The organism is Vibrio genomosp. F10 str. ZF-129 (genome assembly GCF_000287055.2).
Classification (GTDB): Bacteria; Pseudomonadota; Gammaproteobacteria; order Enterobacterales; family Vibrionaceae; genus Vibrio.
In genome coordinates this window covers 1-57,671 of the sequence record NZ_AJYQ02000103.1, presented here as the reverse complement: position 1 = coordinate 57,671, position 57,671 = coordinate 1, and the positions used below count along the sequence as shown (strand labels likewise).

44 protein-coding genes and 1 riboswitch (1 of these 45 running past the window's edge) are annotated in these 57,671 nt (G+C 43.8%); of the genes, 9 read left to right on the top strand and 35 right to left on the bottom strand.

Translation table 11 applies throughout. From position 1 onward, the window contains the following. Window positions 1–504: the 5' portion of a DeoR/GlpR family DNA-binding transcription regulator gene (locus tag A1QO_RS12340; protein ID WP_026026655.1), read on the bottom strand. The gene continues 258 nt to the left of window position 1, outside the view; 504 of the gene's 762 nt are visible here — the first part of the coding sequence; it begins with the start codon at window positions 502–504; the stop codon falls past the left edge of the window. Between the two features lie 422 nt (window positions 505–926). Here A1QO_RS12340 and pykF point away from each other — a divergent pair, with 422 nt between their 5' ends. After that, the gene (gene pykF / locus A1QO_RS12335) at window positions 927–2,339 is read left to right on the top strand and encodes a pyruvate kinase PykF (RefSeq protein WP_017035149.1); all 1,413 of its coding nucleotides are present in this window, start codon (window positions 927–929) and stop codon (window positions 2,337–2,339) included. Window positions 2,340–2,454: 115 nt separating this feature from the next. On the opposite strand, the gene A1QO_RS12330 is transcribed toward pykF, so the two are convergent. The 5 genes from A1QO_RS12330 to epd all read right to left on the bottom strand — a co-directional run bounded on the left by A1QO_RS12330 (window position 2,455) and on the right by epd (window position 8,149). Continuing rightward, window positions 2,455–3,153, bottom strand: coding sequence for an oxidative stress defense protein (locus A1QO_RS12330; RefSeq protein ID WP_017035148.1), 699 nt, complete (start codon window positions 3,151–3,153; stop codon window positions 2,455–2,457). 282 nt (window positions 3,154–3,435) lie between these two features. Continuing rightward, window positions 3,436–4,299 carry a small-conductance mechanosensitive channel MscS gene (mscS, locus tag A1QO_RS12325; protein ID WP_017035147.1) on the bottom strand — a complete coding sequence of 288 codons (864 nt, stop codon included), beginning with the start codon at window positions 4,297–4,299 and terminating at the stop codon, window positions 3,436–3,438. 288 nt (window positions 4,300–4,587) lie between these two features. Further along, window positions 4,588–5,664: a class II fructose-bisphosphate aldolase gene (fbaA, locus tag A1QO_RS12320; RefSeq protein WP_017035146.1), complete on the bottom strand. Its 1,077-nt coding sequence runs from the start codon at window positions 5,662–5,664 to the stop codon at window positions 4,588–4,590. A gap of 137 nt (window positions 5,665–5,801) precedes the next feature. After that, a complete protein-coding gene (locus A1QO_RS12315; RefSeq protein ID WP_017035145.1) occupies window positions 5,802–6,965 on the bottom strand; it encodes a phosphoglycerate kinase in 1,164 nt (387 codons plus the stop codon). Between the two features lie 152 nt (window positions 6,966–7,117). Next, complete coding sequence (epd, locus tag A1QO_RS12310) at window positions 7,118–8,149, bottom strand: erythrose-4-phosphate dehydrogenase (RefSeq protein WP_017035144.1); 1,032 nt, start codon at window positions 8,147–8,149, stop codon at window positions 7,118–7,120. A 230-nt stretch (window positions 8,150–8,379) separates the two neighbouring features. On the opposite strand from epd, the gene A1QO_RS12305 reads away from it, so the two are divergent. After that, window positions 8,380–8,613 carry a hypothetical protein gene (locus tag A1QO_RS12305; RefSeq protein ID WP_017035143.1) on the top strand — a complete coding sequence of 78 codons (234 nt, stop codon included), beginning with the start codon at window positions 8,380–8,382 and terminating at the stop codon, window positions 8,611–8,613. Between the two features lie 93 nt (window positions 8,614–8,706). On the opposite strand, the gene rraB is transcribed toward A1QO_RS12305, so the two are convergent. Then, a complete protein-coding gene (gene rraB, locus A1QO_RS12300) occupies window positions 8,707–9,129 on the bottom strand; it encodes a ribonuclease E inhibitor RraB (protein WP_017035142.1) in 423 nt (140 codons plus the stop codon). Window positions 9,130–9,689: 560 nt separating this feature from the next. Here rraB and arcA point away from each other — a divergent pair. Then, a complete protein-coding gene (arcA, locus tag A1QO_RS12295) occupies window positions 9,690–10,925 on the top strand; it encodes an arginine deiminase (RefSeq protein ID WP_017035141.1) in 1,236 nt (411 codons plus the stop codon). A 66-nt stretch (window positions 10,926–10,991) separates the two neighbouring features. On the opposite strand, the gene tldD is transcribed toward arcA, so the two are convergent. The 26 genes from tldD to A1QO_RS12165 form a co-directional block, all read right to left on the bottom strand. Then, window positions 10,992–12,437, bottom strand: a complete 1,446-nt coding sequence (gene tldD, locus A1QO_RS12290; protein ID WP_017038230.1) for a metalloprotease TldD — start codon at window positions 12,435–12,437, stop codon at window positions 10,992–10,994. A 13-nt stretch (window positions 12,438–12,450) separates the two neighbouring features. Further along, window positions 12,451–13,272, bottom strand: coding sequence for a carbon-nitrogen hydrolase family protein (locus tag A1QO_RS12285; protein WP_017038231.1), 822 nt, complete (start codon window positions 13,270–13,272; stop codon window positions 12,451–12,453). A gap of 6 nt (window positions 13,273–13,278) precedes the next feature. After that, window positions 13,279–17,157, bottom strand: coding sequence for a YhdP family protein (locus tag A1QO_RS12280; RefSeq protein ID WP_017041098.1), 3,879 nt, complete (start codon window positions 17,155–17,157; stop codon window positions 13,279–13,281). Window positions 17,158–17,167: 10 nt separating this feature from the next. Further along, the gene (rng, locus tag A1QO_RS12275) at window positions 17,168–18,637 is read right to left on the bottom strand and encodes a ribonuclease G (RefSeq protein ID WP_017035137.1); all 1,470 of its coding nucleotides are present in this window, start codon (window positions 18,635–18,637) and stop codon (window positions 17,168–17,170) included. Between the two features lie 21 nt (window positions 18,638–18,658). After that, the gene (locus A1QO_RS12270; RefSeq protein WP_026026869.1) at window positions 18,659–19,243 is read right to left on the bottom strand and encodes a Maf family protein; all 585 of its coding nucleotides are present in this window, start codon (window positions 19,241–19,243) and stop codon (window positions 18,659–18,661) included. Continuing rightward, entirely contained in the window at window positions 19,243–19,731 is a 489-nt protein-coding gene (gene mreD / locus A1QO_RS12265) for a rod shape-determining protein MreD (protein WP_017035135.1), read from the bottom strand. The genes A1QO_RS12270 and mreD overlap by 1 nt, the downstream gene beginning before the upstream one ends. Next, window positions 19,721–20,608: a rod shape-determining protein MreC gene (mreC, locus tag A1QO_RS12260; protein ID WP_017041097.1), complete on the bottom strand. Its 888-nt coding sequence runs from the start codon at window positions 20,606–20,608 to the stop codon at window positions 19,721–19,723. Before mreC ends, mreD begins: the two co-directional genes overlap by 11 nt. A gap of 67 nt (window positions 20,609–20,675) precedes the next feature. Further along, a complete protein-coding gene (locus tag A1QO_RS12255; protein WP_017035384.1) occupies window positions 20,676–21,719 on the bottom strand; it encodes a rod shape-determining protein in 1,044 nt (347 codons plus the stop codon). A gap of 150 nt (window positions 21,720–21,869) precedes the next feature. After that, a complete protein-coding gene (locus tag A1QO_RS12250) occupies window positions 21,870–26,111 on the bottom strand; it encodes a DUF6701 domain-containing protein (protein ID WP_017041096.1) in 4,242 nt (1,413 codons plus the stop codon). A 2-nt stretch (window positions 26,112–26,113) separates the two neighbouring features. Beyond that, a complete protein-coding gene (locus A1QO_RS12245) occupies window positions 26,114–26,548 on the bottom strand; it encodes a hypothetical protein (RefSeq protein WP_017040233.1) in 435 nt (144 codons plus the stop codon). A 43-nt stretch (window positions 26,549–26,591) separates the two neighbouring features. After that, window positions 26,592–27,284, bottom strand: a complete 693-nt coding sequence (locus A1QO_RS12240; RefSeq protein ID WP_017035382.1) for a PilW family protein — start codon at window positions 27,282–27,284, stop codon at window positions 26,592–26,594. After that, window positions 27,284–27,868, bottom strand: coding sequence for a prepilin-type N-terminal cleavage/methylation domain-containing protein (locus tag A1QO_RS12235; protein ID WP_017040234.1), 585 nt, complete (start codon window positions 27,866–27,868; stop codon window positions 27,284–27,286). Before A1QO_RS12235 ends, A1QO_RS12240 begins: the two co-directional genes overlap by 1 nt. Beyond that, window positions 27,859–28,380 (bottom strand): pilus assembly FimT family protein, encoded by a 522-nt coding sequence (locus A1QO_RS12230; protein ID WP_017038237.1) that lies wholly within the window; start codon window positions 28,378–28,380, stop codon window positions 27,859–27,861. The genes A1QO_RS12235 and A1QO_RS12230 overlap by 10 nt, the downstream gene beginning before the upstream one ends. 144 nt (window positions 28,381–28,524) lie before the next feature. Then, window positions 28,525–29,061: a type II secretion system protein gene (locus A1QO_RS12225; RefSeq protein ID WP_017040235.1), complete on the bottom strand. Its 537-nt coding sequence runs from the start codon at window positions 29,059–29,061 to the stop codon at window positions 28,525–28,527. Between the two features lie 34 nt (window positions 29,062–29,095). Continuing rightward, on the bottom strand, window positions 29,096–29,671 hold the full coding sequence (locus A1QO_RS12220; RefSeq protein WP_017035378.1) for a prepilin-type N-terminal cleavage/methylation domain-containing protein: 576 nt from the start codon (window positions 29,669–29,671) through the stop codon (window positions 29,096–29,098). Between the two features lie 74 nt (window positions 29,672–29,745). Continuing rightward, complete coding sequence (locus tag A1QO_RS12215; RefSeq protein ID WP_017040236.1) at window positions 29,746–30,210, bottom strand: hypothetical protein; 465 nt, start codon at window positions 30,208–30,210, stop codon at window positions 29,746–29,748. Window position 30,211: 1 nt separating this feature from the next. After that, a complete protein-coding gene (locus tag A1QO_RS12210) occupies window positions 30,212–31,432 on the bottom strand; it encodes a type II secretion system F family protein (RefSeq protein WP_017038239.1) in 1,221 nt (406 codons plus the stop codon). Between the two features lie 23 nt (window positions 31,433–31,455). Beyond that, window positions 31,456–33,186: a GspE/PulE family protein gene (locus A1QO_RS12205; RefSeq protein WP_017040237.1), complete on the bottom strand. Its 1,731-nt coding sequence runs from the start codon at window positions 33,184–33,186 to the stop codon at window positions 31,456–31,458. Next, the gene (locus A1QO_RS12200) at window positions 33,176–34,405 is read right to left on the bottom strand and encodes a tetratricopeptide repeat protein (RefSeq protein ID WP_017040238.1); all 1,230 of its coding nucleotides are present in this window, start codon (window positions 34,403–34,405) and stop codon (window positions 33,176–33,178) included. Before A1QO_RS12200 ends, A1QO_RS12205 begins: the two co-directional genes overlap by 11 nt. Next, the gene (locus tag A1QO_RS12195; RefSeq protein WP_017040239.1) at window positions 34,405–35,247 is read right to left on the bottom strand and encodes an ExeA family protein; all 843 of its coding nucleotides are present in this window, start codon (window positions 35,245–35,247) and stop codon (window positions 34,405–34,407) included. The genes A1QO_RS12200 and A1QO_RS12195 overlap by 1 nt, the downstream gene beginning before the upstream one ends. A gap of 19 nt (window positions 35,248–35,266) precedes the next feature. Then, on the bottom strand, window positions 35,267–36,901 hold the full coding sequence (gene mshL, locus A1QO_RS12190; RefSeq protein WP_017040240.1) for a pilus (MSHA type) biogenesis protein MshL: 1,635 nt from the start codon (window positions 36,899–36,901) through the stop codon (window positions 35,267–35,269). 15 nt (window positions 36,902–36,916) lie between these two features. Next, a complete protein-coding gene (locus tag A1QO_RS12185; RefSeq protein WP_017040241.1) occupies window positions 36,917–37,282 on the bottom strand; it encodes a hypothetical protein in 366 nt (121 codons plus the stop codon). Window positions 37,283–37,324: 42 nt separating this feature from the next. Further along, window positions 37,325–37,969, bottom strand: a complete 645-nt coding sequence (pilO, locus tag A1QO_RS12180) for a type 4a pilus biogenesis protein PilO (protein ID WP_017040242.1) — start codon at window positions 37,967–37,969, stop codon at window positions 37,325–37,327. Continuing rightward, window positions 37,969–39,405, bottom strand: coding sequence for a hypothetical protein (locus tag A1QO_RS12175; protein WP_017040243.1), 1,437 nt, complete (start codon window positions 39,403–39,405; stop codon window positions 37,969–37,971). The genes pilO and A1QO_RS12175 overlap by 1 nt, the downstream gene beginning before the upstream one ends. Before the next feature lie 21 nt (window positions 39,406–39,426). Next, entirely contained in the window at window positions 39,427–41,427 is a 2,001-nt protein-coding gene (gene csrD, locus A1QO_RS12170) for an RNase E specificity factor CsrD (protein ID WP_017035368.1), read from the bottom strand. A gap of 344 nt (window positions 41,428–41,771) precedes the next feature. Then, window positions 41,772–42,329, bottom strand: a complete 558-nt coding sequence (locus tag A1QO_RS12165; RefSeq protein ID WP_017035367.1) for a single-stranded DNA-binding protein — start codon at window positions 42,327–42,329, stop codon at window positions 41,772–41,774. A gap of 287 nt (window positions 42,330–42,616) precedes the next feature. Here A1QO_RS12165 and A1QO_RS12160 point away from each other — a divergent pair, with 287 nt between their 5' ends. The 4 genes from A1QO_RS12160 (at window position 42,617) to A1QO_RS12145 (ending at window position 49,092) form a co-directional block, all read left to right on the top strand. Continuing rightward, entirely contained in the window at window positions 42,617–43,264 is a 648-nt protein-coding gene (locus tag A1QO_RS12160) for a LuxR C-terminal-related transcriptional regulator (protein WP_017038245.1), read from the top strand. 117 nt (window positions 43,265–43,381) lie between these two features. Next, window positions 43,382–44,251 (top strand): UTP--glucose-1-phosphate uridylyltransferase GalU, encoded by an 870-nt coding sequence (gene galU, locus A1QO_RS12155; RefSeq protein ID WP_017035365.1) that lies wholly within the window; start codon window positions 43,382–43,384, stop codon window positions 44,249–44,251. 180 nt (window positions 44,252–44,431) lie between these two features. Further along, complete coding sequence (gene uvrA / locus A1QO_RS12150) at window positions 44,432–47,254, top strand: excinuclease ABC subunit UvrA (RefSeq protein ID WP_017040244.1); 2,823 nt, start codon at window positions 44,432–44,434, stop codon at window positions 47,252–47,254. Between the two features lie 65 nt (window positions 47,255–47,319). Then, window positions 47,320–49,092 carry a PglL family O-oligosaccharyltransferase gene (locus A1QO_RS12145; RefSeq protein ID WP_017040245.1) on the top strand — a complete coding sequence of 591 codons (1,773 nt, stop codon included), beginning with the start codon at window positions 47,320–47,322 and terminating at the stop codon, window positions 49,090–49,092. A 58-nt stretch (window positions 49,093–49,150) separates the two neighbouring features. Here the strand turns inward: A1QO_RS12145 and A1QO_RS12140 are convergent, their stop codons facing one another. After that, window positions 49,151–50,272: a pyridoxal-phosphate-dependent aminotransferase family protein gene (locus A1QO_RS12140; RefSeq protein WP_017040246.1), complete on the bottom strand. Its 1,122-nt coding sequence runs from the start codon at window positions 50,270–50,272 to the stop codon at window positions 49,151–49,153. Window positions 50,273–50,439: 167 nt separating this feature from the next. Next, a riboswitch (Lysine riboswitch) is annotated at window positions 50,440–50,616 on the top strand. A 104-nt stretch (window positions 50,617–50,720) separates the two neighbouring features. Between A1QO_RS12140 and lysC the strand changes: the two genes are divergently transcribed. Both lysC and A1QO_RS12130 read left to right on the top strand, forming a co-directional pair. Beyond that, window positions 50,721–52,070 carry a lysine-sensitive aspartokinase 3 gene (gene lysC / locus A1QO_RS12135; protein ID WP_017040247.1) on the top strand — a complete coding sequence of 450 codons (1,350 nt, stop codon included), beginning with the start codon at window positions 50,721–50,723 and terminating at the stop codon, window positions 52,068–52,070. A gap of 249 nt (window positions 52,071–52,319) precedes the next feature. After that, window positions 52,320–53,639, top strand: coding sequence for a cation:proton antiporter (locus A1QO_RS12130; protein ID WP_017041095.1), 1,320 nt, complete (start codon window positions 52,320–52,322; stop codon window positions 53,637–53,639). A 101-nt stretch (window positions 53,640–53,740) separates the two neighbouring features. On the opposite strand, the gene metH is transcribed toward A1QO_RS12130, so the two are convergent. Then, entirely contained in the window at window positions 53,741–57,418 is a 3,678-nt protein-coding gene (gene metH, locus A1QO_RS12125; protein WP_017040249.1) for a methionine synthase, read from the bottom strand. Between the last annotated feature and the right edge of the window lie 253 nt (window positions 57,419–57,671).

Sequence of the window (57,671 nt, the reverse complement as noted above, 5' to 3'; positions counted from 1 at the left end):
ATCAAAATCGTAAGAGCGCAACACAGACTCTGCAACTTGTCCTTGAAAGGACTCTGAGTGAGTATCCCAAGTGCCACCGGTCATTAATAAGGTTGGCTCACTTTCAAGATCATTCAGCGCATTCGCCACATTTAAAGAGTTGGTCATCACCACTAATCCGTTTTTATGATTCAACTGCTGTATAAGAGCAGCAGTGGTGCTGCCACTGTCAATCACAATGCGATTATGATCTCGAATAAGATTCGCGGCGGCAGTTGCAAGTTTGATCTTTCGAGGCGAAACTTTAGGGCCAAGCTCTTCATTGACGACTTCTTTGGGTAGTGCAATTGCACCACCATAGCGTCTTAATAGCTGGCCATTTTTCTCAAGTTCAGCCAGATCCTTTCTAATCGTGACTTCAGATGTTGTAAACTTACAGGATAATTCCTCTACGCTGACTTCTCCCAACTCCATAATTAGGTTTGAAATGGCGTGCCTTCTAAGCTGTGTATTTCGTTTCGACATCAAAAAGTCCACTTAAAGTTTCGAACTGAAACCAATTATAGTCAAAACGAAAGATAATCGTCCATTTATTTCGATCTAAAAAATAAATATTTCATACCAAAACCTTGTCCTAAGACAACTCTATACCGTGATATTGGAATGATTCGGTGGTAGAATTGCGCCCGAAAAGAAAATAAATTACAGAATTAGTCGTTATTTGTTTGCAAACTTACCCAAGCAAGTGGGGTGAGTCCTATAAAAACCCAATATTTGCGCTTTTACTTGGTCATAAAATGACTAAAACAAGTGAAAGACTTACAAGACTGATGTAGTTATTTAAAAACCAATGAGTTTTGGCTAATAAGAAATGCTAAACGCAGGTTCTACATTAAAATGACAAACCAATTTCAAATTTAAATATTACTTACCGGAGAGTATCTTCCATGAAAAAGACCAAAATCGTATGTACGATCGGCCCAAAAACTGAATCTGTTGAGAAACTAACTGAGCTAGTGAATGCAGGCATGAACGTAATGCGCCTGAACTTCTCACACGGTGACTTTGCAGAGCACGGCACTCGTATTGCGAACTTCCGCACTGTAATGGAAGCAAAAGGCGAGCAACTTGCTATCCTTCTTGACACTAAAGGTCCTGAAATCCGCACGATCAAACTAGACGGCGGCAATGACGTTGACCTAGTAGCTGGTCAAGAGTTCACTTTCACAACTGACGCTTCAGTTGTAGGTAATAAAGATATCGTTGCTGTTACTTACCTAGGTTTTGCTAAAGACCTAACCGCTGGTAACACTATTCTAGTCGATGACGGCCTTATCGAAATGGAAGTGATCTCAACGTCTGAAACTGAAGTTAAGTGTAAAGTTCTTAACAACGGTGCTCTAGGTGAAAACAAAGGTGTTAACCTTCCTGGCGTTTCTGTTCAACTTCCAGCTCTTTCTGAAAAAGACAAAGCTGACCTTAAATTTGGTTGTGAGCAAGGCGTTGATTTCGTTGCTGCTTCTTTCATCCGTAAAGAAGAAGATGTTAAAGAAATCCGTGCTCTTCTAAACGCTAATGGCGGCGAAAGCATCCACATCATCTCAAAAATTGAGAACCAAGAAGGTGTTGATAACTTCGATTCAATTCTTGAAGCTTCTGACGGCATCATGGTTGCTCGTGGCGATCTAGGTGTTGAAATCCCAGCTGAAGAAGTAATCTTCGCTCAAAAAATGATGATCGAGAAGTGTAACCGCGCACGTAAGATGGTTATCACTGCAACTCAAATGCTTGATTCAATGATCAGCAACCCACGTCCAACTCGTGCTGAAGCGGGTGACGTTGCGAACGCTATCATGGATGGTACTGATGCTGTCATGCTTTCTGGCGAAACAGCCAAAGGTAAGTACCCTGTTGAAGCCGTAACTATCATGGCTCAAATCGCTAACCGTACTGACAGCGCTCTTAAAGCTGAGCTAGGTTCTCGTTTAGACAGCCCACGTCTACGTATCACTGAAGCAGTATGTAAAGGTGCGGTAGACACAGCAGAGAAGCTAGCTGCTCCTCTAATCGTTGTTGCAACTGAAGGCGGTAAGTCTGCACGTTCAGTACGTAAGTACTTCCCAACAGCAAACATTCTTGCTCTTACTACCAACAAGAAAACAGCAGCGCAGCTAGTACTGACCAAAGGTGTTAAGCCAGTTCTTGTTGATTCAATCGAAAGCACAGACGCTTTCTACATCAACGGTAAGACTATTGCTCTAGAGTCTGGTCTTGGTAAGAAAGGCGACATCGTACTAATGGTTTCTGGCGCACTGGTTGCTTCAGGTACAACTAACACAGCTTCTGTTCACGTTCTTTAAGAACTGACTAGATTCTGATGTTAAAAAAGAGAGCTTCGGCTCTCTTTTTTATTTCTATCATTCTTAGATTTAAAGCCTTAACACGCCTCTTCAAGGCTGGTGGTTACTGAGCCACTCACTCATTCTCAAGCTTGTAAATCACATCCACTCTATCTCGAATCACTAGAGTAGAGTCTTGATAACTGTTACTTTCCGCTTTTGCATCCATTGACATTGAACGCATAAGAACAGGCTGAGTACTTGGCATGTTGTAGTCTATGCGCCATACGCCACCTATCTCTTGTTCAAAACCTTGCGCTAAAGACTTTGCTTTGGCATTGGCGTCTTTTATTGCAGCAAGTCGCGCTTGTTGTTGATATCTGCTTTCATCACGAACTTTTAGACGAATAGCATCAACCTGATTTATGCCTTCATTTAAGGCGACATCCAGGTATTGATTAAGCTTGGTCAAATCATCCACTTTTACCGTCACAGTACGAGATGCACGGTACCCCACCAGCTCTGGTTTGCCTTTTTTAGGGTAATGATATTGAGGGGTCAGATACAAATTTGAGCTATTGATGCTTTCGCTTGTCACGCCATGTTGGCTAAGCTGAGCAATAAAGTCATCGACCACCGTATCAACTGATTGTTTGGCTTGCTCTGCGGTCATGGTCGTTTCAACCACTCTCACCGTAAACTCTGCCATGTCTGGGGTTGCCTGAACTTCCCCGTAACCCGTCGTCACTAAATGAGGAAAATTAGGGGCAGTAGCAAATGCAGTTAAGCTCATCAAACCACTGGTTACTAAGGTCAAAATAGGTAACATCTTCATCTTTAATACCTTATAGTTTTATCACTTATATAATAGGCCATCCCTTACCATTGGCTACCATTTCACCAATAACCTGACATAACTTTTACCTAGACTTATCTTATTGTCATTGAGATTCACTCAGCCCTGTATTTCATCATATTAACGTCTGGAAGCTTATAGCGAGCAACAATAAAAAAGCGAGTCTCATACAACCCATATATCTCACATACTGGGCTGGATGAACTCGCTTTTGCTATGGCAGACCGTTGCTATTCGGCCCAACCTAAAAATGTCTTTTTATTAATCGACTTTATTAAGGTGTACGTCCATTTGAGGGAATGGGATTTCGATATCATTTTCATCCAAAGCAATTTTTATCGCTTGAAGCGTATCAAAGTAAACATCCCAATAATCGGCGGTTTTACACCAAGGTCGCACGACAAAATTAACCGATGAATCAGCAAGTGCGCTCACACCAATTTGAATACCTTTCTCTTTAATTAAACGAGGGTCAGCTTCAAGTGTTTCGCGAATAACTTGTTCCGTTTTCTTTAGATCGGCACTGTATGACACACCAATCACGTGATCGACACGGCGAGTATCATGACGAGAATAGTTAGTGATTGGGCTACCAATAACACCGCCATTTGGCACAACAACCATTTTGTTATCTGGCGTTGTTAATACCGTTTGGAAGATCTGAATAGATTCAACTGAACCAGCAACCCCACCAATCTCCACGTAGTCGCCAGACTTAAACGGACGGAATGCAACAATCAGTACACCTGCAGCAAAGTTTGAAAGCGAACCTTGCAGAGCAAGACCCACAGCTAGACCCGCAGCACCAATAACAGCAACAACAGAAGCGGTTTGAACACCCAACCTGCCCAATGCTGCAATAAGAACAATCACAAACAACAGGTAACGAACTAGACCATGAATAAATTCAATAACGGCCTTGTCCATATCCTTTTTCTTTAAAACCTTCGCAACGCTATTCGCCACTGCTTTAACGATCATATTACCGATAAACAGAATAAGTACTGCGGAAATAATGTTCACACCATACTGAACAAATAAATCGGAATTATTCGTTAACCACGTTTCCGCATGTGTTAACCCATCAACCAAAGGAGTTTCAATCTCCAGTGAGCCCTCTGCCATATCTTAGTCCTCTTAAAATACATCTAAACCAAACACATTTAACACCCGCAGCCTTAGAAACAAACCGTTACAAATGCCGTCGAATTTTTGGCACAATATCTTATTTATGGCGCATTGCAAAGTAAGAGTTTGGTTAACTTACGTTGCTAGACCACTTTTGATAACAATCTGTTACAGATTACGCAAGTTCGTCACTTTTCGCTAGGTTTAATCACGTCTTAGAAATGAATTTTAGGCATAAAAAAACCCGCCATAGGCGGGTTTTTGAAACGGTTATCGAAGACTAAATTATAGTACGTCGATTGCGTTTAGGTCAGAAAATGCTTTTTCTAAACGAGTAACCATTGAAGCTTGACCAGCACGTAGCCATACGCGTGGATCGTAGTACTTCTTGTTTGGCGCAGCTTCACCAGTTGGGTTACCGATTTGACCTTGAAGGAAATCAAAGTTTTCAGCTGAGTAAGTACGGATACCGTCCCACGTTGCCCACTGTGTATCAGTGTCGATGTTCATTTTGATAACACCGTAGCCGATAGACTCTTGGATTTCAGCTTCAGAAGAACCAGAACCACCGTGGAATACGAAGTTTAGAGCGTTAGGTGCGATACCGAACTTCTCTGCACAATATGCTTGAGAGTCACGTAGGATAGTTGGAGTAAGCACTACGTTACCTGCTTGGTAAACACCGTGTACGTTGCCGAAAGAAGCAGCGATAGTGAAACGTGGGCTAACTGCGTTTAGGATCTCGTAAGCGTATGCAACATCTTCAGGAGAAGTGTATAGCTCAGATGCATCCATATCAGTGTTATCAACGCCGTCTTCTTCGCCACCAGTACAACCTAGTTCAATCTCAAGCGTCATGTCCATTTTAGCCATGCGCGCTAGGTATTTAGCACAAGTTTCGATGTTCTCTTCTAGAGACTCTTCAGAAAGGTCAATCATGTGAGAAGAGAATAGAGGCTTACCCGTTTGTGCGAAGAACTCTTCACCAGCGTCTAGTAGACCGTCGATCCATGGAAGAAGTTTCTTAGCCGCGTGGTCAGTATGCAGGATAACTGGAACGCCGTAAGAAGCAGCAACAGCGTGTACGTATTTTGCACCCGCTACAGCACCAAGGATTTGTGCACCTTGACCTTCAAGTTTCACGCCTTTACCAGCGAAGAAACCAGCACCGCCGTTAGAGAACTGAACAACAACAGGAGCTTTAACTTTAGCAGCTGCTTCTAGAACACCGTTGATTGAATCAGTATTGACTACGTTTACTGCAGGAAGAGCAAATTTGTTTTCTTTTGCTACTTCAAATACTTTCTGTACGTCATCGCCAGAAATTACACCAGGTTTTACAAAATCGAAGATCTTAGACATGGAAAAAGTCCTATTTATTCTATCGTTTTAAGATTAAAAAACTAAAGTTTAAAAACTTGCAAACGTTTGCTCACAACGCGCGCATTGTATCAAACAAACATAAAAAAAGCGGAAATTTTTATTCCCGCTTTCATCAATTACTTCTTAGCACGCTCTTCAAGCATTGCTACAGCTGGAAGTACTTTACCTTCAACAAACTCAAGGAAAGCGCCACCGCCAGTAGAAATGTAAGAAACGTCAGCTTTAATACCGAACTTGTCGATAGCCGCTAGCGTATCGCCACCACCGGCTACAGAGAAACCTGCAGAGTCAGCGATTGCTTTAGAAATACCAGCAGTACCTGCTTCAAAGTTTTTGAATTCAAATACGCCAACTGGGCCATTCCAAAGAATCGTTTTAGCATTGCCGATGATTTCAGCTAGAGCCGCTGTTGAATCAGGGCCAAGGTCGAAGATCATGTCGTCGTCTTGAACTTCAGAAACGTGCTTGATTTCAGCTTCAGCATTTTCATCAAATGCTTTTGCACATGCAACGTCAGTCGCTACAGGGATAGCACACTCTTTCATGAGCTTTTGAGCCGTTTCAACCAGGTCTGCTTCGTATAGAGACTTACCTACGTTGTGGCCTTCAGCAGCGATGAAAGTGTTCGCGATACCACCGCCAACAACCAGTTGGTCAGCGATTTTAGAAAGAGACTCAAGAACCGTTAGCTTAGTTGATACTTTAGAACCACCAACAATAGCCACTAATGGACGAGCTGGGTTGTCCATTGCTTTACCAAGTGCTTCTAGCTCAGCAGCAAGAAGAGGACCCGCACACGCGACAGGTGCATAAGTACCAACACCGTGAGTAGAAGCTTGTGCACGGTGAGCCGTACCGAATGCATCCATTACGAAGATGTCACACAGTGCTGCGTACTGCTTAGAAAGTGCTTCTTCGTTCTTCTTTTCGCCTTTGTTAAAACGAACATTTTCAAGAACAACCAGTTCACCCGCGTTTAGCTCTAGGCCATCTAGGTAATCTTTAGCGAGTTTAACGTCGCAATCTAGTGCGTCGTTTAGGTAGTTAACAACAGGAGCTAGAGAGAACTCTTCGTTGTATTCGCCTTCAGTAGGACGACCAAGGTGAGAAGTAACCATAACTTTTGCGCCAGCTTCTAAGCACAGTTTGATAGTTGGTAGCGATGCAAGAATACGTGCATCTGAAGTTACTTTACCGTCTTTTACTGGCACGTTAAGGTCAGCACGGATGAAAATGCGTTTACCTGCAAGTTCCAGGTCAGTCATCTTGATTACAGACATGTTTGTCCTCTCAAATAATTTAATAAATAAAGTTTTTGGAAACCCGGCAACCCTGCCGAGCCTAATAATTCTTCAAACTGGTACTTATATGGAGATACATCGCTTTATTTCAACCTTAGAAATAAACATTTCTCCACGGCATCCTTTCCATTCTATTTGAACTGGGATGCTTGCATTGCGAGCGCGGTATCCAGCATACGATTCGCAAAGCCCCATTCGTTATCACACCATACGAGCATCTTAACAAGGTGCCCATTGCTTACTCGTGTTTGTGAACCATCGACTATCGCGCTATGAGGATCGTGATTAAAGTCGATAGAAACAAGCGGCGCTTCAGTATAGTCAACAATGCCATCTAATGTACACTGAGATGCGGTCAAAATGGTTTGATTTACGTCATTAACTTTCACATTTGTATTAATTGTGACACTTAAATCCATAGCAGTGACGTTTACTGTGGGAACTCTGACAGAAATGGCTTCAAATTTGTTGGAAAATTTCGGAAAAATCCGTTCAATCCCCTTATGAAGCTTAGTATCGACCGGAATAATAGATTGGCTGGCGGAACGGGTTCGGCGCAGATCACTGTGATAAGCATCGATCACTTGCTGATCATTCATCGAAGAGTGAATGGTTGTGATCGTCCCAGACTCAATACCAAAGTGCTCATCAAGCACCTTAATGATTGGAACAATACAATTTGTTGTACAAGAACCGTTAGACACGATTCTATCATTCTGAGTTAAGGTGTCGTGGTTAACGCCATAGATGATGGTGTTATCAAGATCGCTGTCACCAGGGTGTGAAAACAACACTTTCTTTGCCCCTGCCGCTATATGCGCCTCGCCATCGGCACGACATCCATAAACGCCAGTGCAATCGAGAACAAGATCAACGTCGAGATCTCGCCATGGTAATAATTCAATATCCGCCAAATGAAGAATGCGAATCGTATCTATGGTTTTATCACCGTGATGAATGTACATATGCTCTTGATCATTCGTCACTTTTTTTCCAAATCGACCGTGGCTAGTATCATATTGAAGAAGGTGAGCCATCGCATCTGGCTGAGCTAGCTCATTGACAGCAACGATCTTAATTTGATGGTCTTTACCACTTTCATACAGTGCACGCAGAATGTTACGACCGATACGGCCAAATCCATTGATCGCTACTTTTAACATAATCCCATTGCCTTACTTCACTCGAATCGTCTTCACAAAGTTTGTGCTACAGATACTAACTGATAGTGGTGAAAAGCGCATCAATATCGTGACTTGCCTCGACTAATGCTAACACTCAGTTTGAGCAACCACGCCAACATATAGCATATTAATGATTGTGATGCTGACGTATTGGTGGTGTGTATTTTTGGCTGTTTCTTGCCTATTTTTTCAACCAAAAGGACCGCACTATGTCATACCCAGCTACTCACTTTTGTAAACAATGCAATCAAGACACCAAGCACGGTGAAGTCCTAGTACGCAAGCCTAGCAGCTACGATACACAGACAACCATGCGCGGTAGAATCTTACTGTTCTTGAGAGAGTTTATTAACGGCGGGCATTACTACAACATGGATCGTTATGTGACATGTAAAACGTGTGGTCACCGTGAGCTCGACAATAAAGGTAATGAATTTGAGTAGATCACAACATTAATACTGATTTCATTCAAATTGGAAGCATTAAAAAACCGAGCAATTTTTGCTCGGTTTTTTTTAAAATATATAAGTCAGCGGTTATTTTTCGTCTTCTTCACCGTCATCTTCTTCATCAAACAACGCATCTTCGCCTTCGTAGTATGTGCCCCAGCCGTCATAGATGATGTCGTATTTCTCAGCAAGATTAACCAACTTTTCTACTTGCGCATCAATCGTTGCGGCATTTAAAGCTGATTGCATTGTGGCATCACAACAAAGAAGCTTTTTGCCATCTTCATCTTCAGTCTCTTCTGCTTCTAGAACTTCAAAGCCCATCTTAAAGGCTTCTACTGCTGCTTTTTCTAACGTAGCAAAATCTTCTGCAAATAAATGATGTTCAATCTCGTACAGCGAATCGGGTTCACTACCATCTTCCAACAAGGCTTGAATGATATCGCGAGTCTCTTCCTTTTGAATCTCAATTAAGTCTTCTACTGATAGATAGTCATCTGCGTGAGACATAGTGTGTGCTCCGGATCGTGTTCATAAAATTGAAAATAATTGCTGCGAAATATCGCATGGTTCGAGAAAAATTGCCACCAACAAAGCGATCCTTGTAAGATCTTTATCTTAGAACGGTAGAATAATCTGCCCGGCTATTGTCTGGTTTACATTTTTTCAACATTCATCACTCTATTGTAAAATTCAGAGTTTTATCTTACGGGTGTCCTTATCTTTTTTACGCAAAAAGTGCGTGAATATGGTCAAACACTGAATATCATTATTTTTCCAAATTTGAATAAAGATTTACACATCTGCTCAGTTTGCCTCTAAGGTGAATATCTATTCGAGATTCGCTCAATATTTCTCTTCTATGCTACATAAAGAAAACGCATAGACACGCAATAGGTATTAATCTATCACTAGCACTTAATGCAAAGTTTATATCTATACAACAGCAAAATAACAGGGAATAAATCTTAAAAATAAACTTAATACAGTGATTCACATCCACATTGCCACTTGCATCTTTACCGTAAGCTTGTCATAACTAACGACTGGAATTTTAGTAAGGATACGAAATGAGTAAGTTGTACGTTGGATCTGAAGTCGGTCAGTTAAGACGAGTATTATTAAACCGACCTGAGCGTGCGCTCACTCACCTCACCCCATCAAACTGCCACGAATTGCTTTTTGACGATGTGCTCGCTGTCGAAGCCGCGGGGGAAGAACACGATGCTTTTGCCAAGACGCTCACTAATCAAGGTGTGGAAGTTTTACTGTTGCATGATCTTCTGGTCGATACCCTGGCGATAGAAGAAGCAAAAACCTGGCTGCTCAACACTCAAATTTCTGATTATCGCTATGGACCTGTCTTTGCAAAAGATTTGCGTCATTACCTAAACGAAATGACCAATGATCACCTAGCAACGGTTCTATTAGGGGGTTTAGCGTACTCCGAGCTTAAGATTCAATCGTCTTCGATGCTGCCTAAAATGCACAGACCGTTGGACTTTGTTATTGAACCTCTTCCCAATCATTTGTTCACCCGAGATACGTCTTGTTGGGTTTATGGCGGTGTGTCTCTCAACCCAATGATGAAAGCGGCACGTCAACGTGAAACGAATCATTTGCGCGCGATCTATCGTTGGCATCCAGTCTTTGCAGGGCAAGATTTTATTCAATACTTTGGCAACGAAGATCTTCATTATGATAATGCCAATATTGAAGGGGGGGATGTCCTTGTTATCGGCAATGGTGCGGTACTGATTGGCATCTCTGAGCGAACCACCCCTCAAGGTGTCGAAAACTTTGCAGCTAACCTGTTTAAACATGGCCAAGCGAAAGAAGTGATCGCAGTTGATCTTCCTAAACATCGCTCGTGCATGCACCTCGATACGGTCATGACACACATGGATATCGACACGTTCTCTGTTTATCCGGAGATCATGCGTAAAGATCTTGATACCTGGCGTCTCACACCCAAAAGTAACGAGGCCATCGGATCAACCGAGATGAACGTGGAAAAAGTACCAAGCTACACTCACGCCATTGAAAACGCATTAGGGTTGGATTATTTAAAGATCATTACCACCGGCGGCGATAGTTACGAAGCTGAACGGGAACAATGGAACGATGCCAATAACGTTTTAACCGTGAAACCCGGTGTGGTTATCGGTTATGAGCGTAACGTGTATACCAATGAAAAATACGACAAAGCAGGGATTGAGGTATTAACCATTCCTGGAAATGAGCTTGGTCGCGGTCGCGGTGGCGCACGTTGTATGAGTTGCCCAATCGAGCGCGACGGTATTTAGAAAAAGCCGAAGAAGAAGCGAAACAGCAGGCAGAAAATAGGGAGAGTTTAAGCTCTCCCTTTTTTATTACTCAGTACCACCAACGGTTAACATATCGAGTTTCAATGTCGGCTGTCCCACACCAACAGGCACACTTTGTCCGGCTTTACCACAAACACCCACACCACGGTCTAAACTGAGATCGTTGCCGACCATAGATACTTGCTGCATCGCTTCAATACCAGAACCAATCAAGGTTGCGCCTTTGACTGGATGCGTGATTTTACCGTCTTCAATCATATACGCTTCAGACGCAGAGAAAACAAATTTCCCTGATGTGATATCAACCTGGCCACCGCCAAAGTTCGGAGCGTATAAGCCTCTTTTAACCGTCGAGATGATTTCTTCAGGCGAATGTTCGCCAGGCAGCATGTAGGTATTGGTCATGCGAGGCATAGGCAAATGTGCGTAAGACTCACGGCGACCATTACCCGTAGGCGCAACCCCCATTAAGCGAGCGTTGAGTTTGTCTTGCATGTAGCCTTTGAGTTGACCATTTTCTATTAGGGTATTGTATTGGCCACTCACCCCTTCATCGTCCACATTCAGTGAACCACGCAAATCTTTTAACGTGCCATCATCAACAATCGTACAATGTTTAGAAGTGACCATTTCACCGATTTTTCCAGAGAAAACCGATGACTCTTTACGGTTAAAATCACCTTCTAGGCCATGGCCTACCGCTTCATGAAGCAATACACCCGGCCAACCCGAACCCAGCACTACAGGCATCGCACCCGCAGGGGCAGCCACCGCTTCGAGGTTAACGAGTGCCTGGCGAATCGCTTCATCAGCGAATTGATAGGCGACTTTTACGCCATCGTTGTCTGACAGGAAGAAATCATAGCCGAAACGGCCACCACCACCAGCACTTCCGCGCTCTCTACGATCCCCTCTTTCCGCTAACACGCTAATAGACAAACGTACTAAGGGGCGAATATCGCCAGCATAAGTCCCGTCGGTCGCAGCAACGAGCATATTTTCATGCACGCCACTCAAGCTGACGGATACCTCTTGGATCAATGGCTCTTTAGTGCGAATGTACGCATCAAGCTCTTTGAGCAGTTCCGTTTTTTGCTGTTTCTCCCAGCTCGCGAGTGGATTGATCGCTGAGTAATAAGCTTGATTATCATGACGACTAAACGCTTTTACTTTTAAGTTCTGCCCTTGCTGAGCAATACCACGAGCAGCGTTTGCACTTTGCGTTAATCCTTCAAGGTTAATTTGGTCAGAGTAAGCAAAACCGGTTTTTTCCCCCGCGACAGCACGTACACCAACACCACAGTCAATGTTGAATGAACCATCTTTAATGATGCTGTCTTCAAGAACTAAGGATTCATGCCAGCTGGATTGAAAATAGATGTCAGCGTAATCAATTTGACGTGTGGCAATACTTGCGAGTGTCTCTGATATTTCTTGCTGTGTTAGACCCGTTGGCGATAACAATGCATCTTCGATTCGGTTCAGGCTCATAATCTACTCTTAATTATTTTTTAAAATGGTTTTCAAACCGAGTGTGCGACGCCACTGGCATGGTGTTACGAATGTCGATAAGCGATTGTAAATCGATCTCGACAATCGCACTTTGAGGTTTGTCTGTAAGGCGCAGAACAACATCCCCCCAAGGGCTGATGATCATGGAGTGCCCCCAGGTTTCTCGGCCACACGGGTGCCGACCGACTTGATTCACCGCGACGACCCAAGACTGTGTTTCAATCGCTCGGGAGGTTAATAGTGTTTCCCAATGTGCTTTGCCCGTTACGGCGGTAAACGCCGCAGGAACGAGCAATATTTCAGCCCCTTGTTTAACCAGCTCAGAATATAAATGGGGGAAACGCACATCATAACAGATTGACAGCCCCAATTTCCCAAAAGGCGTCTCTGTCACCACGATTTCTGAGCCTGGTGTAAACGTTTCTGACTCTCGGTAACGTTGATGGGTATCTTTTACATCGACATCAAACATATGCAATTTATCGTAATGAGCAACCAGCTCACCATCATGATTGATCACAAGACACGTTGTGCTGACATTACCCTGTTGGTTGCGAATAGGCATACTGCCAATGATGATCCACACCGACCAGTGCTGAGCCAAATCGCAAAGACGTTGCTGAATTGGCCCCTTTCCCAAAGGCTCTGCGTGGTGGTGATAATCGCTGCGATGACCAAATATCAATGCGTTTTCTGGGGTAACAATCCACTTTGCACCTTCGTTAGCAAGCTTTGATACTTCCTGTTCAATGTACGTCAGATTCTCGATAGGATCTGACGTTGATGTCATTTGAATAATGCCAACACATTCCATTGTGTATTACTCCGATTCCGCCTCTTTAAGAAGCTTTTTGGGCAGTTTGAACTCAGCTTTCCGACGCGATAACTCTTTCACGGTTGGTGCGTCGAGTGGCCCTTGAACCTGGTAATTCACCTGGGTAAAAACCTCGACTACAGGCGCGATCACCGTCGTAATAGCCAAAACATAAATAGCGGTTTGTGGCGTCACAGCAAAAGCGGTTAAGACAGGGATCCCTGAAGTAATATCTGGGACAAAATTCACTTCCGCATCGACGGTTCGATCATTGAGATTCGCCAACCCTTTGATGTTCATTTCGCCAGCCACTGCATCCATCTGAATATCGTTAGTAACAAAAATCCCATCTCGTATTTCACCGGTTCCTTTAATCGAATTAAACGCCATTCCTTTATCGAACACATCCGTAAAGTCGAGCTGCATCTTACGAATAATAGAATCTAAGCTAAACAGACCAAGCAATCGAGCGGCACCGCTCACATCAGAAACCACCCCCTTACCAAGCTTACTGCTCACCTTGCCCTCTAAGGTATTCACTTGCATTGACCAAGGTGCACCGTTCCACTTCAGTTGTGCAGAAAGATCAAAGGGGGCGCGCTGAATACCGGAACTGATACCAAAACGCTCCATAAGATCACTGTTGTTATCACCACTCATTGCCATATTGTATTCAGTGATACTTTGATCGTCCGTTAACGTCCAGGCACCATTGATTGAGATGCTATTGGTGCCACTTTTGACCGAAATATCATTCCATTCTAACCGGTTGCCTTGGCGTACTAAATCGACATTCACTTTACCGACTTTGTAACCTTGCAGCCAAAAATCATCAATCGCTAATGTTAAGTTTGGCATTGACTGGTGAAAAGTGCGATCAAAATGTGTGATTACCCCTGCTGGCTCACTCTTACTGGTTAAAATGGATCGATCTTCCTTTACCTCATCTAAAGCGGGAATATAAACATGCAAACGATCCAGTGCGACCGAAAGATCATAAGGCTCTATATAGCTTGCTTGACCACTTGCCTCTTGGCTCTCGAGATCAAAATGCCAGCCTAAGTTTTTTCTTCGTGCTGAAAAGTTAACATCATGCCATTCGATATCCGCCAACGTGAGATCCGCCACATCGATATTGACCCTTTCCGGCATAGGGATCTCGGGCGTATTGAGTTCATCCAGAACGGCCTTTTGCTTCGGCACTGGTCGACTGCCAATCTCGAGCCATTTATCCAGGTTAAACTTATTGGTTCGAATCTGTGCGTGATGCCCCGCGATAGGGCTAATTTTAAAGCTGCCATTTCCTACAACGAGATTCGTTGCCGTTAGCACAGGCGTCTCAGGTCTAATATCAATTTCTGCTTGGTATTTTGCTCTTGGCATTAATAAACGAGCACTGATCGATTCTTGATTGCCTGACGCTTGCAAGCGTGCTTCCCCTTTCTGTTTTAACGGTTTGTTTAACGGATAAGGGTAATCGCTTTTTACCATGGTCATATCTGCGGTTAGATCGATTTGATAAGTAAATCCAACATCATTGAGTTGGATATTAATCTCAGACTGCCAAGGCGCATGACCGGAGAGCTCTTGCGTCCAACGATCACCAACATAAGGAGATAATGGAGCAATATCCCAATCTGCGAGTAGATCTATTCCGACGGAATAACCCGAACCCGATGAATTTTCACCAGAAAAGTCGATAGAAATGGGCTGTTTTAATAGATCCGCCGATAGGCCAGCTGCTTGAACAACGTCGTTATCGAATTCAATTCGCCCCGTCACTTTCTCGAGTGTCATAGGCGGTGCTTCTATCTCAACGTGATTACTGGTGAGATCGGCAAAACCCCAAGCGCGTGATTCAGTTTCACTATTAAAAGGGATGTACAATTGAAACTCTGACATCACTTCGCCATCGACTTGAATTGCGGTGAGCGCGGCCCCCACCGAATCAACCAATGGTGAGGCCGTCATGTAATCTCGCACGGCGTTGCCTTGTGCTACGGCACTGGCCTCTATTTCAATATGCCCTGCACCTGATAGTTCAGGAATTCGACCTGTAATGCGCTTTGCATGAACATCCACCAACGTGGCGTCTTGTGAATCTAAGTACATAGCGGCATTTTCAAACAAGAGATCGAGTTGCAGATCAGTGATCGGAGGCCATGCAGTATCAAAACTGAACTTCGCTTGCTTCAGCCCTACCCAGGCTTGGAATATTCCATCATTATTGTGATAAGGGAAATCACCAAGCTCACCGTACCAAAGCAGTTTTGACGTATTTACTTTACCGGCTTGGATTCCCGTTGATAAGTAATCCGTTAAGCCCTGACCTAACGCTAATGTCGGTAAATATCGCCAAGTCTGACCTGCGTTGTATAAATCAGCTTCGGCATAAAAAGAGAGAAATGGACTGCGGTTTTCTGGAAAATCTAAACGGAATGCTCCTAACACTTGCAAGTCAGGAGTGGCAGCCGTTACCTTATCGGCCCATAACGACCAGCCATCAGGGTTATTTTGCCACACAATATCGACTTGTCCTTGCCTGATATTGAGAGGGGCTTGGAACACATTTCCATACGGTAAAATGTCATCAATCAAGGAAACGGAAGCTTTCGCTTGCTCGATATTTCCAGAAACAGACATTGACGCATGATGGACTTCAGGGAGTAACCCCCATTGGGCCATACCGGCGTTATTTAACTCACCAGAGTAACGAAGTGACTCTATAGTTTCGCCCTTCGAAATTCTGACATCTTCTAACTGACCGGTAAAATCCAGCTCTTCAATAAAATTCACCGTATCGTCTGAATCGGGAACCAATCGAACCAAAGGGCGGAGTGCTTTCAAATCAAGCTGAGAGATATTTAAACGCCATAAATCCGGTTGCCAATCAAACGCAAGGTCTAGTTCTGGCCATTCGATACTATCGGTTCTGACCTGCAACGAATGCGCATCAACTCGCAAGCCTTCTTCACTCGGTAACAGTTTGATAATACCCGATTCAAGCACCAGTAGATGCTGCTGTTCGTCATTCCAAACCAGTTCTGATGGATTCAGATCGACATAAGCATCAATAGGACGTCCGTGCTCTAACGTTATCCAACTACTAAAGCTAACAAAGCCTTTCTCTATGCCCGTTTTTTCCCGCCATTCACTTGGAATCCAGGGGGTAATGTGAAGATTATTGGCGGCCAAATAGAATTCACCCGATACATCCTTTAATGATCCGTAATCATAGAAGTTAGCGCTTACTTGCAAGGAATTTAACGCGGTATCAGCAATACTGACCGTACCTTCAGCTTTATGTAAGTTTCCTTGATTGAGCCAACGCAAGTTTTCAATATCTAATTGACGCGTACCACCATCAACCGCCTGATACATGATTGATGAGTTGAGTAAAGAAAAGTCATCCAGTTGGGACAGTAATAATCGATCTAACTTAGCCACCACAGAGCTATCATGATCTGGGACGTTTTCACTCGTTTCTTCAGATTGTTGAAATAACGAGACCGACCGTATATCCAGCTTCATCTCATTGATCGATAAATCGGTCACAATAGGTTGAAGCTGAAGAATAGATTGGATGAGGTCAAACTCCACTTCCAGAGTTTTCGCCGAAAGGTGGATATTGGAATTATCAGGAAGATCAGCCGCAAGCCCTTCCAAAGCGATAGAGGGATGAGTATTGCGCCAAAAACCTTTGACGCTATCAATGTTAAACTCAATCCCTGCACTCTGACTGACCCAAGATTGAATCTCATCTTGAAAATGATTGAGCTTAGGCAGAGCGATGCGCAAGCTCGTCACCAAAATTGCTAATGAAACAAAAATGGTGAGGAGCAAGAATAACAACACCCGCAGCAGGTGGACGAAAGCGGAATTCACAAAATGCCTATTACATCATAACGACGTCAAATTGCTCTTGAACATAAAGAGGCTCAGCTTGAATACGAACTTCTTTGCCGATAAAGACTTCTAGTTCAGCAAGAGCGTGAGATTCATCATCTTCTAACGACTCTGCAACCGCTGGTGACGCGTAAACAACAAACTTGTCTGCATCGTATGCACGGTTAACCCTTGTAATTTCGCGTAGTATTTCAAAGCACACGGTCGCCACCGTTTTCACACTCCCTCGACCTTCACAAGCTGGGCAGCTAGCACACAATACATGCTCGATACTTTCCCTTGTGCGCTTACGCGTCATCTCAACAAGGCCTAACTGGGTAAAGCCGTTTATGTTGGTTTTGACCCGATCTTTATTGAGCGCTGCATCGAGTGAGGTGAGCACTCGCTTACGGTGATCTTCTGAGAGCATATCAATGAAATCAATGATAATAATCCCGCCAAGGTTTCTTAAACGTAATTGACGAGCTATCGCCTGAGTCGCTTCAATATTGGTGTTAAAGATCGTCTCTTCTAGGTTTCTACGTCCGACAAACGCACCGGTATTGATGTCTACCGTCGTCATTGCTTCGGTTTGATCGATGATGAGATAGCCACCTGATTTTAATTCGACTTTCCGATCAAGAGAACGTTGAATCTCATTTTCAGTGTCATACATATCAAAGATAGGCTTATCACCTTCGTATAGCTCCAGTTTATCTGTCAACTCAGGAACATACTCACTGGTAAATTCAACCAATCGCTCATATTCAAGACGTGAATCCACCATGATGTTATCCAGCTCTGTGCCGACAAAGTCTCGGATAATGCGGTGCGCAAGGCCAAGCTCACCGTACAGATTACTTCTCGTTTTATACTTAACTCGTCGCTCAACAATCTTTGACCATAAGCGCTTCAGAAATGCGGCATCTTGAGACAGTTCTTTCTCATCTGCCCCTTCCGCAGCGGTACGAATAATGAATCCGCCATGCTCATCACAATAGTGAGAAACAACTTTCTTTAACCGGTTACGTTCTTTCTCGCTTTCAATACGCTGAGAAACGCCCACATGGCTCGCGCCTGGCATAAAAACGAGATAACGCGAAGGCAAGGTGATGTCCGTGGTGAGGCGCGCCCCTTTTGTCCCAAGAGGATCTTTCACGACTTGTACGACAATGTCTTGCCCTTGTCTGACTAGCTCCGAAATGTCGCGAACTTGGAATTGTTTTTTCTCATTTTCAGCCACGCATTCCGTATGTGGAACGATGTCTGAGGCGTGCAAAAAGGCCGCTTTATCTAAACCAATATCAATAAAAGCCGCTTGCATGCCAGGTAAAACTCGACTGACTTTACCTTTGTAGATATTGCCGACGATGCCACGTTTTGCTTCACGTTCTATATGGATTTCTTGTAGAACCCCACTTTCTATCATCGCCACCCGTGTTTCACTTGGCGTGATGTTTAGTAATAACTCTGCACTCATGAGTACACCTCAAAATTATAATTATAAAAATTCGCGCAGCAGTTGGTCTGTTTCATAAAGGGGTAATCCGACCACGGCAAAGTAGCTGCCTTCGATTCGGGTGACAAAACGTCCGCCCAATCCTTGAATGCCATAACTTCCCGCTTTATCTTGTGGTTCGCCCGTATGCCAATATTGTTCTATTTCATTTTCAGACAAAGGCTTAAACCACACATCGGTCGACACAACCACTGAGTGCTGTTTTTGATTTGATATCACCGTCACTGCGGTGAGCACTTGGTGGCAGCGGTTGGATAACTGCATTAACATCTGTTTTGCGTGCACTAAATCATTGGGTTTTTCTAATATATTGTCGCCACTCACAACGATGGTATCGGAGCCTAAAACCACGGTATTACTTTCATGATGTAAACGCTCTTCACAGCGTAAAAGCCCAGCCTTCGCCTTATCTAATGATAGACGCTTAACATACTGCTCTGGGGTTTCTGACGCTAAGCATGTTTCTTCAACGTCGGTCACCAATACCTCAAACTCATACCCTAATTGAGTAAGAAGTTCTTTACGTCTTGGCGACCCTGACGCTAAGACCAGTTTTTTCATGTTCATCATTTTATTTGCCAATGTCGTCTTACTCGACGCATTAATAAAAACATCCAAGGCCACAGTATGGCATTTATCAGCCCGCTCCACAGTGACAATGGATTAAAGGCAATGTCTTGAATTAAGAACTCACCAAAAAAGATCATTCCTTCAAGCGCGATGGATAACAAAGCAATAATGATCGCTTGTTGCCATAAGGCCATATTTCTTAGAACGAGGAAATTGATTGCTACCACATAGATAACTATCGATAACATCATTCCTCGAATACCCAGTGTCGACCCAAGTAAAAGATCCCACAGGAGACCTAAAACTAATGCGGTTCCTACGTTGACACGATGTGGCAAGGCAAGAACCCAATAACAGATCACTAGCAATAACCATGCAGGTCTTAAAAGATCAAGCACGCCCGGCCATGGGATAGTTTGTAAAATGAGAGCAATAAGAAATGAAGTCATAATGACGATTCGACTCGATAGAACTCTATTGGTCATTGTTTGCCTCTTCTTCCATCACCTCAGGATCCGCTTGTAATATTTTTTCTACTCTCGATTCATTAGGCCAAATAAGCAGTAAATATCGTAAACGATCAAACTCAACCACAAGTCCTGCACTGATCGCAGCGAACTCACGCTGTGTATCTCTATCAACGCTTGTCACATAGGCAACGGGATACCCCTCAGGATAAACACCGCCAAGACCTGATGTCACAAGAAGATCGCCTTCTAAAATATCGGTGCTGGTTGGGATGTGCTCCAACTGAAGTTTATCGATGTCCCCAGAACCGGAAGCAATCACTCGGATATCGTTACGGATCACCTGAACCGGAATCGCGCTATTGCTGTCAGTTAATAATAGTACTCGGCTATTATGCGCCGCAACAAAGGTGACTTGACCGACGATGCCATGCTCGTTAGTCACAGGTTGACCAACGTACACACCATCCACTCGCCCTTTATCAATCACAACCTGACGGCGGTAAGGCGTGGTATCAACCGCCATCACTTCAGTGACGACCTTACGTTCATCTCGAATGAAAGAAGAATCTAACAGCTTACGCAGCCGATTGTTTTCTTCTTTATATTGATCAAGTAATAACAGGTCACTTTTAAGTTTGAGGACTTCTCGCTTTAAAGTTCGACTTGAGTCAAGTAAGGCTTTGCGGGTATTAAAATTATCGTAAAAACCATCAAACATCAGACGTGGCATATCCGCCGCGTACTGGATCGGAGCCACCAAACTGTTTAAAAAATATCGGACGCTTGAAAATGCACCTAAACGACTATCAGCCAGCATAAGGCTGGCTGATAGGGTAACCGCTAAAAACAGGCGAAATTGAAGTGAAGGCCCTCTGCCAAATATCGGCTTCATGATATAGAGATCCTAATTTTTCGCTTTATTGGCCTTGATAGGATTCATACCAAAGCCAATAAATTCATTACTCTTCGCTAAACAGATCGCCACCGTGCATGTCGATCATCTCAAGGGCTTTACCGCCACCTAAAGCAACACACGTCAACGGATTTTCAGCGACGACAACAGGGATCCCTGTTTCTTCCGTTAGTAGACGGTCGATATCTTTAAGCAGTGCACCACCACCAGTTAATACCATGCCGTTTTCTGAAATGTCTGACGCTAACTCTGGTGGACACTGCTCCAATGCAACCATAACAGCAGAAACAATACCCGAAAGAGGCTCTTGCAGTGCTTCTAAGATCTCGTTTGAGTTTAGGCTAAAGCTACGTGGTACACCTTCTGCAAGGTTACGGCCACGCACTTCAATCTCTTCAACTTCATCACCAGGATAAGCTGAACCGATTTCATGTTTAATTTTCTCAGCGGTTGCTTCACCAATTAAGCTGCCGTAGTTACGACGAACGTAGTTAATGATCGCTTCATCAAAGCGGTCACCACCGATGCGTACAGAAGATGAGTAGACCACACCGTTTAGTGAGATAACCGCCACTTCAGTAGTACCACCACCGATATCCACAACCATTGAACCAGTAGGCTCTGAAACGCGCAGACCAGCACCAATTGCCGCAGCCATTGGCTCATCGATCAAGTAAACCTCACGAGCACCAGCACCTAATGCCGATTCACGAATGGCACGACGCTCAACTTGAGTTGAACCACAAGGTACGCAAACCAAAACGCGTGGGCTTGGTTTAAGCACACTGTTGTCGTGAACCTGTTTTATGAAGTGTTGTAACATTTTTTCAGTGACATAGAAGTCAGCAATCACCCCATCTTTCATTGGGCGAATGGCTGAGATATTGCCAGGTGTACGACCGAGCATTTGCTTTGCGGCATGACCTACAGCAGCAACGCTCTTTCCAGAGCGCGCACGATCTTGACGAATAGCAACAACAGAAGGTTCGTCGAGAACGATCCCTTGTCCTTTGACATATATAAGTGTGTTGGCAGTACCTAAATCGATAGATAGGTCGTTAGAAAACATGCCACGAAGTTTTTTAAACATATTCTTCGTTCGTCCTGCGAGAATTAGAAGATAAAAATTGCACTAAATGTACCAATGCCTTGCCATATCAGCAAGGCATTGGTACATAAACATGGAGCAAAATCCGCATTTTCTAACAGTTTCCTTACTTAGCGCATGAAATGATGTAAATCACTGACCTATTAAGCCACTTTCGCCTCGGTAAATGACGCGATCATTACCACGATGAATACCAAAGGTGACAACCGTTGATGGATCTTCTTCGTCTGTATCTGCGCCATCCCAATTGTAACGAAGCCATGGCAATCCGTTATCACTTCCAGTACAGCTACTACTCTCTCCGTTTTCTTCTTCTGGGCTATCGAGAACGAGCCAAAATTTCACTTGTTCTCTTGCAGGGTCCGATTGCGAGGCGACCAGTTTTCGAGATTCACCGAGTGAAACCGGCCCCGTTCCTGATAAGCTCGCATTATCAGTGCCGATATCAGACCAAATCAATTGGTGACAATAGCCGTTGCCGTCAAAATCAGTGCTGCTATCATCACTATTAGTGATAAAACGGCTGCCATTCCAATATTCAACAGTAAGAGGAACGGTGATAACGGTATTTTGGTTGCCACCTACATCTTTTAAGCTCATACGTCCAAAGCGGATATCTGGCTGAACCGTCAAGATGTCACCACCGGTGGTGTAATTGATCGGATCAATATTGGTCACGGATATAGCACCATCTAAAGTGATATTAGAAACCTCGATATCCTCCAAAGCGTTGAAAGGGCCGTCAGGAACAAATGTGGTTTGCTTCAACCAGCAGATACTATCGGTACAGTCATTATTCGCGGAATTGGAGAACGTCCCAATTGAGCGATTCGTATTGACAGCCCAAGAAACATCCTCTAAGGCAGGAGCAGCTAGGCGAGTACTAAACGCACTGTTTTCATACAAATCAAACTTCGCTAGTAGCGACGGATCAAAAAGAGGATAGTTTTGCACCGCATTGTTACTACTATTTAACGCTTCTACATCGAACTCTACACCATCAAATGGTTGCCCCATGTACACATGTGGTTGTGGGCCTGGATAATCCCATCGCGTATCGATCACTGTAAAGAAAGCAGGGTAGAATCGGCCAATGCTTCGGGAGCCTTGATTGATATCCATCTCCAGGTAAATAGCTTGAGTATCCACCAACAAACGAACACTGCCGACTTCATCCCAGCTCAGATCTGAGTAATTGTAAAAACCAACGCTGCTATCATGACTTTTTAATAATGAGCCCGATAACTGACCATCAACACCGCCTAAAGGCGTAGCGACCTCATGTGTCATTTCAACGGTAGCGCTAGGGGCACCGGAGATGAAGAAATTTTGAGTGACGGCCGCGCCACAATAGCCCGAGGTTTCAATCACCCCAGAAGTGCTGCCGCCTGTTTGCCAAACAATAGGCTTTACTTGTGTCGCAAATACTTCGCCTGACTCTTTATACCCAACACCTCCAGTCGCTGTGCCGCTTACATCGTCATCAGTACAAATCGCAAAGGTCCATGGGCGAGAATTTACCGTAAACACCCCAGTGAGCTCATCTTCCCCTTCAATGGGGCAATCATCATAACCTACGCAATTAAAACTAGTATCTATCAACGAGACGGTTAACTGACCAGACTCACTAAATTCGATTGAGCTTGATTCATCTGTTGAAGTTCCACCGCTAAATATTGGAGCGTATGTCAATGTCCCTGAGCCCGAGCTTGGCTGCACCATATTACTCGTAATTGTAGGCGTACCAGAATACCCCACATCTACCGCATTACCTGAATTACAAGCAAGTACCTTGGCTGCAACGCTTTCTGGTTTCATCGCTATTAGGTATTGATCAGGTACGTCAAAGCGATACGGTACAAATTTATAATTGCCAGTGTCGCTATAAGATCCACCATCAATCGTGGTTGTTACCTCCGCATCGGCTGTACTTGCTTGTGTCGCCGATAAGTCAAAAGTAGCGATACCAGAATTCGCCGCTTTCGTTTCCTTATCTAAACCATCTACAGATAAGGTGATATTCCCATTAAAGCTGTTATCAACTGCATCATCTTTATAAACCGTTGCAGTTAAAGGTATCGTTTCGCAGGTGAGGGCGATGTCTGTAGCTGGGGTTAAGACTAATTGATAGTCGCCACTCGGCGGACCAGAAGAACAAAAGTTATCCTCTCCCACAATTCGAGACCCGCTAACATCCATAATAAGATTATTTGATGAAACGGATCCTCTTAAAATTATTTGATTAGTAAAATGTACATTAAGGCCCACGATGTTGAGATAAACGTCAGAATTAACGTTCTTAATCGTCACATCTGCGGTTGGACCATAGACGATGAGATCCTTCAAGCCACCAGTATCCGTCATTTCAACAGGAGTATCTTGCAAAAATGTTGATTCAATATTCAGAATGACATTTGATGAATATGTTAATTTCCCGCCAGTGCCGTTAGATGTAAATGAACCGAAGGTATAATTAGAATTCGCTTCGAATATACTTTCTACCTTCCCATCAGAAAAATAGTCTTCGATAGAAATTCCATCTCCTGATTTTGCTAAGAATGTTACTGTAAAAATTCTACTTGTATAATTTGAAACTTTTAGACTACGCAATGAATCTGAAATAGTAATGGCAATTGTTGTGCCATCATCGGTAAAACTGCAAGATGTACTATTGGTGCAGTTTTCCATATTCCAGAAGTCTAAAACTAAACCTTCTTGTCCCCATTCAGGATCGAGGGCTGGAGGTATAGGAATTAAGGGAGGCTGTAGTATCCCGTTACGCAATGCGCAATCTTCTGTAGACGAGCCTAAAACACAACTTTGTGCTAATTGTGAAAGTGAATTGGCATTTTCTGTAGCATCAAAAGGAACTTGTAAAGAACCATTGATGAAATACTGAGATTGATATTCTTCTGACCAACCACTGATTAGGATATTTGGAGATCTTAAGTTTAGTTCACCATTAGGCCCCCAACTTTGTACAGGCTCAGGAAAATAAGTACAAATATCGATATCGATTTCAAGACGCTCAAAAGCAAAATACCCAAGCTCTTCTCTTAAATGAGTTCTATCGAGAAAATCCTCATCAATGGCAAAACTCACCTGATTGTCGTTTTTAATTTCACAGCGACGAGCCCAACCACCATGACCTCCATTGCGCTCTTGCTTCTTACCAATAATGCCATCAATGCCATCGAGTGGAATACTCGCATAACCTCTGGTGCACCCATCTTCCATAGGGTCATTGCCTGTTTGATCTGGCGTTCGAAACCCTCGACCAAAGTGTATGTTATACCCGTCTACTTCGAGAGCACTTAAAGAGTTAGTGGCGATAAAAGCGATCCGCTCTTCTACATAGTTGTGGTTTCGATCTCTTGATGCAGAGAGTTCAAGAAATAATCGCGCGGAATTATTGTCATTGCCTGTCAATAGCTTGCCTGACGTCATCCATTTATCACCATTATTTCTGGTTTGGATTTGATGCAAAACAATGGGTGAGTTAAACGAGCCTTGTTTTCCAAAATCAGAAAATGGCACATTGGCCGAGTTCCCCGTATGCGATTTGGAGTCATTGGCGTTGGTATCCACATAACCAGCAATGACTTCATGGCCATTAAAGCTTGCCACACCAGGTTCGATAATTAAGTAACTGACCTCAGTAATAGGTACATCATTATCCATTTGTAGGAGATTAATGGTGTCTTTGGTTATTTGAACGGATGTGGAATCAGCAGTGAGTTCAGAAGAAATGTATAGCGTTGCTGGTTTATCTTCATCAGGACTAACGGTATCAATTGTTGGCATAACAAAGACAAGAGGGGCAAAATCGTAGTCTTTTGTAAACTCGATAGTACAGGGCATTGAAGAACACTGTTTCGTTCCAAATTCATATTGAGCATTTGAGGAATAAACTGGGGGAGGTATCACCTCACTGACTTCTTCACAAGAATAGCTCCCAACACCAACTCCATTGCCGGAAATATTTCCATTTTCAATCGATTTATTGACACTTTCTATGAACTGCCATGCGTTATCAGAAGGACTCCGGCGATAGTAATAGCTCATGTTAGTATCAGCATCATGATCAAAACGAAGCACATATGCAGATCCAGTGGTGAGGTTTTGTTCATTAAACAAATAATCTGGATTTGGGTTAGAAATTCCCGTATACCACAATGTTTCTTGTCGTTGGTTCCCATTTCCGCTTGTAAAATAAAACTCTTGATAACTATTGCTACCAGTGACATTGATCGTAGCAACGAAGTCTTTATTTCCTTTCACCTCACAAGAGCTTGAAGGTGGAATGCTCCCCCCTGCTCTCGCAAATGAACTAAAAAGAAGGATGCATAACCAAAAAGAATTATTCCATTGCATAACTACTCCTTCACCCAAATTTCTTGTACGCGCTGTACTTGGTTAATACCGCTTCCACATAGGGTTGAACTCTCTACTTTGAAGAAGCTTTCACCGGCTAATGTGCCAATAGGTGTACAAACAGACGTTACCTGTGAACAATTCGCATGCTGTGACGCAAGCCCTTGCAGAGAGTTAGTAATGGCCGATGGCAGTGGCGCTGTGCAATTGGTCGCAATCGCGGAGGAAGCATTCAGTGGGTACATATAAGTGAGCACCAACTCATTGGCCGAATGAGAAAGCAACCACGCTTGAGTCCCAAGTGCATCGCGTGTTAGAGCATCATTGTTTGACCATTCCATTCGCGTTAATGCGGCGCCTAAAAAACCCATCACCACCAGCACGAATACGGCAATAATGTACAAACTGCCCGACTGTTTGCGTCGTCCATTCAGCATTTGGCTTTTGCTGGACAATCGGTTTCTATAGGACAATCGATTCTTATGGAACATTGAGCACCTGTATGTCTTGTTGGAAACTCGTGGTTTCTCCGTCATCAGAAAAGACCAGGTCAAGATGAACGACGCCGCCGCGCTGTAAAGTTGGTGCATCGTAACTGATGTCGCCACCGGTGACGCTATCTGCAACTTGAACACTGTTTCGAGTGATCGCAGAGCCGGCCGAGTTAAAACAATAAGTCACAAGGTCTTTATAAATATAGTGCCTATTTGCAATAGATTCACTCGCAAGAGGCTGAGTGAGTGTCACCGTGGTATTCGTGCCAGATAAAGGGATAGCGATATCGGTGTTGGTAAGGTCACTCTGTTGGCTTGGGTTAATGATCATAGAGAGGCCGTCATAACTCGCGGGAGGAGAATCATTCCCAACCAAGAATGACAGGCTGAGGTTATTAGCGGCAGAAACAGAATAGAAGCCTGAATACAAAATAGGGTAAAACGAAAGGCACTTGTCTGTGGCTCCTGAGACAGAAATGCTATTAGGAATTGAGTGTCTGACTTCACGCGATATTTTTTCCAACACAAATCGAGCTTGAGTTTGCATTCTCTGTCGGTCAACGGTATCGGAATAGCCTTTCATGCCCAGTTCGATAAAGCCTGCAATGCCAAGCACCAAAATAGCCCCGACGATGATCGTCATCACCATTTCAATGAGTGTAAAGCCGTTGCGCTTCATCAGTAATTTCCCTTATATCCGAAAAAGCGGTAATCGCCCCACTTTCCTGCTTGGATCTGTACGGTGATCTTTTTCATCGTCGTAATGCTGGTTGTGTCTGAAAAAGAGGTTGGGTCAACATACGTGGCTGCAACAATCACAGTGAAATTGTTGTATTGCGCTGAAATATCCGCCCCTAGAATATCGGTTAACGAATACGTTGGCGTAACACTTCCACACTCTGAGCTGTTGGCGCCTCTCCAGCAACCGATGTAGTCGTCGACGTCGTTAAAATCACTGGGCTTGGCTTCTGCTCCATCCTTTCCTAGAGCATCAAACGGTGTACAAGTTAAAGCACCACTAGCAATTTCTCCACAACGCACCGTTCCACCATCAAAATCACTGTTGTGGTCAAAGCCACGCGCTAAAATTTGGCTGAGCATACTTTGGCCCAAGGTGACGGCACGAGTTTGATATTGAACCGCCGCAGAACGTTCGATCTGTGGGTATAGAAAGCTGGTGAGAGCGAGCATCGCAAAGCCCATGATCACAATAGCAATCACGCTTTCTATGAGAGTGAATCCTTTGGGAAGCTTCATAAGCATGCTCCGCCATAAACATAACCTTGAGAGTTTATGCACACATTGGCCGCACTTTGACCTGCGGTAATGGCAATACTGACGCCACCACTGGCAGCGTCAAGTGGGTTGCCTAGCAGATCAAAAGTGATTTGGGAAACAGAAGGCGTAGTACTGAAGGCGACTTGATCGGCGACCACGAGATCACTCCGAGCACTTGGGTCACTTGCACTACAGCCGCTTGAACTACCAATACAACTGGCGTTCGCGGTGATTCGACTGCGAAGACAGAGCTCTTGAAGATCAGGGTTACTAGCGTCACTGCAATAGGTATAAAGATCAGGAATATTGGTTTGAATGCGATTGACTTGAACCTGGCGAATCACCGAGATGATCTGTTCTTGTGCGGTAAAGGCAGAAAAGCTTGAAGTACCAAGATAACGGCTTGTGGCGTACACCGAGACAATCGCTATCAATAAGATAACCACAATCAACTCAACCAGAGTAAAGCCTTGTTGTATTGAGCGTCGGTCGTCCATGAGTCACCTGAGCTTTGACAGCAATAAAATAAAAACTAAGTAATTAATATTATAGTAAAAGATAAGAAAGGTAATGTGCTAAATAGTGTGTTTATGACGGGCTTAAAAAAGGCCAGCGATGCTGGCCATTTTCAAATAAATTACTTACGGTGCTGGCGCTCCACAATCCGAACCAGCAACTCCTGGAATAACGGCTACTGTTGCGATTTGATCATTACCAGTACCTGTTGCTGCTGTATAGCGAACACAGCTATCAGTAAAACCAGCTAGACCTAAATCAATCCAAGCATTCGTTTGATCTGTTGCATCACCTTCTGCAGAAGCTAGAACCACAAAATCATCCGATAAATCTACAGACTGAACAATTCCACCTAAATTACCTGCATCGTTATCTACTGCAGTAGGGTAACCAAAGTTATGTGCTATATCATCAATGACTGTCCCAGGGTTGTCAGCATCTACAAATGCGGTATACCCCTGAGTTTCAATCCCATTAATAGCAGCTCTTCCGTAGGTGATTCCCATAGCACCGGCTACAGCTCCTCTCAAACCTTCCAAAGTGGCTTGGCGAGCATCATCTTGCAAATTCAAGAAACGAGGTGCTGCAGTAACCGCAAGAATACCCAAAATAACAATCACCACCACTAACTCAATCAGGGTGAAACCGCCTTGTCTTTTCATAGCCAAAATCTCTCTATTTTTCATTAATGCAGAGTTACTGCAAGGTTACGGTCACACGACCTGTTTCAATTTCATAAACAAACTCATGATTGGTACCACCTTCTTGCTGCACATAAGTACAAGTGTAGTCCGTGTCATTCGCTTGAGCAGAATACTTCACGTTAGAATCTGTTGCTGCGTTAGCCACCGTATCAACTTTTGGCGGGTTTTGTAACAAATTATCCATTAAATCAATACAATATTGATCTGAAAGCGTTGTAGGGAATGCACCATTACCGGTATTCAGAGCAAATGGGTAGCCATCGCGAAAACCGGTGTCTGTACCGTTGCTAGAACGAGAACGCGTTAGCCAGAATTCAACACCATCGTAGTTCACGGTGTTGTATTTTTCGTTACTAAGTGTTTCAGAAGGGCGAGCTTCCGCTTCCCATTGCGCGCGAGCAGACAATACCCCGGTAGCATAACCACCAGCGACGCCTTCAATACTGGCTTTTTTCGCTTCATCGGTCACATCTAAAAAACGCGGTAATGCGGCAACGGCTAAAAGCCCAACCACAACAATCACGACCACGAGTTCTACTAATGAGAAACCAGCTTGTTTATTATTCATCTTTTTACTCACTTAATTCGTATGGCGTATTATACGGTAATTTTTGTTACTTTCTATTAGTAATCTGTCAATTTTTACACTTGTGTTAGAAAATCGACGCTGACCGTAAAATTGCCATTATCTAACTGAATAACAATCACTTGATCACTGGCATAGAGATATCTACATTGATATTTCACACCTTTATCATGGCGTTCGACCGATTCACTATAAGCAGGCCATTGGCGATTTTCCGGGTATAACAATTGTAACCAAAATGCGCAATTCACCTGCTGATTTTGATCCAGCGGCAATACCCATCCTTGCTCACTCATGGCTAATTCACGGCCGTCTATAACAAGTTTAGATGGCTGCTTGTGCAACAACCACTCTTGTTTGTAAAAACTGGCGCGCTCAACCACTCTTTTACTTGCGAGCAATAGCGCTGTTTCGCTTGCTTCCTCATCGACGTTTTTCCATGCCAACATAAAACTCAGCACCAAAATGATCACCAGCAATAACCAAATAACAAACTGTGAACGAGCATTATCCACCAGCATGCTATCCCTTCATCGCATCTAACATGCCCCACATTGGCAAGAATATACCGAGCGCAAGAATCAATACCATACCTGCAACAATAACCAATAAAATCGGTTCTATTCGCGCGGTTAACGTCTTCAAATCGTAATCCACTTCACGGTCGTAAAAATCAGAGACCTCAAGAAGCAACTCATCAATTCGCCCGGTTTCTTCACCAACAGAAATCATCTGAATGACCAGTGGGGTGAATATATTGGCATTAATTGCCGTCGATGAAATGGTGGAACCGGCTTCAATCGAGGCTTTCATTTCCAGTAACTTTCTTTCTAGGTATTTGTTGTCCAATGCTTCAGCAGAAAGCGCGAGTGATTGATTCAGTGGTACCCCTGCTTTTAACATCAATGCAAAGGTTCTCGAGAACCTAGAGAGTAACGCTCGGTTGATCACATCACCGACTATAGGTGTTCGAATGCGAAATAAATCCCAACGTTCTCGGCCTGCCATTGTGTTATGCCAGGCTTTAAAAGCAAACAACAGCCCCACCATTACCCCGATCATTAAGGCCCAGTAATTGACGAAAAATTCAGACATCCCAATTAAAATACGAGTAGGCAAAGGCAAATCAACGCCAAACCGGCTGAACATGGTGGCAAACTGGGGAATCACTTTAAGATTGAGAATAAACAGAGCAACAAGAATGAAGCTGATAACAAACGTTGGGTAACGCATGGCGGTTTTTATCCGCTTACGTGTTTCCACTTCCTGTTCGTAATAACCTGCAAGTTGCAACAAGGCTTCATCAAGACGACCGGTATTTTCCCCGACGCTGATCATCGATACAAACAAAGAGCTGAATACTTTTGGGTGAAGTTGCATGGCACCAGACAAGCTACGTCCATTAGTGAGTTCAGCTGCAACCTCTTCTAACGCTTCTTTAAGTTGTTTATTCGCACAGTTTTGTGTCAACCCTTTCATCGACCTCAACAGTGGAACGCCCGCTTTCGTTAAGCTGTATAACTGACGACAAAAAATGACCAGTACATCAAGAGGAACAGCAGGAATAAACAATGTTTTTAAATCAAAGTCGAACGAAAAAGCGTCGCCACCCACCGTGATTGAAGTAGGAATAACCCCTTTATTCATGAGTGTCTCCGCCGCCAACTCTTCGTTTGCGGCTTCAACCTGCCCCGACGCTTTGCTGCCATCAAGGTTACGCCCATTATATTGATATGTTGGCATAGCTTTCCTGTATTAACACTTTCCTACATTAAAATCGCTTTATTGATGCCTGAAGAGTCACCTTCACTCAGATTCATCACTTCATCGATACTGACCACCCCTTGCAATGCCAGCTCCATCGCTGACGCAAGTAGCGGTTTATAGTCCTTGCAGTTTCTCGCGGCTTCAGCAAAACCAACCGCATCTTCGGAACGTAACGCGTCCATCATCGATTGCTCTAGCTCTAGCATTTCAAAGACACCGATTCGGCCTCTGTACCCTGTGAGGTTACAGTTCTGGCAACCACTTCCACGAGAAAAATGAGCATGTGCTTGGTTTGGAAAACGCACAGCTAACCATTGCCTTCTCGATTCGTCTACTTCGTCTTCTACTTTACAATCGGTGCAAATTTTGCGAACCAATCGCTGCGCGACCACGGCTCTGACGGCGCTTGCCACAAGGTAGCCTGGCGCCCCCATATCCATCATACGAAGTGCACTATCGACGGCATCATTGGTGTGCAAGGTGCTGAGTACTAAGTGCCCCGTTAACGCTGCTCTCAGCCCAATTTCTACCGTCTCTTGGTCACGCATCTCCCCCACCAGAATGATGTCGGGATCTTGACGTAAAAAGGTTCTTAATATGGTGGAGAAGTCCAAATTGATCTTTGGGTTCACTTGAACCTGATTGACTCTAGGTAAACGGTATTCCACCGGATCTTCCGCGGTAATGATCTTTTTACCCGGTTGATTGAGCTCTGACAACGCGCCATACAAGGTGGTGGTTTTACCTGATCCCGTTGGCCCTGTCACTAGGATCATTCCGTGAGGTCTTTTGAGTTGCTTACGCAATTTTTCTAAAAGATCCGCAGGTAATCCTGATTCTTCAAGTTTTCTGACGCCCGATGACTGATTCAAAAGACGCATCACCACCGACTCGCCATATTGAACCGGCATCGTCGACATACGAATGTCCACCGATTGGCCTTTAGTTCGAATATTAAAACGACCGTCTTGAGGTAAACGTTTTTCTGAAATGTCCAGATTAGCCATGAGTTTTAATCGCAGCACCAACGCGGAAGCAATGTTAACTTCGTTCAGCAGCGTTTCATGTAAAATACCGTCGATACGTTGGCGCAAACGCAGTACATTCGAATCTGGCTCAATGTGAATATCAGACGCCCCCATTTGAATCGCATCTTCAAACAGAGAGTTAATCAACTTAACAACGGTGACTTCATCACTGTCGCCACCTTCATCCAGATTGTTAATATCAAAAGCATCGTTGACCTGATGTTCCGCCTGCAATTGCTCGGCGAATGATGCGATCTCTTTGGTGCGGCGGTAGTATCGGTCAAACCCTTCAACCAATTGACTTTCAGGCGCGATCACAAACTCTAAACTGAAATTAGAAAGCTGACCAAGCAGCGCTTCTTGAGCAAATAAATCCGCAGGATCACTCATCGCAATGCGTACTGTGTCGCCACTGCGAGAAATCACGAGAGCACGTAAACGACGCGCGTGAACTTCCGGAAGCAGTTGAACCGCATCAACGTCGACATTTGCTCGGCTCACATCAATTAAAGGTAGAGCCAACTGTTGCGAGAGAAAAGTCAGCATCTGGTGCTCGGTTACGAAGCCAAGCTCAATAAGCATGGCGCCTAATTTACGGCCTGTGCTTTTCTGGGCTGCGAGTGCTTGCTCAACCTGACTCTCAGTAATAATGCCTTCTTCAACCAGCAAATCACCAAGACGTTTACGAAGTTTAATTTGCACTGCTGCTCTCCTTTATTGCATCAATCAATTTCAACCGTTCACGTACAAAAGTCTGAGACTGCTTTGAAAGACCGACTTTCGTGAGTGCTTGCTGATACGCGACTTTAGCCTCTGGCATGTTTGAATTTCGCTCTTGTTGAATCGCCAACCCCAGCCACCAGCGAGCGTTGGCACTGTCGGCAGAAACAAGCTGCTGATAGGTTTCCAATGCCACATCATCAAGGCTATTTTTTTGAGCTAACGCTGCCCTTAAAGACAAGTAATCCACACTCGGAGAATGATTTAGGTGAAGAAGAGGAGTGAGTGCAGCTTCTGGTTGTTGTTCTTTAATCAACAGCTTGGCGAGGGCAATCCGCAAGGCTTCACTGTCGTTATCGATTTTTATGCCATCTTGCAATATTTCAAACGCTCTACGAGTATCCCCCTTACCATAATATAAGGCCGCTAGCTGTTGTCGGCTGTTTTCATCTTTAGGAGTGTAGCGAAGTACGTCTTTGTAGCTGTTTAACGCTTCATCGATGTTGTTACTATCGATCGCTTTGCGAGCTCTGATCTCTGCTTTCTCAGCTAATTGAACTGGTGTCAGTTCGACTTGTTCAACAATAATGCCACCTTGCTCAACAGGCTCTGACTTGGTTGCCGCCTTCGAACTGACGCGAGAAGGGCTCAATGTATTGCTAGCCAGTAATATTGGCTTTTGAGGTGACGATTTGCTGACGACTGGCTTTGGGTCTTCGGGGGATTTAGACACCAATGCTTTAGAAACGGACGCTTTAGAAACGGATGCTTTAGAAACCGACGCGTCAGACGTTGAATTTTTAGCCACACGAGTTGAAGGCTGTTTGACCTTTGTTGTCGTTTTTTCAACGGCGGGGGCTTGATATATCGTGACCTTCTGAGCAGAGGTTTTCGTGGTCACTTCAGCGATACTTGGCACTGAGTTCGGTTCAAGGGCATCATTGGATTCCACTGCAACCGTGGTCGGTTCAGAGATCACCACTGAGTGATCTATCGATCGTTTTATAGAACGATCGATGGTTTCGGATTGATGCGATACCGCCCAGCCACCAATGGCGAGACTGATTGAAAAGCCACCAATAACCCAAGGTAAAACAGGGCGAGTTTTCACCTTATTAATTTGAGCTTTTTCAATCTTAACCGATGCACCCTGTTGTTCTTTATCAGCAAGTTCAGAAAGCGCTTGATTGATGGTACTCATTAGTGACTCCACCCCCATAAAATTGGGGCTTTAAATTTTGGTTTACAGCTATCAAACGTATCGTAAATAGCGCTATAAACATGGTGATTATTGACTTTTTCAGCCTTGTCGCCAAAAGCTAATATAAGAGTCTTGTGGCATATCTGATTGATCAGGCGAGGATTTCCATGGCTTGCCCGCCAAATCGCTTTCTTAATAGCAAGACTAAACACCGCTTCACTGGCCGCGCTTCGGGTTAAACGAGTATCAATATAAGCCACACTTTCATCCACCGATAACGGGCGTAACTTCGCATTGAAGGTGATGCGTTGACGAAACTGCCTTAAATGATGCTGCTCAAGCCTTTCATCCAATTCTGGTTGACCAATCAGGACAATATTAAGCAGCTTTGCCTGCTCTGTTTCTAGGTTTCCAAATAGGCGCAACACTTCTAGGGCTTCATCAGATAAAGCCTGCGCTTCATCAACAATAACCACAGTTTGCTTGCCCGATTTAGAAAGTTCGATCAACTTGGTTTGAATCTTATCAACAACTGACATTGAAGAGTGAATCTCAAGCCCCAGCTCAGCGGAAACCGCCAACCTTAATTCTTCTCCCGTTAGAACTGGGTTAGGTAAGTAAACCAGCTCTACGTTATCTTTTAGGTGATTGATCAGCATTCGACATACCATGGTTTTTCCTGAGCCCACCTCACCAGTCACCTTGATTACGCCTTCTCCCATATCCAGAGCCGCTGTCACCATTTGAATCGCTTCATAGTGCGGTTCTAACCCCAAAAACAAGCCAGTATTTGGGGTTAGATGAAACGGGTATTGGCTAAAACCAAAGTGGTCAAGATACATGCTTTACCCTGGAAATCGGTTATTCAGAATCTGGAAACCATTCTTGTAAAATATCACGTGAACGTTCGAGCTCTTTCTGCCATGTATTTACACCAACAACGGTTGGTTTCAGTAAGATAACCAGTTCGGTTTTCTGAGTAAGCTCGGTGGTATTTCTAAATAAATGTCCTAACGCCGGAATATCGCCCAAAAACGGTACTTTGGATACTTGATCAAAAGTGTTTGATTTCATCAATCCACCAATAACCACAACATCGCCATCACGAGCTCTGATGATGGAATCAGATTCACGAATCGAGCTTTGGGCCAATGGAAGGCTAATTGTGTTGCCACCATAACCAATCTCTTTCACTTGTTCTTTCACATCGATAACGGCTGGGTGAACATGCAACAGTACGTTACCTTCATCATCAATCTGAGGCGTTACATCTAACGAGATACCAGAGAAAAATGGTGTAAGTTCAACTTCTGGTGATGCTTCTGAATTATCACCACTGCCTACCACACTAGAAAAGTCGGTCACGTAATATTCATCAGTACCCACCTTAATCACCGCTTTTTGGTTGTTTGCTGCGGTAACTCGAGGGCTTGAAAGAACATTCAAATCACCTTGTGTGTCCATGAAGCTCAACACGGCTTCAAAGCTGCCATCAGAAACGGTTACATTTGTTTGTCCACCTAATAAGCTCCCGATCGCATCAAGCCCAGGTAGCGCTGATGAGCCAAGCCTATCAATCACCACTTTGCTGTCGCCGATGGAAATGTTGGACCAGTTAATACCTTGCTGGTAGCCATCATTTAAGGTCACTTCTAAAATCTTAGCTTCCAGAATAACCTGACGCTGTAGGCGCTCTTGAGAAACATTCAAAAAGTGCTTCACTTCACGGATGGCATCAGGGTAGGCACGTACTGTAATCACACTGGCTTGCGGAGTAACCACCACACTTTGACCTTCACCACTGCCAATTAATTGAGATACAGCGGCCTGTAGTTGTGGCCAAAAGTCACTTTCACTGATCGTTTCAATTTCAGTGCCGCCTTTAGAGCTTGTTGATGAACTTGTCGATGAAGATCCTGATGAGCTTGAAGAAGATGAACGATTAGATGAATTATCTGAAGACGATGAACCTGAATCCGTATTGGTAATCGTTCCCGTGGTGATCGAAGTCAGAGAGCGGCCTTTACGCTGCATCTGTAAGTAATCGACTGGTATAGTGACCGTGCGTATACCAGCTGGATATACCTGAATCACCTTACCTTTTCGTTCTACTTCGTAGCCATACATATCACGAACCACAGAAAGCACTTCATCTAAGGTGACATCAGCTAAGTTAACGGTGATATTTCCTTCGACTGAAGGGTGTATCGCTGCGCTGTAGTCGGTTCCTTTGACTAAACTGGCAAAAAAGGTACTGGCCTCAACGCCATCCGCTCGAACTCTAAAGCGCTTGACGTTCTGCGCTGAGGATAGGTTTACACCATCAATGTTTGGCATTAAATCTTGCTGCACAGAAGCAGGAAGATCATTGAGGCCTAAGCTATTGGCTTCATTAATGGCTTCGTTGATGGCGGCTTTTGCTTCTACTGGATCTCGATGGCCCATTGAGCATCCAGATAGAGATACGATAGCGATAGCAAGTACGATTTTACGCATAGAATTATTATTACCTTAATTCTTAATATCTAACGAAAAAAGCTCTAATGTCCAAAGCTTACTTCCACGTACCAAAGTCACTTTTTCATCAGTTATCTGACGGACTTGGTATCCATTTAATTTATCTCCGGTCTCGACAACACTATTGTTAAGAACGGCATTACATCGATTCACATGATCACATGCGATACTTTTGAGTGTCGGTAATCGGTAAACAACGGTTTTTTTCGCTGTCGAGGTAGAAGAATCTTTTTTTTGCCACCCTAACGGCGCCGTAGGGTCTTGGGCTGTGTTTTGATTCGGCTTGTCTGACACATTATCTGAAGCATTGACGGAATAGCCCAATACAGCGAGACTCAGTAACGTGATTTTCAACGACATCTTCAATCGTATTTTTAATTGAGTCTTTAATCTCATTGCTGGCTAGCCCCCTATAAACTCTTTACGAGCCCCTAAAGTGTAGACTTCCAAAATCAGTCGTGCTTCGGGGTACTCTTCCACTTGATATTGAAAACTGCGCCAATAATAATTGGCAGGCATCGCCTCAAGCGTTTGTAAGTAGGTGAGGATATCAAAAAATCGGCCTGTCATTTCAATTCGAACTGGGTGCAGATAGTAATTACCCTCTTTATCCTGTCCTTTTGCAATGGACTCTGCGCCTAGCGTTTCCAATGAAACCAGGTGAAGTTGCTTACTTTCAGACAAAACACCTTCCAACAGCAGAGTCATTTGAGAAGGTGAAATCAAAGTATCAATCACATCGGCTAACTCTTGCGATAAGGATTGACTCTGTTTCTGGAGTTTATTCAGCTCAATATCGATTTCTTGGTCTGGGTCTTTTTTCAGCTTAGCGGTCAAGACTAGGATCTCGCCCTGTAATCTCTGAATCTCAGATTTGGTTGCGACGTTTTGACGCGACAATTCATTATCCGTTTTCATTGCGGGTTCAAAGACAAATGTAAACATGACCAAGGCCGTGACGGCGAAGCCACCCAGTGTAATGAGCCACTTTTCTCTCTGGGAAAGATCCGAAAATTTAGCCTCTATTTTTCCTAATGCTTGCTTCATTATTTTACATCCTCCTGCGTTCGCAATTCGAATGTAATGACATCTTGTTCATTTCTGCCTATTTTCAGCTTTTCAAACGATCGACCTACCAAGTTAAGCTCTTCTCTAAACTGGTGAACCCAATTGGGCACCGTTTCAGCATTTTTAGCTAAACCTTGTAAATTCAGTTTTTGGTTGTCGATACGAATACTCACCAACGAAATATCATTCCTTCCAATATTCGCTAAAGAACCCATTACGCCTGCGTAACCTTGTCGCTGAGACTGATTGTAATCACCAATCGCATTTAATGAGCGGTTGTGCGATTGAATTTGATCTTTTAGCCTGGCAACAGCGGCCACTTTTTCTGGAGACGGTTTGTGCTTCTCTAACTGCTCTCTCAGCTTTTGAGCTTGCTGAGCCAGTTGTGCCGATTGCTGCTGCTGGAGTTTCAATTCTGCTTTTAACTGTAATGAACTGTAATGATAATAACCACTGCATGCTAAGAGCAGTGCTGCAACTAGAACCCAAGAGGTCGCAGCGTTTTGAAACGTAAAATACTGTTTTTGAGGACGCAAATGATCGGGGTAAAGATTAATGTGATCGCCCATCAAATGTGTAGCGGTAACCGCGAGAAAATCTCCAGACCCAATGAGTTCCGTTGATAATGGCTTAACTTTAACGTTTAATCGTTCGTCTAATGCTTCGGCTAACTCTTGCTGATCTTCTTCATCACAACTGGTGAAAAGCGTGTGTAAAGGCACACCTTTAAGCTGAGACGATAGGTAATCAATCGAACGCTGCAATTCCAAAGCCATGCCATCGAGCTGAAAATCGGAGCTTGCTGTTCCAGTTAATGGTGAAACGACATTACGAATAGTGCGTTGAAATACACATTTTCCTTCGTGAAACGCACAGATTTTATAACTGCCCTTAACACTGCGCTGCAACAACAAGTAACTGCTTAATTCAGATGAAGCAATGCCCCATACATCGTCTTCTGTCAGCACTTCATCTAAAGAGCATTTCTGCTCAGCCAAAAGATGAGTCAGCTCAGTAATAAGTGATTTTTTGATCACATAAGCTTGAGTTTTATTGCCACTAGGCAAAGTAAAGGCATCGGCAACAATGTCCGTTACTTTCTCTGTGACGAGATCTTTGAGCAAAAATGGCAGAGCAATAGACAGCTCTTCTTGAGGCACATTAGGGGTATCTATTTGAAAGGTTTGATACAGACTTGAATTCAGAACCACACTGACTGTGACATTTTCAACAGAGTGCGTTTTTAAGTGTGTGGCGAGGGCCTGCGGCCAATGTCCATGATCAAGCGCTATTTTCGGTAATGTGTACACCGAATGCTTTGAAAAGTAGATGGCATCAGGCTCCACTATCGCCAATAAGTTGGAGTGCTGCTTTTTTGTCGGTCTAAATTTATCTATGAGGGACTTTATATTCATCCACTGATCACTTTCGTTAAATTATCGCCATCGGTTTCGTCGACCCGGCTTTATTTTATTTGAAACATTAGTATGAGCTTTGTTATTTATTCTAGCCCATACTTCTAATTCTGTATCGAACAGTCGCCCTTGAACGCCATGTACACCGAGGTCTATCAGCGTCTTATGCTCTGCTTTCGTTTCGACACCCACTGCAATGACCTGAGTTTTTCCGCCACTGCATGCACCGATTATGCTTCTTACAAAGAGTTGATTCTCATCTCTTTGGTCAATTCGTTTAATCAAACTTCGATGCAACTTAAGGTAATCGACCTTTAAGTCTTTTAAATAGTGGGTACTAACTATTGTTCGCCCCGCTTGACCAACAATAACCTGACACCCTAATCCTGAGAGCATCCGTATGACGGGCCTCATATAATCCAGGTGTTTAATCAAACGCCCTTCAGAAAATTCAAAACTCAATTGTAAGCGAGTTTGAGACGTCAGTTGTAATAATTCATTACGCAGCCACTTAAAGTGTTCTTTATCTGCAAATGGACTGACATGAAGGTTTACAGAATAACATAGGTTTAACTGAGATTCTTTCATACATGTTATTGTTTTTCTGAGTATTGCGCGATCCATCTTAAGCTCATAACCCACCTGCTCAATGGCTGCATTGAATCTTGAAGCCTTGAGTGTGCCTTTCTCTGGATCGTCTATCCGCGCAAACAATTCATGGTGAATCAACTTAAGTTCGCTCGTTGCCGATAGCAAATAGCAAGGCTGACCGAATACGCGAATATTTTCTGGTGTTAACGTCTGATCAAACAGGGTACGCCAGCGAACGCTACCACGATCTTCTTGATCCACGGTTGCTTTATTAAATCGGCTCCAGGTATTAATTTGCTGTAACTGGGCACTCTTGAGCGCAATTTCAGCCTCATCCATGATCTTGCCCTGGCGATCTCCCTGGTTAAAATTGGTCACCCCCATATGGCACCAATTGTCTTTATCGACTGGGGATGGTGGAGAGATTTTAACCAGCTGCTTCATGCATGCGTTAACAAGATGTGTCACTTCCTTTGTCCCCTGGTATGGAACAAATATCGCAAAATCAGAGCTATAATATCGAGACAACAGCACATCAGGGTAACGCTGTATGACTCCACTAATGGCTTCTGCCAATTCCACAATGAAATCGTCACTGACACTTTTACCATTCAGTTCTTTAACATCTTCCCAGTCATCCACTCTCAGCAGAATGACAGCACCATGAGAACCACTTTCATGCAAAACTGACTCTAGTTTACTGTCAAATAACACGCGATTTGCTGTTCCAGTCAGTTGATCTAAGAACGTTTGAGTTCGGATAAAAGTATCAAATCGACTTCTCTCTTGGCGGGCATCTTGTAACTCTTCAATCAAACAATCCAATGCCTCACTTGCTGTATACGGCCACTCCCTGAGATCCCCTTTTGCAAACTGCTCGACACGCCCCGCCAAGATCATTCTCCCACGTTCCTCTAACAGCTCCGATCCCAATAGCTGTTCTTTGAGCCATTTAACACCTCTGACTAGACAAAATATGATCAAGCTAACGGCGAGAGTGATCGTCCATAAGGCACCAAAAGAGTCGGTAGAACCTAGATACGGTGGAACGGCCTTGAAAGTCACTTGATAGCCACTGTTTCTTTCCAGTCGATAAGTTTTGTTGTACAAGCGTGAAGGGTCAACCCGAGAATCGGTATCGTTAAACTGATATACGATTCCTGCTGGTGAAGATAGCTGCATTTCGACAATGCGTGATGCTTGCAGCATTTTGGGCATCCAACGCTGCATGGATTGCGCCGATTCAGGATCTTCCATTTCTCTATCAACAACGACAACAATGCCGTCCAAATAATGATTAAGATATTCTTGGCCAATTTTTTTGAATGTCAGTGTGCCACCGACAAATAAAATAAAGGTCGCGCTGATCACAATGATGGTAACAAAAGCCACCAGCCTTGTACTGAGCTTTAAGGTCGGAGTAAACCTCATAAATTAAGAGTTCCTTTCTATATTTTATTGACCGGTTTCAGTGTGCTGTTATCAACAAGAAAGCAAATCATTTGCCTCTACTGTTACTATATTAAAAAGTCTCCAAGAACTCGTTTTATTTTGACTACTGTTATCGAACTTTGTTAGCCAAACGTGATCTCTCTCTTAAAGCGCCACGAGTATTAGAGATCACAAGTGATCATGCAGTTCGCCACGAGGATGCAGTGAATAGAATCAATAACGCAATCACAAAAAAAAGCCCCGTACTACGGAGCTTTAGTTTGTATTATTAATTCTAGATATTCACAGAGTATTAAATTCTGAGATTTCTCCATCAAACGTGGCTAGAACGGGATATCGTCATCGAAATCCATTGGTGGCTCGTTATATTGAGGCTGAGCTTGCTGTGGAGCTTGTTGAGCCGGTTTGTGCTGAGGAGCCGATTGAGGCTGTTGCATCGCTGGCTGCTGTTGCTGCATGGCTGGTTGCTGAGGTTGGCCCCAGTTATTATTTTGCTGCTGACTAGCCTGTTGACCGCCACCACCTTGACCACGCCCACCTAACAGTTGCATTTGACCTGCTGGCCACTGAACAACGACTTCAGTTGAGTAACGATCTTGACCACTTTGATCTTGCCACTTTCGTGTTTGCAGTTGACCTTCAAGATAAACTTGAGAGCCCTTACGTAAGTATTCACCTGCAATTTCAGCTGTTTTTCCAAATAACACAACACGGTGCCACTCTGTCTTTTCGCGTTGTTCACCAGTTTGCTTGTCACGCCAAGTTTCAGAAGTGGCGACTGTAATATTTGCAATCGCACTACCATTGGCAGTGTACTTAACCTCAGGGTCTTGCCCAAGGTTACCCATAATGATGACTTTATTTACGCCACGGCTTGCCATGCTCTGCTCCGTCTAAATGATGTCTAAAAAATTCTGAGGGGTAGGATAGCATGCTTTAACACAGGCTCAAATCGTATTAAAAAATCCATCTAATTGTATGAGCCAATCAAGATTTTATTTACTCGTTTTTTGAACCCTCCCCTATCTCATCTAAATGACAAATAAGTAAATTACCTAACAATATGAAACCAGACGCAAAACAACATACTCCGCCTCAATATGCCTAGATATTCAGCTCGGCTTGCTTCATTTTGTAAACATAATGTAACAGGCTAGGAAGGTATATAATGAGAAAAGCAGATTACACTCGAACCGTTTATTTTTTATGTGAAGATAAGCACGCAGACTATCCTTACGTCAGTCGATTGGAGGCCGAACTATCGATAGAACTTCCAAAAATAGAGCCCAACGATTTACTCGAAGCCAACCCAAAACACCGACATAAGATTTTACTGATCGATTATCAAACTCATAAACAACTTCAACAACAAGTTCGTAATTTACCGATTACAGATAAGAACTTTGAAGTGATTATTTTCAACCTCAATAAGCGGCTTACGACCGACGAGTTACTCTACTTTGGCAACCTAAAAGGGTTATTTTACACTTACACAAATGTCGAAGATATTGTTCGAGGGCTTGGAGAAATCATTAATGGACAAAACTGGCTCCCCCGAAAGGTAACAAGTCAACTGTTGCACTATTATCGTCATGTGCTCAACAGCAACACCGCTCCTGTGATCGTTGACTTAACCTCTCGTGAACTGCAGATATTGCGCTGCCTTCAAGATAATTCATCCAATATTCAAATTGCTGATAGCCTATTCATTAGTGAATTTACGGTAAAATCACATCTTTATCAGATTTTCAAAAAACTCTCTGTTAAAAATCGAGTGCAGGCGATAGCATGGGCCAATCAAAATTTAGCGTCTTAATTTGGCGACAAAGTATGAATTCTGTACTAGATAAACCGTGGTTAACTAGCCAGGAACATAAAGCATGTTATCTTGACGCAAAATCATTATTTATACGGAATTACAAAGGGTTTTATCATGATCAAAAAGTGCCTCTTCCCGGCAGCAGGTTACGGAACTCGTTTTCTGCCAGCCACTAAATCAATGCCAAAAGAAATGATGCCAGTGGTCAACAAACCACTCATCGAATACGGTGTTGAAGAAGCGATTCAAGCGGGTATGAATGGTATGTGTATTGTTACTGGTCGTGGCAAACATTCGATCATGGACCACTTTGATAAGAATTATGAACTGGAACATCAGATCAGTGGCACGAATAAGGAAGAGTTGCTCGTCGATATCCGTAAAGTGATCGACAGTGCGAGTTTCACTTATATCCGTCAAAAAGAAATGAAAGGCCTTGGCCATGCCATACTCACTGGTCGTGACCTTATTGGTGATGAACCTTTCGCTGTTGTGCTGGCCGATGACCTTTGTGTCAATGAGCAACAAGGTGTGTTGGCGCAAATGGTTTCACTGTATAAACAGTTCCGCTGTTCAATTGTTGCGGTTCAGGAAGTACCTGAAGATGAAACTCACAAATACGGTGTGATTTCAGGTGAAATGATTAAAGATGATCTTTTCCGTGTCGACGACATGGTAGAGAAACCAGAGCAAGGCACTGCGCCAAGCAACTTAGCGATTATTGGTCGTTATATTCTGACTCCAGACATTTTCGAATTAATTGAGCAAACTGAACCAGGCAAAGGTGGTGAAATTCAGATTACCGATGCGCTTCTTAAACAAGCGAAATCTGGCTGTGTATTGGCTTATAAATTCAAAGGCAACCGTTTTGATTGCGGTAGTGTTGAAGGCTATATTGAAGCCACTAACTACTGCTTTGAAAATCTCTACCTAAAAGATGAAAAAACAACGGAGCTCGGTAAGCACTCAACCCATAAAGAGTAATAAGATCGAGTGCTAAATCGCCTTGGAGTCAACTAACAATAACGCCAAGTCTTTTGCCGTTACACCTAAGGCCACTTTGGTATCAAAGTGGTCTTACTGTTTTTTTATCCAGTATTTTATTTGCACAATTGCCACACTATGTAATACTTGCAGCACTTAGTATTTCAATGAGCTTAGACAATGGACACAATTGAAGTTCGCGGTGCACGAACCCATAACCTTAAAGATATCAACCTCACCATTCCTCGCGATAAATTAATCGTTGTCACCGGACTTTCTGGATCAGGAAAATCCTCTCTCGCTTTTGATACGCTTTATGCCGAAGGGCAGCGCCGTTATGTTGAGTCTTTGTCAGCTTATGCTCGCCAATTTCTTTCGCTCATGGAAAAGCCGGATGTCGATCATATCGAAGGGCTGTCTCCCGCGATTTCTATTGAACAAAAATCCACCTCCCATAACCCGCGCTCAACGGTGGGAACCATAACAGAGGTGTATGATTACTTACGATTACTTTACGCGCGCGTTGGCGAACCACGATGCCCAGAGCACAATACCCCACTCGCGGCTCAAACCGTCAGCCAAATGGTTGATAGAATCTTAGAACTGCCTCAGGGTTCTAAGAGAATGCTTCTGGCTCCCATCATCAAGGAGCGTAAAGGTGAGCATGTAAAAACACTTGAAAACCTCGCGGCTCAAGGCTTTATACGCGCCCGTATTGATGGTGAAACTTGCGATCTTTCCGATCCACCAACATTGGAACTTCACAAAAAACACACTATCGAAGTCGTGGTCGACCGATTTAAAGTTCGTGATGATTTGCAGCAACGTTTGGCGGAATCTATAGAAACCACTCTCGAGCTCTCTGGCGGAATCGTAGTGGTGACGCCAATGGATGAAGAGGGTGAGGAAATTGTCTTTTCTGCCAATTTTGCTTGTTCACATTGTGGTTATAGCATGCAAGAGCTTGAGCCAAGGTTGTTCTCATTTAATAACCCAGCAGGTGCCTGCGGAACTTGTGATGGTTTGGGGGTTCAACAATATTTTGATCCTGAACGCGTCATTATGGATGAGAATGCGAGCCTAGCCGATGGAGCGATTCGCGGATGGGATCAAAAAAACTATTACTACTTTCAAATGCTCACCTCATTAGCCGATCATTATGGTTTTGACCTTAACACCCCTTTTAAGAAGCTACCTAAAAAGACTCGAGAGATTATATTAAAAGGTTCAGGTCGAACTGAAGTAGAGTTTAAGTACATCAATGATCGCGGTGATATTCGCGTTAAACGTCATCCCTTTGAAGGCATTCTTAATACCTTAGAACGCCGTTATCGTGATACGGAATCAAATGCGGTCAGAGAAGATTTGGTGAAATACATCTCAACGAAGTCTTGTACAGGGTGCAATGGAACACGCTTGAGAATCGAAGCACGTAATGTATTCATCAATGATACCGCCTTACCTCAAATTGTTGAGTTTAGTATTGCTGAAGCACTCGACTTCTTCCAAAACTTAAAGCTTGATGGCCAGCGTGGGCAAATAGCCGATAAAGTGATGAAAGAGATCAATGATCGCCTTCAATTTCTGGTTAACGTCGGTCTTAACTACCTTAACCTATCGCGCAGTGCCGAAACTTTGTCTGGCGGAGAAGCCCAACGTATCAGACTTGCCAGTCAAATTGGAGCTGGGCTTGTTGGGGTTATGTACGTTCTAGATGAACCATCAATTGGTCTGCATCAACGCGATAACGAAAGATTGCTTAAAACCCTGACACACCTCCGTGACTTGGGAAATACCGTTTTAGTCGTCGAGCACGATGAGGACGCGATTCGATGTGCCGATCATGTGATTGATATCGGCCCAGGGGCTGGTGTTCATGGTGGTCACATCGTAGCGGAAGGAACCATGGAAGAGATTATCGCAACTCCGGAATCTCTCACTGGTCAGTACTTAAGCGGCGTCAAAAAAATAGAGATACCCAAGCAACGCACTAAAAAAGATCCAAAGAAAACCGTTGAACTTATCGGCGCTACCGGCAATAACTTAAAAGAAGTCACACTATCACTGCCTGTTGGCCTGTTCACTTGTGTCACTGGCGTATCTGGTTCGGGTAAGTCGACATTGATCAACGACACCTTCTTTAAGATTGCTCATACCGCTTTAAATGGTGCAACCACAGCAACGCCTGCGCCTTACAAGAAAATAAAGGGGCTAGAACACTTCGATAAAGTGATCGATATTGATCAAAGCCCAATAGGCAGAACACCGCGATCTAACCCCGCGACCTATACCGGCATCTTCACGCCAATCCGAGAACTGTTTGCTGGAACGCAAGAGTCTCGTTCACGAGGGTATAAACCTGGTCGATTTAGTTTCAACGTTCGTGGTGGGCGCTGTGAAGCGTGCCAAGGGGATGGCATGATCAAAGTTGAGATGCACTTTCTTCCAGATGTCTACGTCTCGTGTGATGCATGTAAAGGAAAACGCTACAATCGTGAAACCTTAGAAGTGCACTACAAAAGTAAGAGTATTGATGAAGTTCTACAGATGACCGTCGAAGATGCACGCGCTTTCTTTGAACCTGTACCGGTTATTGCCCGAAAATTACAGACGTTAATGGATGTCGGCCTTTCCTATATTAGGCTTGGGCAAGCAGCGACCACCTTATCGGGTGGGGAAGCACAAAGGGTTAAATTAGCTCGCGAGCTATCTAAGCGAGATACAGGCAAAACATTGTATATCCTAGATGAACCCACAACCGGATTGCACTTTCACGATATTCAGCAATTACTCACCGTTTTGCACCGATTACGCGATCATGGAAATACCGTGGTGGTCATCGAACACAACCTCGACGTCGTCAAGACAGCAGATTGGGTCGTTGATTTAGGTCCGGAGGGTGGCCAAGGTGGTGGAGAAATTGTCGCTGAAGGTACGCCCGAATCAGTCGCAAAAGTGAAAGGTTCTCACACCGCTCGTTTTCTTAAACCTATGTTAAAATAGAAATAAACGCTAAGATAAAGAAACCAGCAGTGACGCTGGTTTCTTTATATAGGATGAGTAATCACATGGCAATATTGCATACTGGTGGCACCCGCCTTGAACCTCATGCACCAAGCATTCCTCTCAATAAGCCATTCTTAATCTCTCTCGCTGTTGTCTTTATCGTGGCGATGCATTTTTTTATGCCAAATCCGGGAGGATCAGGGCTAGCACTTTCTTTTAATGCCACCACTTGGACTGCCTTATCCGTCACCCTTTCTATTGGGCTTTATCAATTAGCCACCAACCAATCTCTGATGTATTCAAAATTGACGATTGGTCTGCTGGTATGCTGTCTCTTAATGACCGTTCCAACGCTATACGGTAATGCAACGACATCAGCAGCACTAGGGCGGCTCGTCGGTCTTTGGGCTGGCTTTTTACTGTTTGTCCTCTTGCAACAATTTCGTTTCAGTAATAAACATAAACAGAGACTGTTGTGGTTTATTGTTATCGCCGTTTTTATTCAATCTGTATTTGGATTCTATCAATACCTACTTTTAGAACCTAATAATATGTTTGGCTATGATGCGATACGTAACAGACCATACGGTATATTTCAGCAACCGAATGTCATGGCAAGTTTCCTGGCTACAGGGTTAGTGATATCGGCGTATTTGCTTGCACGACAAACCAATAAATACGGTCGCTTGAGTGAAACCTCATTTTTATGCTTGATACCCTTATTAACCGCCCCTCTTTTGATCATTATAGCCTCTCGAACCGGTTGGTTAGGTGCCATCATTTCACTGTGTTTTGTGCTTCCATACTTATACAAATATTCGACACGTAAGCGATTTTTTTCCTGGGTAACCTGCTGCCTTCTCGGGGTTGGATTAGGTTTTTTCGCTACACATTCACAGGGCACAGATGCGCTGCTTTCTAGCAAAGCGGATTTAGAGAGCCCTAGAAAATACACTTTTCCTCAAGCGCTTGATATGGTGATTGAAAAACCATTTACCGGATACGGCTACGGTAAGTTTGAAGCGGAATACATACTTTACACTGCTCGTCAGCACCAATTGAACCCAAGTTACAAACCCGGCTTACCCGCCATGGACCACCCTCACAATGAGCTGCTATTTTGGGGGGTCGAAGGCGGGCTTATCCCGCTCCTGGCGATTTTGTTAGCGGCAAGCTTAGTGCTTTCTCGTATTTACTATGCAAAGAAGGGGATAAGGCTCGCCATGTTTGCGCTGTTTGTTCCGATAGTCGTGCATTCCCAACTTGAATACCCATTTTACCATTCAGCCATTCACTGGATCACATTCATGATCCTATTGTTCTGGGTGGATCAACGTGTCGCCAGTTATAAGCGTCTTCATTTTGGTCAATTTACAAAAAGTTTGCTTAGAGTAACGTGCATTATTACTCCCCTGATCACCAGCTTCTATATGTTCAGCGCCCTACACACTAACTATGTTCTCACTTTGTTTGAACGCTCATCACCAAAACAACCTGAGATATTAGATCGAGTGACGAATCCTGTCGTTTGGAAAGATCGCTTTGACTGGGATATATACAGCACTTATCTCAATATTGGGTTACACACCCAAGAACCTGAGTTAATCAAACCCTACATACAGTGGTCGCTTGACATGATTCAGTCGAAGCCTAGACCCGCGTTTTACAGTAACTTAATTCTTGCGTACCAAGGATTGGGGGACAGTAGCCGAGCAGAACAAATTCGAGCTGAAGCGCAGTATTTATTTCCTAATAAAGACTTTACCGCCATTCAATATAGGCCACAATCGTCAGCGGAAGAAACGTCAGCGGCAGAATCTACACCGAGCGAATAAAACCATAAAGGGGCTAGAATGCCCCTTTATCAATGTAGACTACGATTGCAAATGATCGTTACTGATGCAGTGTTTCTTCCAATGCTCGTAAACATAAAGAAACATTCTCATTTCTAGCAGCATACCCCATTAAACCAATCCGCCAGGCTTTACCCGCTAAACTCCCTAATCCCGCTCCTATTTCAAGATTATACTTTTCAAGCAAGGTTGACCTAACTTGCGCATCATCTACCCCGTCTGGAATATAAATCGCATTAAGCTGAGGAAGTCGAGAGTCTTCATTAACGACAAATGTGAAGCCAAGCTTTTCTAATCCCACTTTTAATTTCGCATGCATCTCTTTATGTCGTTGCCAGGCATTTTCTAACCCTTCACGTTTGAGCATCAATAACGACTCGTGTAATGCATAGAGGCTGTTGACGGGTGCTGTATGATGGTAGCTTCGCTTGCCCTCTCCACTCCAATATCCCAGAACGAGACTCTGGTCAAGGAACCAGCTTTGAACCGGCGTCGTACGAGCATTAATTTTCTCGATAGCTTTAGGTGAAAGAGTTAACGGGGATAACCCTGGCACGCAAGATAGGCACTTTTGGCTTCCCGAATAAACTGCATCGAGTTCCCATTCATCGACTTTCAATGGCACCCCACCCAACGAGGTGACGGCATCGACAATAGTAAGAGCATGATACTGTTTCGCAATTTGACTCAATGCCTGCGCATCAGAAAGCGCGCCAGTAGACGTTTCCGCATGAACAAAAGCCAATATTTTGGCATCAGGATTCTCTTTAAACGCTTGCTCTACTTTATCTGTGCTGACAGGGGCACCCCATTCGTCGTCCACAACGATGGCTTTGGCACCTGCACGTGTGACATTCTCTCGCATTCGCTCACCAAAAACCCCATTGCGGCAAACGATGACTTTCTCTCCTGGCTCAATAAGGTTAACAAAACACGCTTCCATGCCTGCGCTACCAGGAGCAGAAACGGCAATCGTAAACTCATTATCTGTCTGGAAAGCGTACTTAAGTAGCTGTTTCACTTCGTCCATCATGCCAATAAATAACGGGTCTAAATGGCCAACAATTGGGCGACTTAAAGCTTGCAATACTTGGGGAGAAATATCAGATGGTCCAGGCCCCATAAGTATCCGTTGAGGGGGGATAAAACTTTGAATTGGCATGCATGCTCCTTATTACACGATGGTTTGAGTAACTACACTAGATCAAATCCCCAGAGCTATCAATGCGGCGTAAGTCTAGTGTGAATTGATGATCACACTTTGTAATTAATTCGTGGTAACAAATATCCATTGACATTCAACCGACAAAACCGTTCAATGAACGAGCTTTATGCAGAAGAGGAGCACTGCCCAGGCAGATATATGGTGGAACCTTAATTCCAATACAATATATCAATGGGGAGCAGTGCCGAGGTAAACGTAATGTAAGGGTTATGTTTATCGGTTAAGTGGGCTGAATCCCCTTAACTGTCACTAGCACCGCCTAGTGATGAGCTTCTGAGGTCAATCTATCTATATGCACCTCTTTTTCGCTCAACGATTCTCTTCGCTAAAGAACATTAGGTTATTATCAACCTGTTTATTTTTTACCCGTTGTAGGAGAAATGCTGTGAGCGCATTCAATGTCGCCAAATTTGGTGGGACCAGCGTAGCCAACTTTGAAGCGATGAGCCGTTGTGCTGCTATTATCGAAAACAATCCAGAAACTAAGCTTGTCGTTAGCAGCGCATGCTCTGGAGTCACTAATTTACTTGTTGAACTCGCCAACGGTGTTTCAGACCAAGAACGACGCAGTGACATTTTACAAAACATTGCCACCATCCACGATTCGATTATATCCAGCCTAAGTGACGGGGCAGAGACGGCATCTGAGGTGAATGCAATCTTAGAGACGGTAGCAAACCTGGCTGAAGCCGCTTCCATTCAGGCTAGTACCAAGCTAACTGACCATTTGGTGGCGTGTGGTGAATTAATGTCAACTTACATCCTGACTCGGGTGATGAGAGAGCGCGGTATTAATGCTGTTCGCTTTGATATTAGAGAAATACTGAGAACAGATGGAACCTTTGGCCGTGCTGAACCGCAACTGGAAGAGACCTCTGCATTAGCGAAAGATAAATTAGCGCCACTTTGCCAAGAACACGTTGTTATTACCCAAGGGTTTATCGGTTCAGATGCCGATGGCAATACGACAACACTAGGCCGCGGAGGCAGTGATTACAGCGCAGCCCTGATCGCTGAAAGTGTTGAAGCTTCGGGCCTCGCAATATGGACAGATGTTCCTGGTATCTATACCACAGACCCTCGAATTGCACCTAAAGCTTCACCGATTCCTGAAATTAGCTTTAGCGAAGCTTCAGAAATGGCGAACTTCGGTGCGAAAATCCTTCACCCATCGACGTTAGTTCCCGCGCTTCGCCATGACATCCCAGTATTTGTGGGATCGTCCAAAGAACCAGAACGTGGTGGCACGTGGATTCGTCACCACGCAGAGTCTTCTCCACTGTTTCGTGCATTGGCCTTACGAACCAACCAAACAATGGTTACCCTTCGTAGCGCCAATATGTTTCATGCGTATGGTTTCCTTGCCAAGGTGTTTGAAATTCTGGCTAAGCATAAGATATCCGTCGATTTGATCACAACGTCAGAAATCAGTGTTTCATTAACATTAGATCAAACAGACACATCAGGCGGCGCACCACAACTTCCTGAGCAGGCACGAATTGAACTGGAAGAATTATGTCATGTGGAAGTCGAACATGGTCTTTGCTTGGTGGCCTTAATCGGCAATAACATGAGTGGAAGTAAAGGCTACGCAAAGCAGGTCTTTGGCACGCTAGAAGACTTCAATTTACGTATGATTTGTTATGGTGCAAGCGCTCATAACCTATGTTTCTTACTCAATGAAGCTGATTCTAAATCGGCTATTCAAAAGCTTCACACTGAATTGTTTGAATAACGACAACGCAGGGCTGCTCATCATGGTAGCCCTGCATTTCTAGTCATTCATTCTACAAATCCTTCGTAATACAAACCACAAAACACATTACTTCCGCTAGCCACCATCAGAATCAATCTACTTTTTATTTCTGACTATCCCCTATCTAGATAGTTTACTTACTCACGCAAACATGACAAATAATGATTGCTATTTAAGCTAGCAGCGTTGAAAATTTCACGACATATTTTGTTACAAAGTCATGAGCCAATGTCCATCTACTACACACTTTGCTTTCTCTCAGCAGCAGCAATGCTGATTGCGTTTCTCAACAATAAAATCGTAAAGATGCAAACCACCATTGCGATTACAGCAGGAGCAATGGTGCTGTCATTGGCTATTTTAATAGTGGGTCAAAATAACTGGTTTCAATTGACAGACATCGCGACGACCACCATTGCAAGTATCAACTTTGAAGACTTTCTCCTAAAAGGCATTCTTGGGTTTCTGTTATTCGGTGGTGGCCTAGGAATTAAGCTGCCAAACCTGAAAGACCAAAAATGGGAAATTACCGCTTTAGCACTAGGGGCGACATTGATTTCGACGTTTCTCATTGGTGGTATCTTGTATGGGTTCTGTCAACTGATTGGCATTCCCTTTGATTTTGTCTATTGCTTGTTGTTTGGTTCACTCATCTCCCCAACAGACCCGATTGCTGTGTTGGCGATTGTAAAAAAACTTGATGCGCCTAAACGAATCTCTACACAAATAGAAGGTGAGTCTTTATTTAATGACGGCTTTGGTTTGGTGATTTTCGTCACTATTTTTACTATCGCGTTTGGGACAGAAACACCAACTATCGGAAGTGTCAGCTTATTGTTTGCCCAAGAGGCTCTTGGAGGAATTGTATATGGCTTTGTTCTCGGCCTTCTTTTTCATTACTTAATCAGTGCCACTGACGACCATTCCATGGAATTATTACTGACCATCGGAATCCCAACTGCAGGGTACGTCTTTGCGGATATCATTCATGTCTCAGGGCCTTTATCTATGGTGGTATCGGGTATCATGATTGGCAACTGGACTCGTTTTACCGGATTCTCAAAAGAGAGTGAAGAGCACTTAGATCATTTTTGGGAACTCGTCGATGAGTTCTTAAATGGCATTTTATTCCTCTTGATTGGCATGTCGATGCTACTTTTTAAATTCCACCAAGAAGATTGGATTTTAATGGCGTTCTCAATTCCATTGGTGCTGTTCGCTCGTTACTTCAGTGTTTTTGTTTCCTATCTCGGCTTCCAACGTTTTCGAAGTTACAATCCTTGGTCAGTGAGAATACTCACTTGGGGAGGACTGCGAGGTGGGTTAGCTTTAGCAATGGCTCTTTCTATTCCTTCTGGGATTTGGGTGATACCTGACAAGCTGATTGATGTGAAAGAAATCATTTTGGTCATGACTTATTCGGTTGTTGTTTTCTCCATTTTGATCCAGGGCTCTACGATTACGCCCATGATTGAGAAAGCCAAACAAGCGGAACAAGACACCTCCTCTGGCACTGGCACTGGCACTGGCACTGGCACTATAGAATAAGTCAGCTTCTCCATAACCTCTATGTATAAAGTCGTCGATATACAAAGAGCTGCCTAATAGGCAGCTCTTTTCTTTTGATGTCCTAGGTTACGACAAGAGCATTAGTTGATATTAGGTCCCAACCATTTTTCTGCTTCCAATATGTCCCAGCCTTTACGCTCGGCATAACTTTCAACCTGATCTTGTTGAATTTGAGCAATGGCAAAATATCGACAATCAGGATGAGAAAAGTACATACCTGATACTGAGGCGCCTGGCCACATAGCATAACTGCTGGTCAATGACATATCGATCGCTTCTTCAACATTCATCATCTCCCATAACGTCCCTTTTTCGGTATGTTCTGGACACGCCGGATAACCGGGTGCAGGACGAATTCCTTGATACTTTTCGCGGATCAGATCGTCATTACTTAGGTCTTCACCTGGAGCGTATCCCCAAATTTCTTTACGTACTTCTTTATGCAAATATTCAGCAAAGGCTTCCGCAAGACGATCAGCCACAGCTTGAATCATGATCGCGTTGTAATCATCACCCGCCGCTTTGTATGCATCAGCTAATTCTCTTTCGCCAATACCACCGGTTACAGCAAAACCGCCAATCCAATCCGCTTTGCCGCTCTCTTTGGGTGCAATGTAATCAGATAAGCAATAATTAAAACCTTTCGGCTTATCCGTTTGCTGACGTAGATTATGCAATACCTTAAGAACCTCTGTGCGAGATTCATCGGTGTACACTTCAATATCGTCACCAACACTGTTCGCAGGGAACAAACCGCACATCCCTCTCGCTTCAAGAAGCTTCTCTTTCTCAACGCGATCGAGTAAGTCATTCGCATCTTTGAAAAGGCGTCTAGCCTCTTCACCGACTTCTTCATGGTCTAAAATGGCAGGGTATTTCCCCATTAATGTCCAAGTCATGAAAAACGGAGTCCAATCGATGTACTGACGTAGAACCGACACATCAAAATCTTTGAAAATATGAATACCCGGCTTTGCTGGTGCGGGTGGTGTGTAAGCAGCCCAATCGATATCAACCTTGTTTTGGCGAGCTTTTTCTAACGTCACTGGCTTAGTGCGGGGGGTTTTACGAGCATGTTGATCACGGACACGTTCATAATCCAAATCCAGCTTTTCTGTAAATGCTGGTTTTAATTCATCGGACAGTAACGATGTACAAACACCGACAGCACGGGATGCATTATTTACATAAACCACGGGTTGAGAATAATTTTGTTCAATTTTCACCGCAGTATGGGCTTTAGAGGTTGTCGCACCACCAATAAGAAGCGGAATATCAAATCCTTGACGCTCCATTTCTTTGGCGACATGAACCATTTCATCCAAAGACGGGGTGATTAACCCAGATAGGCCAATAATATCAACGTTTTCTTCTTTTGCGACTTTTAAGATTTTTTCGCAAGAAACCATTACACCCAAATCGATAATGTCATAGTTATTACACTGGAGAACAACACCGACTATGTTCTTACCGATATCGTGAACATCCCCTTTGACGGTGGCCAATAAAATTTTACCGTTAGTCGCGCCAACATCTTTAGTTGCATTAATAAATGGCTCTAGATGAGCAACAGCTTGCTTCATTACCCTTGCAGACTTAACAACCTGAGGAAGGAACATTTTACCTTCACCAAATAAATCACCGACAACATTCATACCATCCATCAAGGGACCTTCAATCACCTCAATTGGACGCGCCGCATTCAAACGGGCTTCTTCGGTATCTTCAACGATGAAATCCGTAATGCCTTTAACAAGGGAATGCTCTAACCGTTTCTCTACCGGCCATGTTCGCCATTCGAGGGCGGACTTATCTTCGACTTTACCGACCGCCCGTTCTAAATATTCCGTGGCCATATCAAGCAGACGTTCGGTCGAATCATCGCGGCGGTTAAGAACGACATCTTCTACCGCTTCGCGTAAGTCTTCTGGAACGTTATCGTATATCTCCAATTGACCCGCGTTAACGATCCCCATATCCATTCCATGCTTAAAACAATGGTAGAGGAATACCGCGTGAATCGCTTCCCGAACGTAGTTGTTGCCTCGGAAAGAGAAAGACACGTTAGAGACACCACCAGAAATCATCGCATGAGGCAGGTTTTGCTTAATATCGGCTACTGCTTCAATAAAGTCGACAGCATAATTGTTATGCTCGTCAATCCCAGTTGCCACGGCGAATATGTTGGGATCAAAAATAATATCTTCAGGTGGGAAGCCCACCTCATCGACCAAAATATTATAGGCGTTAGTACATATTTCTACTTTTCGTTCACGTGTATCAGCTTGGCCTACTTCATCAAACGCCATCACAATAACCGCGGCGCCATATCGTCGGACTAATTTAGCTTGCTCTATGAACTTCTCTTTACCTTCTTTTAAAGAAATAGAGTTAACAATACCCTTACCTTGAATACACTTAAGGCCCGCTTCAATGACTTCCCACTTTGAGGAATCGACCATCACCGGTACTTTCGAGATCTCTGGCTCCGATGCACATAAATTAAGGAAACGAATCATACACGCTTCTGCATCCAGCATGCCTTCATCCATGTTTATATCAATGATCTGAGCACCGTTCTCCACTTGCTCGCGGGCAACGCTCAACGCTTCGTCGTAGAGTTCTTCTTTTATTAGGCGCTTAAACCTCGCAGAACCTGTGACATTAGTTCGCTCACCAACATTAACAAATAGAGATTCTTTAGAGATGGTTAAAGGCTCTAAACCAGAAAGACGGCACGCCACTGGAATATCTGGTAACTGACGAGGAGTAACACCTTCGACCGCTTCAGCCATTTGTCGAATATGTTCAGGTGTTGTACCGCAACAGCCACCAATAAGATTCAAGAACCCACTTTCAGCCCACTCTTTTACGTGTTCAGCCATATCTTCTGGAGATAGGTCATACTCACCGAACGCGTTAGGTAGACCAGCATTAGGGTGTGCTGAGACGCTGCATTCTGAAATACGTGACAACTCACTGACATACTCACGTAATTCGTCTGGACCTAACGCACAGTTCAAACCAAACGAAATAGGTTTTACGTGGCGCAAGGCGTTATAGAAAGCTTCCGTTGTCTGCCCAGAAAGGGTACGCCCAGAAGCATCCGTTATGGTGCCTGAAATCATAACAGGTAAAGTGATGCCCATTTCTTCAAAAACCGATTCAACGGCAAATGAACACGCTTTGGCATTCAACGTATCAAAGATCGTTTCAATCAAAATCAGATCTGAACCGCCTCTGATCAAAGCGCGTGTCGATTCAGAGTAAGCCTCGACAAGCTCATCAAAGGTTACGTTACGAAATCCGGGATCATTAACATCGGGTGAAATAGTGCAAGTTCGGTTTGTTGGACCTAAAACGCCGGCAACATATCTTGGCTTATGTGGTGTTTTTTGAGTCCACTCATCAGCAACCTTTCTAGCGAGCTTAGCCGCTTCAAAGTTAATCTCTTCACTCAGGCTTTCCATCTCGTAGTCAGCCATTGCGATTGTGGTTGCATTGAATGTATTCGTCTCAAGGATATCAGCGCCAGCTTCTAGATACTGGCTATGAATATCTTCAATGATTTGAGGCTGAGAAAGAACTAATAGGTCATTATTTCCCTTAAGATCACAATGCCAGTGAGAAAACCGTTCACCGCGATAATCCTTTTCTTCAAGCTTAAAATCTTGAATCATGGTGCCCATGCCACCGTCGATAAGTAAGATTCTTTCCTTTAATTGTGCTTCAATCTGTTGCTTTACATTACTTCCCACAATACAGCCTCATTCCTTTTTTATACCTTACATCCTACCACAGTCTATTCAGCTGTCTAGACGTCTAAACAATAAAGAACGGGTCTTCGAATAGATTTATCTCCAAAGGGCGTTTTATCGATTTGATGTCATGCTGCAATATCAGCTAAGAGGCATAAGTAATAAAAATCAGAACGAAAAATAGAAGATATCGACACTGGATTTTGAGAATTTTGATCTTATCCAAACGTAAAAAAGCCCAAGTCTTTCGACT

Excerpts from the sequence above, each read along its gene's own strand:
- A1QO_RS12145 (WP_017040245.1), top strand. The coding sequence starts at position 47,320 with ATGGCAATATTGCATACTGGTGGCACCCGCCTTGAACCTCATGCACCA.
- uvrA (WP_017040244.1), top strand. The coding sequence starts at position 44,432 with ATGGACACAATTGAAGTTCGCGGTGCACGAACCCATAACCTTAAAGAT.
- A1QO_RS12165 (WP_017035367.1), bottom strand. The coding sequence starts at position 42,329 with ATGGCAAGCCGTGGCGTAAATAAAGTCATCATTATGGGTAACCTTGGG.
- pilO (WP_017040242.1), bottom strand. The coding sequence starts at position 37,969 with ATGAAGCAAGCATTAGGAAAAATAGAGGCTAAATTTTCGGATCTTTCC.
- mshL (WP_017040240.1), bottom strand. The coding sequence starts at position 36,901 with ATGCGTAAAATCGTACTTGCTATCGCTATCGTATCTCTATCTGGATGC.
- mreC (WP_017041097.1), bottom strand. The coding sequence starts at position 20,608 with ATGAAGCCGATATTTGGCAGAGGGCCTTCACTTCAATTTCGCCTGTTT.
- A1QO_RS12245 (WP_017040233.1), bottom strand. The coding sequence starts at position 26,548 with ATGCTGAATGGACGACGCAAACAGTCGGGCAGTTTGTACATTATTGCC.
- A1QO_RS12315 (WP_017035145.1), bottom strand. The coding sequence starts at position 6,965 with ATGTCTGTAATCAAGATGACTGACCTGGAACTTGCAGGTAAACGCATT.
- fbaA (WP_017035146.1), bottom strand. The coding sequence starts at position 5,664 with ATGTCTAAGATCTTCGATTTTGTAAAACCTGGTGTAATTTCTGGCGAT.
- A1QO_RS12235 (WP_017040234.1), bottom strand. The coding sequence starts at position 27,868 with ATGCTTATGAAGCTTCCCAAAGGATTCACTCTCATAGAAAGCGTGATT.
- A1QO_RS12225 (WP_017040235.1), bottom strand. The coding sequence starts at position 29,061 with ATGAAAAGACAAGGCGGTTTCACCCTGATTGAGTTAGTGGTGGTGATT.
- A1QO_RS12215 (WP_017040236.1), bottom strand. The coding sequence starts at position 30,210 with ATGCTGGTGGATAATGCTCGTTCACAGTTTGTTATTTGGTTATTGCTG.
- A1QO_RS12200 (WP_017040238.1), bottom strand. The coding sequence starts at position 34,405 with ATGAGTACCATCAATCAAGCGCTTTCTGAACTTGCTGATAAAGAACAA.
- mreD (WP_017035135.1), bottom strand. The coding sequence starts at position 19,731 with ATGACCAATAGAGTTCTATCGAGTCGAATCGTCATTATGACTTCATTT.
- rng (WP_017035137.1), bottom strand. The coding sequence starts at position 18,637 with ATGAGTGCAGAGTTATTACTAAACATCACGCCAAGTGAAACACGGGTG.
- csrD (WP_017035368.1), bottom strand. The coding sequence starts at position 41,427 with ATGAGGTTTACTCCGACCTTAAAGCTCAGTACAAGGCTGGTGGCTTTT.
- tldD (WP_017038230.1), bottom strand. The coding sequence starts at position 12,437 with ATGAGCCTGAACCGAATCGAAGATGCATTGTTATCGCCAACGGGTCTA.
- A1QO_RS12195 (WP_017040239.1), bottom strand. The coding sequence starts at position 35,247 with ATGTATCTTGACCACTTTGGTTTTAGCCAATACCCGTTTCATCTAACC.
- A1QO_RS12140 (WP_017040246.1), bottom strand. The coding sequence starts at position 50,272 with ATGCCAATTCAAAGTTTTATCCCCCCTCAACGGATACTTATGGGGCCT.
- A1QO_RS12130 (WP_017041095.1), top strand. The coding sequence starts at position 52,320 with ATGTCCATCTACTACACACTTTGCTTTCTCTCAGCAGCAGCAATGCTG.
- A1QO_RS12240 (WP_017035382.1), bottom strand. The coding sequence starts at position 27,284 with ATGAAGCGCAACGGCTTTACACTCATTGAAATGGTGATGACGATCATC.
- A1QO_RS12210 (WP_017038239.1), bottom strand. The coding sequence starts at position 31,432 with ATGCCAACATATCAATATAATGGGCGTAACCTTGATGGCAGCAAAGCG.
- A1QO_RS12160 (WP_017038245.1), top strand. The coding sequence starts at position 42,617 with ATGAGAAAAGCAGATTACACTCGAACCGTTTATTTTTTATGTGAAGAT.
- rraB (WP_017035142.1), bottom strand. The coding sequence starts at position 9,129 with ATGTCTCACGCAGATGACTATCTATCAGTAGAAGACTTAATTGAGATT.
- pykF (WP_017035149.1), top strand. The coding sequence starts at position 927 with ATGAAAAAGACCAAAATCGTATGTACGATCGGCCCAAAAACTGAATCT.
- epd (WP_017035144.1), bottom strand. The coding sequence starts at position 8,149 with ATGTTAAAAGTAGCGATCAATGGATTTGGCCGTATCGGTCGTAACATT.
- A1QO_RS12230 (WP_017038237.1), bottom strand. The coding sequence starts at position 28,380 with ATGGACGACCGACGCTCAATACAACAAGGCTTTACTCTGGTTGAGTTG.
- A1QO_RS12285 (WP_017038231.1), bottom strand. The coding sequence starts at position 13,272 with ATGGAATGTGTTGGCATTATTCAAATGACATCAACGTCAGATCCTATC.
- A1QO_RS12255 (WP_017035384.1), bottom strand. The coding sequence starts at position 21,719 with ATGTTTAAAAAACTTCGTGGCATGTTTTCTAACGACCTATCTATCGAT.
- arcA (WP_017035141.1), top strand. The coding sequence starts at position 9,690 with ATGAGTAAGTTGTACGTTGGATCTGAAGTCGGTCAGTTAAGACGAGTA.
- A1QO_RS12330 (WP_017035148.1), bottom strand. The coding sequence starts at position 3,153 with ATGAAGATGTTACCTATTTTGACCTTAGTAACCAGTGGTTTGATGAGC.
- A1QO_RS12185 (WP_017040241.1), bottom strand. The coding sequence starts at position 37,282 with ATGTCGTTGAAAATCACGTTACTGAGTCTCGCTGTATTGGGCTATTCC.
- A1QO_RS12175 (WP_017040243.1), bottom strand. The coding sequence starts at position 39,405 with ATGAATATAAAGTCCCTCATAGATAAATTTAGACCGACAAAAAAGCAG.
- A1QO_RS12250 (WP_017041096.1), bottom strand. The coding sequence starts at position 26,111 with ATGCAATGGAATAATTCTTTTTGGTTATGCATCCTTCTTTTTAGTTCA.
- mscS (WP_017035147.1), bottom strand. The coding sequence starts at position 4,299 with ATGGCAGAGGGCTCACTGGAGATTGAAACTCCTTTGGTTGATGGGTTA.
- A1QO_RS12270 (WP_026026869.1), bottom strand. The coding sequence starts at position 19,243 with ATGAACATGAAAAAACTGGTCTTAGCGTCAGGGTCGCCAAGACGTAAA.
- A1QO_RS12220 (WP_017035378.1), bottom strand. The coding sequence starts at position 29,671 with ATGAATAATAAACAAGCTGGTTTCTCATTAGTAGAACTCGTGGTCGTG.
- A1QO_RS12305 (WP_017035143.1), top strand. The coding sequence starts at position 8,380 with ATGTCATACCCAGCTACTCACTTTTGTAAACAATGCAATCAAGACACC.
- galU (WP_017035365.1), top strand. The coding sequence starts at position 43,382 with ATGATCAAAAAGTGCCTCTTCCCGGCAGCAGGTTACGGAACTCGTTTT.